Source organism: Dechloromonas sp. HYN0024, from assembly GCF_003441615.1.
Classification (GTDB): Bacteria; Pseudomonadota; Gammaproteobacteria; order Burkholderiales; family Rhodocyclaceae; genus Azonexus.
Genome location: NZ_CP031842.1, coordinates 3,197,182 through 3,252,783, shown reverse-complemented (window position 1 = coordinate 3,252,783; position 55,602 = coordinate 3,197,182). Strand labels below are relative to the sequence as shown.

55 protein-coding genes and 1 pseudogene (2 of these 56 cut by a window edge) are annotated in these 55,602 nt (G+C 60.3%); 23 read left to right on the top strand and 33 right to left on the bottom strand.

The features are described 5' to 3' along the window. From HYN24_RS15690 to HYN24_RS15650, 9 genes are all read left to right on the top strand, one after another. Positions 1–266, top strand: the 3' portion of a protein-coding gene (locus HYN24_RS15690; RefSeq protein ID WP_256372099.1) for a TSUP family transporter. The gene continues 511 nt to the left of window position 1, outside the view; 266 of the gene's 777 nt are visible here — the last part of the coding sequence; its start codon lies beyond the left edge, outside the window; it ends in the stop codon at positions 264–266. Positions 267–337: 71 nt separating this feature from the next. Beyond that, entirely contained in the window at positions 338–1,987 is a 1,650-nt protein-coding gene (locus HYN24_RS15685) for a B12-binding domain-containing radical SAM protein (RefSeq protein WP_117610132.1), read from the top strand. 124 nt (positions 1,988–2,111) lie between these two features. Further along, positions 2,112–3,446: an NAD(P)/FAD-dependent oxidoreductase gene (locus HYN24_RS15680; protein WP_117610131.1), complete on the top strand. Its 1,335-nt coding sequence runs from the start codon at positions 2,112–2,114 to the stop codon at positions 3,444–3,446. Next, complete coding sequence (locus HYN24_RS15675) at positions 3,446–4,450, top strand: hypothetical protein (protein WP_117610130.1); 1,005 nt, start codon at positions 3,446–3,448, stop codon at positions 4,448–4,450. Before HYN24_RS15680 ends, HYN24_RS15675 begins: the two co-directional genes overlap by 1 nt. Continuing rightward, positions 4,450–5,298: a MipA/OmpV family protein gene (locus HYN24_RS15670; RefSeq protein ID WP_117610129.1), complete on the top strand. Its 849-nt coding sequence runs from the start codon at positions 4,450–4,452 to the stop codon at positions 5,296–5,298. Before HYN24_RS15675 ends, HYN24_RS15670 begins: the two co-directional genes overlap by 1 nt. Beyond that, the gene (locus tag HYN24_RS15665; protein ID WP_117610128.1) at positions 5,291–6,073 is read left to right on the top strand and encodes a 1-acyl-sn-glycerol-3-phosphate acyltransferase; all 783 of its coding nucleotides are present in this window, start codon (positions 5,291–5,293) and stop codon (positions 6,071–6,073) included. Before HYN24_RS15670 ends, HYN24_RS15665 begins: the two co-directional genes overlap by 8 nt. A gap of 12 nt (positions 6,074–6,085) precedes the next feature. After that, positions 6,086–6,841, top strand: coding sequence for a glycosyltransferase family 2 protein (locus HYN24_RS15660; protein WP_117610127.1), 756 nt, complete (start codon positions 6,086–6,088; stop codon positions 6,839–6,841). After that, the gene (locus HYN24_RS15655; RefSeq protein ID WP_117610126.1) at positions 6,838–8,037 is read left to right on the top strand and encodes a cation:proton antiporter; all 1,200 of its coding nucleotides are present in this window, start codon (positions 6,838–6,840) and stop codon (positions 8,035–8,037) included. The genes HYN24_RS15660 and HYN24_RS15655 overlap by 4 nt, the downstream gene beginning before the upstream one ends. A 10-nt stretch (positions 8,038–8,047) precedes the next feature. After that, positions 8,048–8,365: a thioredoxin family protein gene (locus HYN24_RS15650; protein ID WP_117610125.1), complete on the top strand. Its 318-nt coding sequence runs from the start codon at positions 8,048–8,050 to the stop codon at positions 8,363–8,365. Between the two features lie 51 nt (positions 8,366–8,416). On the opposite strand, the gene fabG is transcribed toward HYN24_RS15650, so the two are convergent. Genes fabG through HYN24_RS15630 form a run of 4 tightly spaced genes read right to left on the bottom strand, consistent with a single transcriptional unit; the run spans position 8,417 to position 11,604 of the window. Then, positions 8,417–9,136 carry a 3-oxoacyl-ACP reductase FabG gene (fabG, locus tag HYN24_RS15645; protein ID WP_117610124.1) on the bottom strand — a complete coding sequence of 240 codons (720 nt, stop codon included), beginning with the start codon at positions 9,134–9,136 and terminating at the stop codon, positions 8,417–8,419. Between the two features lie 13 nt (positions 9,137–9,149). Continuing rightward, positions 9,150–9,623: a hotdog family protein gene (locus tag HYN24_RS15640; RefSeq protein WP_240327695.1), complete on the bottom strand. Its 474-nt coding sequence runs from the start codon at positions 9,621–9,623 to the stop codon at positions 9,150–9,152. Then, positions 9,617–10,417 carry a beta-ketoacyl synthase chain length factor gene (locus tag HYN24_RS15635; protein WP_117610123.1) on the bottom strand — a complete coding sequence of 267 codons (801 nt, stop codon included), beginning with the start codon at positions 10,415–10,417 and terminating at the stop codon, positions 9,617–9,619. Before HYN24_RS15635 ends, HYN24_RS15640 begins: the two co-directional genes overlap by 7 nt. Continuing rightward, positions 10,414–11,604 (bottom strand): beta-ketoacyl-[acyl-carrier-protein] synthase family protein, encoded by a 1,191-nt coding sequence (locus HYN24_RS15630; RefSeq protein ID WP_117610122.1) that lies wholly within the window; start codon positions 11,602–11,604, stop codon positions 10,414–10,416. The genes HYN24_RS15635 and HYN24_RS15630 overlap by 4 nt, the downstream gene beginning before the upstream one ends. Positions 11,605–11,703: 99 nt before the next feature. On the opposite strand from HYN24_RS15630, the gene HYN24_RS15625 reads away from it, so the two are divergent. Continuing rightward, positions 11,704–12,552 (top strand): alpha/beta hydrolase, encoded by an 849-nt coding sequence (locus HYN24_RS15625; protein ID WP_205421408.1) that lies wholly within the window; start codon positions 11,704–11,706, stop codon positions 12,550–12,552. Positions 12,553–12,562: 10 nt separating this feature from the next. Here the strand turns inward: HYN24_RS15625 and HYN24_RS15620 are convergent, their stop codons facing one another. The 13 genes from HYN24_RS15620 to HYN24_RS15560 are packed head-to-tail and all read right to left on the bottom strand — an operon-like array spanning position 12,563 to position 23,863. Beyond that, complete coding sequence (locus HYN24_RS15620; RefSeq protein ID WP_240327694.1) at positions 12,563–13,747, bottom strand: DUF1615 domain-containing protein; 1,185 nt, start codon at positions 13,745–13,747, stop codon at positions 12,563–12,565. A gap of 4 nt (positions 13,748–13,751) precedes the next feature. Beyond that, on the bottom strand, positions 13,752–14,474 hold the full coding sequence (locus tag HYN24_RS15615) for a cyclopropane-fatty-acyl-phospholipid synthase family protein (protein WP_117610120.1): 723 nt from the start codon (positions 14,472–14,474) through the stop codon (positions 13,752–13,754). After that, positions 14,471–15,271, bottom strand: a complete 801-nt coding sequence (locus HYN24_RS15610) for a polysaccharide deacetylase family protein (protein WP_117610119.1) — start codon at positions 15,269–15,271, stop codon at positions 14,471–14,473. The genes HYN24_RS15615 and HYN24_RS15610 overlap by 4 nt, the downstream gene beginning before the upstream one ends. Before the next feature lies 1 nt (position 15,272). Beyond that, positions 15,273–15,917, bottom strand: coding sequence for an alpha/beta fold hydrolase (locus tag HYN24_RS15605; RefSeq protein ID WP_117610118.1), 645 nt, complete (start codon positions 15,915–15,917; stop codon positions 15,273–15,275). Then, complete coding sequence (locus HYN24_RS15600; RefSeq protein WP_117610117.1) at positions 15,914–18,253, bottom strand: MMPL family transporter; 2,340 nt, start codon at positions 18,251–18,253, stop codon at positions 15,914–15,916. Before HYN24_RS15600 ends, HYN24_RS15605 begins: the two co-directional genes overlap by 4 nt. Beyond that, positions 18,250–18,819: a LolA-related protein gene (locus tag HYN24_RS15595; RefSeq protein ID WP_117610116.1), complete on the bottom strand. Its 570-nt coding sequence runs from the start codon at positions 18,817–18,819 to the stop codon at positions 18,250–18,252. Before HYN24_RS15595 ends, HYN24_RS15600 begins: the two co-directional genes overlap by 4 nt. Then, on the bottom strand, positions 18,816–19,727 hold the full coding sequence (locus tag HYN24_RS15590) for an acyl-CoA synthetase (protein WP_117610115.1): 912 nt from the start codon (positions 19,725–19,727) through the stop codon (positions 18,816–18,818). Before HYN24_RS15590 ends, HYN24_RS15595 begins: the two co-directional genes overlap by 4 nt. Continuing rightward, entirely contained in the window at positions 19,724–20,029 is a 306-nt protein-coding gene (locus HYN24_RS15585) for a hypothetical protein (RefSeq protein WP_117610114.1), read from the bottom strand. Before HYN24_RS15585 ends, HYN24_RS15590 begins: the two co-directional genes overlap by 4 nt. Further along, a complete protein-coding gene (locus HYN24_RS15580) occupies positions 20,016–21,377 on the bottom strand; it encodes an AMP-binding protein (RefSeq protein WP_117610113.1) in 1,362 nt (453 codons plus the stop codon). Before HYN24_RS15580 ends, HYN24_RS15585 begins: the two co-directional genes overlap by 14 nt. Continuing rightward, on the bottom strand, positions 21,374–22,069 hold the full coding sequence (locus HYN24_RS15575; protein WP_205421407.1) for a hypothetical protein: 696 nt from the start codon (positions 22,067–22,069) through the stop codon (positions 21,374–21,376). The genes HYN24_RS15580 and HYN24_RS15575 overlap by 4 nt, the downstream gene beginning before the upstream one ends. Beyond that, on the bottom strand, positions 22,066–22,350 hold the full coding sequence (locus HYN24_RS15570; RefSeq protein WP_117610112.1) for a phosphopantetheine-binding protein: 285 nt from the start codon (positions 22,348–22,350) through the stop codon (positions 22,066–22,068). Before HYN24_RS15570 ends, HYN24_RS15575 begins: the two co-directional genes overlap by 4 nt. A gap of 19 nt (positions 22,351–22,369) precedes the next feature. Continuing rightward, positions 22,370–23,620 carry a beta-ketoacyl synthase gene (locus tag HYN24_RS15565; RefSeq protein WP_117610111.1) on the bottom strand — a complete coding sequence of 417 codons (1,251 nt, stop codon included), beginning with the start codon at positions 23,618–23,620 and terminating at the stop codon, positions 22,370–22,372. Positions 23,621–23,623: 3 nt separating this feature from the next. Continuing rightward, positions 23,624–23,863, bottom strand: coding sequence for an acyl carrier protein (locus HYN24_RS15560; RefSeq protein WP_117610110.1), 240 nt, complete (start codon positions 23,861–23,863; stop codon positions 23,624–23,626). Positions 23,864–23,992: 129 nt separating this feature from the next. On the opposite strand from HYN24_RS15560, the gene HYN24_RS15555 reads away from it, so the two are divergent. Then, the gene (locus tag HYN24_RS15555; RefSeq protein WP_240327693.1) at positions 23,993–24,655 is read left to right on the top strand and encodes a phosphatase PAP2 family protein; all 663 of its coding nucleotides are present in this window, start codon (positions 23,993–23,995) and stop codon (positions 24,653–24,655) included. Here HYN24_RS15555 and HYN24_RS15550 read toward each other — a convergent pair. The 3 genes and pseudogenes from HYN24_RS15550 to HYN24_RS15540 all read right to left on the bottom strand — a co-directional run bounded on the left by HYN24_RS15550 (position 24,652) and on the right by HYN24_RS15540 (position 27,502). After that, a pseudogene (locus HYN24_RS15550) lies at positions 24,652–26,408 on the bottom strand (protein-disulfide reductase DsbD). The gene HYN24_RS15555 and the pseudogene HYN24_RS15550 overlap by 4 nt on opposite strands. Then, complete coding sequence (gene cutA, locus HYN24_RS15545) at positions 26,405–26,722, bottom strand: divalent-cation tolerance protein CutA (RefSeq protein ID WP_117610109.1); 318 nt, start codon at positions 26,720–26,722, stop codon at positions 26,405–26,407. Before cutA ends, HYN24_RS15550 begins: the two are co-directional and overlap by 4 nt. A 9-nt stretch (positions 26,723–26,731) precedes the next feature. Then, complete coding sequence (locus tag HYN24_RS15540) at positions 26,732–27,502, bottom strand: ABC transporter permease (RefSeq protein WP_117610108.1); 771 nt, start codon at positions 27,500–27,502, stop codon at positions 26,732–26,734. Between the two features lie 101 nt (positions 27,503–27,603). On the opposite strand from HYN24_RS15540, the gene HYN24_RS15535 reads away from it, so the two are divergent. Next, positions 27,604–29,358: a hybrid sensor histidine kinase/response regulator gene (locus HYN24_RS15535; protein ID WP_162888763.1), complete on the top strand. Its 1,755-nt coding sequence runs from the start codon at positions 27,604–27,606 to the stop codon at positions 29,356–29,358. 89 nt (positions 29,359–29,447) lie between these two features. Beyond that, on the top strand, positions 29,448–31,019 hold the full coding sequence (locus tag HYN24_RS15530; RefSeq protein ID WP_117610106.1) for a B12-binding domain-containing radical SAM protein: 1,572 nt from the start codon (positions 29,448–29,450) through the stop codon (positions 31,017–31,019). A gap of 6 nt (positions 31,020–31,025) precedes the next feature. Here the strand turns inward: HYN24_RS15530 and HYN24_RS15525 are convergent, their stop codons facing one another. Further along, a complete protein-coding gene (locus HYN24_RS15525) occupies positions 31,026–32,423 on the bottom strand; it encodes a tetratricopeptide repeat protein (RefSeq protein WP_117610105.1) in 1,398 nt (465 codons plus the stop codon). A 123-nt stretch (positions 32,424–32,546) separates the two neighbouring features. Between HYN24_RS15525 and HYN24_RS15520 the strand changes: the two genes are divergently transcribed. Then, positions 32,547–33,302: a TIGR01458 family HAD-type hydrolase gene (locus HYN24_RS15520; RefSeq protein ID WP_240327692.1), complete on the top strand. Its 756-nt coding sequence runs from the start codon at positions 32,547–32,549 to the stop codon at positions 33,300–33,302. Positions 33,303–33,308: 6 nt separating this feature from the next. Here the strand turns inward: HYN24_RS15520 and HYN24_RS15515 are convergent, their stop codons facing one another. Genes HYN24_RS15515 through HYN24_RS15505 form a run of 3 tightly spaced genes read right to left on the bottom strand, consistent with a single transcriptional unit; the run spans position 33,309 to position 35,157 of the window. Beyond that, the gene (locus HYN24_RS15515; protein WP_117610104.1) at positions 33,309–34,226 is read right to left on the bottom strand and encodes an ATP-binding cassette domain-containing protein; all 918 of its coding nucleotides are present in this window, start codon (positions 34,224–34,226) and stop codon (positions 33,309–33,311) included. After that, entirely contained in the window at positions 34,214–34,852 is a 639-nt protein-coding gene (locus HYN24_RS15510; protein ID WP_117610103.1) for an alpha/beta hydrolase, read from the bottom strand. The genes HYN24_RS15515 and HYN24_RS15510 overlap by 13 nt, the downstream gene beginning before the upstream one ends. Further along, positions 34,849–35,157: a ferredoxin gene (locus HYN24_RS15505; protein ID WP_117610102.1), complete on the bottom strand. Its 309-nt coding sequence runs from the start codon at positions 35,155–35,157 to the stop codon at positions 34,849–34,851. Before HYN24_RS15505 ends, HYN24_RS15510 begins: the two co-directional genes overlap by 4 nt. 240 nt (positions 35,158–35,397) lie before the next feature. Here HYN24_RS15505 and HYN24_RS16370 point away from each other — a divergent pair, with 240 nt between their 5' ends. Continuing rightward, entirely contained in the window at positions 35,398–38,199 is a 2,802-nt protein-coding gene (locus tag HYN24_RS16370) for a methyl-accepting chemotaxis protein (RefSeq protein WP_117610101.1), read from the top strand. Between the two features lie 88 nt (positions 38,200–38,287). Here the strand turns inward: HYN24_RS16370 and HYN24_RS15495 are convergent, their stop codons facing one another. The 5 genes from HYN24_RS15495 to HYN24_RS16235 all read right to left on the bottom strand — a co-directional run bounded on the left by HYN24_RS15495 (position 38,288) and on the right by HYN24_RS16235 (position 44,603). Continuing rightward, on the bottom strand, positions 38,288–41,005 hold the full coding sequence (locus tag HYN24_RS15495; RefSeq protein WP_117610100.1) for an HAD-IC family P-type ATPase: 2,718 nt from the start codon (positions 41,003–41,005) through the stop codon (positions 38,288–38,290). After that, entirely contained in the window at positions 40,954–42,012 is a 1,059-nt protein-coding gene (locus HYN24_RS15490) for a VanZ family protein (RefSeq protein ID WP_117610099.1), read from the bottom strand. The genes HYN24_RS15495 and HYN24_RS15490 overlap by 52 nt, the downstream gene beginning before the upstream one ends. Before the next feature lie 85 nt (positions 42,013–42,097). Then, positions 42,098–43,645, bottom strand: coding sequence for a sodium:solute symporter family protein (locus HYN24_RS15485; RefSeq protein WP_117610098.1), 1,548 nt, complete (start codon positions 43,643–43,645; stop codon positions 42,098–42,100). 71 nt (positions 43,646–43,716) lie between these two features. Further along, positions 43,717–44,373: an RluA family pseudouridine synthase gene (locus HYN24_RS15480; protein WP_117610418.1), complete on the bottom strand. Its 657-nt coding sequence runs from the start codon at positions 44,371–44,373 to the stop codon at positions 43,717–43,719. After that, a complete protein-coding gene (locus HYN24_RS16235) occupies positions 44,367–44,603 on the bottom strand; it encodes a hypothetical protein (protein ID WP_162888761.1) in 237 nt (78 codons plus the stop codon). Before HYN24_RS16235 ends, HYN24_RS15480 begins: the two co-directional genes overlap by 7 nt. Before the next feature lie 202 nt (positions 44,604–44,805). On the opposite strand from HYN24_RS16235, the gene recA reads away from it, so the two are divergent. From recA to HYN24_RS15440, 8 genes are read left to right on the top strand one after another with little or no spacing between them, the layout of a single operon-like run. Beyond that, on the top strand, positions 44,806–45,834 hold the full coding sequence (recA, locus tag HYN24_RS15475) for a recombinase RecA (protein WP_117610097.1): 1,029 nt from the start codon (positions 44,806–44,808) through the stop codon (positions 45,832–45,834). Then, complete coding sequence (gene recX, locus HYN24_RS15470) at positions 45,827–46,258, top strand: recombination regulator RecX (RefSeq protein ID WP_117610096.1); 432 nt, start codon at positions 45,827–45,829, stop codon at positions 46,256–46,258. The genes recA and recX overlap by 8 nt, the downstream gene beginning before the upstream one ends. Then, positions 46,255–46,989, top strand: a complete 735-nt coding sequence (lptB, locus tag HYN24_RS15465; RefSeq protein WP_205421405.1) for an LPS export ABC transporter ATP-binding protein — start codon at positions 46,255–46,257, stop codon at positions 46,987–46,989. Before recX ends, lptB begins: the two co-directional genes overlap by 4 nt. Positions 46,990–47,016: 27 nt before the next feature. Then, positions 47,017–48,489, top strand: coding sequence for an RNA polymerase factor sigma-54 (locus HYN24_RS15460; RefSeq protein ID WP_117610095.1), 1,473 nt, complete (start codon positions 47,017–47,019; stop codon positions 48,487–48,489). 15 nt (positions 48,490–48,504) lie between these two features. Beyond that, positions 48,505–48,831, top strand: coding sequence for a ribosome hibernation-promoting factor, HPF/YfiA family (gene hpf / locus HYN24_RS15455; RefSeq protein WP_117610094.1), 327 nt, complete (start codon positions 48,505–48,507; stop codon positions 48,829–48,831). Positions 48,832–48,887: 56 nt separating this feature from the next. Then, positions 48,888–49,340 carry a PTS IIA-like nitrogen regulatory protein PtsN gene (gene ptsN / locus HYN24_RS15450; protein WP_117610093.1) on the top strand — a complete coding sequence of 151 codons (453 nt, stop codon included), beginning with the start codon at positions 48,888–48,890 and terminating at the stop codon, positions 49,338–49,340. A gap of 3 nt (positions 49,341–49,343) precedes the next feature. After that, positions 49,344–50,279, top strand: a complete 936-nt coding sequence (gene hprK / locus HYN24_RS15445; RefSeq protein ID WP_117610092.1) for an HPr(Ser) kinase/phosphatase — start codon at positions 49,344–49,346, stop codon at positions 50,277–50,279. A gap of 46 nt (positions 50,280–50,325) precedes the next feature. Continuing rightward, positions 50,326–50,583 carry a PsiF family protein gene (locus tag HYN24_RS15440; protein ID WP_117610091.1) on the top strand — a complete coding sequence of 86 codons (258 nt, stop codon included), beginning with the start codon at positions 50,326–50,328 and terminating at the stop codon, positions 50,581–50,583. 64 nt (positions 50,584–50,647) lie between these two features. Here the strand turns inward: HYN24_RS15440 and HYN24_RS15435 are convergent, their stop codons facing one another. The 4 genes from HYN24_RS15435 to HYN24_RS15420 all read right to left on the bottom strand — a co-directional run. Next, positions 50,648–51,544, bottom strand: a complete 897-nt coding sequence (locus HYN24_RS15435; RefSeq protein WP_162888760.1) for an adenylate/guanylate cyclase domain-containing protein — start codon at positions 51,542–51,544, stop codon at positions 50,648–50,650. Positions 51,545–51,615: 71 nt separating this feature from the next. Next, positions 51,616–52,479: a tRNA 2-thiocytidine(32) synthetase TtcA gene (gene ttcA, locus HYN24_RS15430; protein ID WP_117610089.1), complete on the bottom strand. Its 864-nt coding sequence runs from the start codon at positions 52,477–52,479 to the stop codon at positions 51,616–51,618. A gap of 114 nt (positions 52,480–52,593) precedes the next feature. Continuing rightward, positions 52,594–55,350, bottom strand: a complete 2,757-nt coding sequence (locus HYN24_RS15425) for a response regulator (RefSeq protein WP_117610088.1) — start codon at positions 55,348–55,350, stop codon at positions 52,594–52,596. 10 nt (positions 55,351–55,360) lie between these two features. Then, on the bottom strand, positions 55,361–55,602 hold the final stretch of the coding sequence (locus HYN24_RS15420; protein WP_117610087.1) for an FIST signal transduction protein. Its footprint extends 901 nt past the window's final position; the window shows 242 of its 1,143 coding nt (coding positions 902–1,143); its start codon lies beyond the right edge, outside the window; the stop codon is at positions 55,361–55,363.

The window sequence follows — 55,602 nt, the reverse complement described above, 5'->3', positions numbered from 1 at the left end:
TTTTCGGCTTCGATTTTCTGCATGCATCAGCCGGTGCAAAAATGGTCAATGTGGCGACCAATCTCGCTGCGCTCAGCTATTTTTTGCCACATGGGAATGTTTTGCCGCTATTGGCCATAGCAATGGCTGTCGCCAATGTAACGGGTTCAATGCTTGGTACCCGACTAGCCTTGAAACATGGAAGCCAGTTTGTCCGGCGGTTGTTTCTCGTCATGGTTAGCGTGCTGATTGCCAAATTTGCCTGGGATACACTGAGCTACTGGTAATACCTTGCAGGGAACCGGAGTGAGTTGGCGTTTTCTTATAAAATTCCGAGACTTCGATTGAGGAATCCTGCATGCGTATTACTCTTGTTCACCCGGCTGGCTTTAATTTCGTTCCCGGCCAACCGGATTTTTCGGTCCTGGCCAACCGCATGCCGCCTATCGGCATCATGCAACTGGCCAGTTGGCTGGAAAAATTCGGGCACAGTGTCCAACTGCATGATTGCCTTGGCCCCTATGCGCCGGCCACCATCGCTGAAAATGCCGAAATTGTGCTGGCCACGGATCCGGAAATGGTCGGCTTTTCGGCGACCACATCCGGTTTCATGGATGCCTTTGAAATCGCCGCCTATATAAGAGCCCGACGTCCCGAAATAAAAATTGTCTTTGGCAATGTCCACGTATCGTCGCTGGGTGCCCCCATCCTCGAACATTTTCCTGAAATCGATTACCTGGTTATCGGTGAAGGCGAGGGAGCCTTCCTTGATCTGGCGGATGGCAAGCCGCTCAAGAATGTTGGCAATCTCATCTACCGTGACGAAGCCGGAAAGATCCGTATAAATCCACGGCGTGACCGGATCATTGATCTTGATGAACTGCCGTTTCCGGCTTACGAAAAGCTGGCCGGTTTCCCGCATGCCTATCATCTGCCGCTGTTCGCCTATGAAAAACGCCATGGCGCGACCATGATTACCTCGCGGGGCTGTCCCTACACCTGTTCATTTTGTGACCGAACGGTCTTCGAGCGCCTCTACAAAACCAACTCGGCGCAATATACCTACGATCACATGAAGTACCTGCGGGACAGGTTTGGCGTCTATCACATCAACATGTACGACGATCTGTTCACAGCCAAGAAGCAGCGGGTTTTCGACCTTTGTGAGCTGCTTATTGAAAAGCCGCTGGGTATCCAATGGAATTGTGCCATCCGCACCGGCCATACCTCGGATGAAATGCTCGCCAAGCTCAAACAGGCCGGTGTGTTGATGGTATCGATGGGAATTGAATCAGCCGACCCGCAAATGATGGAACGTCACAAGGCGGGTGTAACGCTCGATGCCGTGCGCGATACGGTACGTCAGATCCACGCTGCCGGCTTGCGGGCCAAGGGATTGTTCATTTTTGGCATGCCCGGTGAAACACCGGAGACCGTGAAGGTGACGAGCGATTTCATCCTGTCTCTTGGCCTCGACGAAATGAACATGACCAAGTTCAGCCCCCTGCATGGTGCGCCAATCTGGGATGAATGCGCCAACAGCAAGGTTTCTGGCGAGATGATTGAAGACTGGCGGCTGATGAACTGCCTGAATTTTGTATTCCTCCCACACGGCTTTTCTTCGCGGGAGGAAATGGACGCCCTGTACAACTGGCACGTCAAACGCTTCTACGATAGCAAGGGGTATCGTCGGCGCTTCGCTAAGCGACTGTGGGCCCATCGCTGGAGTCTGTGGCACGTTATCAAGCACCTGCCGGAGACTATTGCAGCGGCACGCTATTTCAGTTCGAACAAGGAACAGCTCGAGAAGGCCAAACGGGAATTCAAACTTCATCCACGGCAGCCGGTTGGTTTGAAGCCTTTCCTGAGCCCTGATTTGCAGGTCGACAATATCGTCGCAATGTCACCAGTCAGAATTTCACGGCGTGACGCAATGAAGGCAATCATACCGCTCGCCGAGGAAGGTATATCGTGCTGCCCGCCGTCGGCCTCGCCGGCAGCGGTATAATTCCCCATTTTCGTCATGGGCATCGGTGCAACAGTCTGGGCCGGGAATATATCCGGGCAGATCGGAAAATGGCTTAACAATCAAATAATTGATCGCCACCACAGAGAACGGACTATAGGTTTCAATGATGGAACAAGTGCAGAAAGTGGAGCGTCGGCAATGTGATGTGCTGGTCATCGGTGGCGGCCCGGCGGGGTCGACCGTGGCACCGATGCTGGCAGAAAAAGGCTACCGGGTGGTTATCCTGGAAAAAGCCCACCATCCCCGGTTTCACATTGGCGAATCGCTGCTGCCGGCCAATCTTCCACTTTTTGAACGGATGGGTATTGCCGAGGACGTAATGGCAATCGGCATGCTCAAACCCGGTGCCGAATTTGTTTCTCCCAACCATGACATGTCCTCGGTTTTCAATTTTGCCGAAGCCTGGGACAAGTCGATGCCCCATGCCTATCAGGTCAAGCGGGATCAGTTCGATACGATCCTCATCCGCAACGCCGAGAAAAAAGGGGTTGAGGTGCACGAAGGCTGCAAAGCCAAGGCCGTCGATTTCCTGCCGGACAATACGGCGGCGATCCGCGCCGTGCATGATGATGGTCGCGAAACCGAATGGCAGGCCCGTTTTGTCGTTGATGCTTCCGGCCGCGATACCTTCCTGGCCAATCGTTTCCAGATCAAGCACCGCAATCCGAAACACAACAGTTCGGCGATCTATGGTCACTTCACTGGTGCACAGCGGCACGAAGGACGGGCCGAGGGCAACATCACCATTTTCTGGTTCGAGCACGGCTGGTTCTGGTTCATCCCCATGCAGAACGATGTCACCAGTATTGGTATGGTGACCTGGCCGTACTACATAAAGACCAAGGGTGAACGCTCCCTTGAGCAATTCCTGATGGATGGTTTTGCCCAATGTCCAAAGCTCACCATGCGCCTCCAGAACGCTAAGCTGGTCAATGAAGTCGAGGCGACAGGCAATTTTTCCTACGTTTCCGAACGCAATCACGGCAACAACTATGTGATGCTCGGCGATGCCTACGCTTTCATCGATCCGGTTTTCTCTTCGGGCGTGCTGCTCGCCATGAACAGCGGGGTTATCGCAGCCGAAGCCATTGATACCTGTCTCAAGACGCCGGCCAAGGCGCCGGCCGCCCTGAAGCGATTCGATGCGATGATGAAACACGGGCCGAAAGAATTCTCGTGGTTCATCTATCGCGTGACCAATCCGATCATGCGTGAATTTTTCATGGGGCCAAGGAACGTTTTTCGGGCCAAGGAAGCCGTGCTTTCCATGCTGGCCGGCGACATTTTTGGCAAAACGCCAATCTGGCGTTCGATCTGGGCTTTCAAGATGCTCTATTACATCGCCAACATCATGCAGCCGAAGCGGGCTTTCATGGGCTGGAAGCGTCGCCGTTTCAATATCCGTAAGGTCGACGACGCAGTCGTGTACAACGCATAGTGAATCTCGAGTTTGTATCTTCGCCATCTGTGGTTTCACGTGAAACCGGCAGGGAGCTCGGCGGCGCCATGGTTGGTGAGCCGACTGGTGGCATTCGCCCGGCCTGGCCGGAACAATCCGTTAAGGCTCCGTTACTCGGGGCCTGCACAGCAACCATTCATGAAGTCTGGTCAGTCGATCAGCCGCTGACCTCCGGACATAGCGAGGGGATCGCCTGGCGGCGCTCGGAGGGGCTGCTCTTCGGCGTGATTGAACTCCATGAAACGGATTTCACCAGTTCCGCCAATTGCTCTTCCCTGCAGGCGGCCAGCGAGGAAGCCTATCGCCGGATTTTCCGCTTGCTCGATGCGGAACAACTGCCCCATCTGTGGCGGGTTTGGAATTATCTGGCTGAAATCAATTTGGAAACAAATGGGCTGGAGCGTTATCGCCAGTTCAACATTGGTCGACAGGATGCCTTCCTTGAATGTCACCGTGGCGCGACGGGCAATGTCCCCGCGGCCTGTGCCATCGGCCTGGCTGGCAGTCCGCTGAGTATTGCCTTCATGGCTGGCCGGGCGCCGGCGGTTCCCCTCGAAAATCCGCGTCAGGTTAGTGCCTACAACTATCCGGCTGACTATGGTCCGCGCAGTCCGACTTTTTCGCGCGGTGCCCTGGCCTATCTCCCGGCTCAGGAACTGCTGTTCATTTCGGGCACGGCCAGTATTGTTGGCCACCAGACGGTTTCGCCGGGGGATGTCTCGGGGCAATGTCGTGAATCGATGGCCAACATCGCGGCGGTTGTTGATGAGGCCAACCGGCTGTGCCGTAGCAGCCCGTATATCCTGAGCGAACTTTCTTATCGGGTTTACGTGCGCCACGCTGCCGATTTCCCCTTGCTCAGGGAAGTGCTGATGCCCCTGATTGGTGATGCAGATGCGGTTTTCGTCCAGGCCGATATTTGTCGTAGCGACCTGTTGCTTGAAATCGAGGCGTTTGCCTCGCACACGCTGGAGAAAAGTTAATGGCCATGACCAAGCTCTATCGGAACGGTTTTCTGCTTGCTGCTTGTGCAGCGGTCATGACCACCGGCGTGCAGGCGGCAGAAGACCAGCCGCTTTGGGAAATCGGGGCTGGTGTCGCAGCCTTCAGTTTTCCTTCCTATCGCGGGTCTGACCAGAGCCACAATTTTTTGATGCCGGTTCCCCATTTCACCTATCACGGTGATTTTCTGAAGGCCGATCGTCAGGGTATCCGCGGCAGTTTTTTCGATTCTGACCGTATCGACCTGACGGTCAGCCTCGCTCTTTCGCCACCGGTCAGCAGCGATAACATCAAGGCGCGGGCCGGCATGTCCGATCTCAAGGCGACGTTTGAGGTTGGACCACAAGTTGATTTAACCGTATGGCGTTCCGACAATCGCGCCCGTTTCGTCAAAATACTGCTGCCGCTGCGGGCTGCGCTAACGGTCGAGGGGTCGCCACAGTCAATCGGCTGGGTTTTCCACCCTAAACTGAATGTCGACATTACCGACCTTCCCGGCATGGCTGGCTGGAATCTCGGCATGCTGGCCGGGCCGGTGTTCGGCGACAAGCGTCAGAACGCCTACTATTACACCGTGGCACCGCAATACGCGACGGCCGACCGAGCCGCCTATGAAGCCGGGGCCGGTTACGCCGGAACGCAGTTGCTTGCCTCCTTATCCAAGCGCTTTCCGACCTACTGGGTGGGTGGCTTTGTTCGCTACGACAACCTGAGCGGCGCCACCTTCGCCGACAGTCCATTGATTCGCAAGAAGGATTATCTTGCCGGCGGCATTGCCATTACCTGGGTTTTCGGCGAGTCATCGACCCGCGTCAAGGTCAATGACTGATCGGCGAGGCGTCGGCAATCCGCTTTGGATAGCCTACGAATATATCGCCATGGGCCTTGGCCTGGGCTCGCTGGCCGTGCTTTGCCTGATCTGGCTTCCCTGTGCCCTGCTCTTCCAGTTGGTGTTGCCACAGCGGATCAGCCAGCCATTCGGCCGCTGGATGATTTCATCTGCCTTCCGGATCTATCTGCAGATTCTCACGCTGTTTTGTGCCTGCCGTTTCGACCTGAAGGAGATTGACCGGTTGCGCGATGAGGGGCCACTGATCGTGGCGGCCAATCACCCCTCGCTGCTCGATGTCGTCATGATCATTTCCCGGCTTCCCAACGCCGTCTGCATCATGAAGGCATCGTTGATGGACAATATCCTGTTCGGCGCTGCCGCCCGCCTGGCCCGCTACATTCGAAACGATGCCGCGCTCGACATGATTATCGGCTCGCGCCAGGAGCTGGCTCAGGGGGCGCATCTGGTGATTTTCCCGGAGGGTTCGCGCACGCTCGACTTTCCGATCGGTCCCTGTTCTTCCAGCGTTGGTCTGATTTCCAATCGGAGCAAGGTGGCCGTGCAGACAATACTGATCGAGTTTTCGACCCCCTATCTCGGCAAGGCCTGGCCGCTCTTCCGGCGTCCCCAGCTGCCGCTGACCTGCCGTGTCCGTCTCGGTCGCCGCTTTCCGCCACCGACCAACCTCAAATCCTTCACTAGCGAGCTGGAAGGCTATTTTCGTAGTGAGTTGGGCGAGAATCCGACACCCAAGATGGCCCCCGCCGCCTGAAAAAAACACCACATGCCTGCTGTTTCAAAAACCCATCTCGTCCTCATTCCCAGCTATAACCCCGGAGCCAAGGTGGCCGTCACGGTGCGTAGTGCCCTGGCTCAGTGGTCGCCGGTCTGGGTCGTCGTTGACGGCAGCACGGATGGCAGCGTCGAAGCCTTGCAGGCCATGGCCACGACCGAGGCCGGGCTGCGCATCATTGTTCTGCCCGAAAATCGCGGCAAGGGTTCGGCGGTACTCGAGGGCATCAGCCTCGCCGCAGCTGAGGGTTTTACGCATGCCCTGACCATGGATTCGGACGGCCAGCATCCGGCCGAACTGATTCCTGCATTCATGGCCGCCTCGCAGGCCGAGCCTGCACACATGGTGCTGGGCAAACCGGTATTCGACGCCGATGCGCCGGCATTGCGCGTCAATGGCCGAAAAGTATCGAACGGCTGGGCCAATCTCGAAACGCTGTGGATGGGGATTGGTGATTCGTTGTATGGCTTTCGGGTCTATCCCATTCAGCCGCTGATCAAAATCATGCGGGCCAATCGTTTCATGCGTCGCTTCGATTTCGACCCCGAAGCCGTCGTCCGCTTGTGTTGGGCGGGTGTCCGGCCGATCAACATCGACGCGCCGGTACGCTATTTCCGGGCTGACGAAGGGGGTGTCTCGCACTTTAAATACCTGCGCGACAACACGCTGCTGACGTGGATGCACACCCGTCTCTTCATCGGTTTCGTGCTGCGCCTTCCGCTACTGGTTCTGCGCCGGTTGTCATGAATACGACGGAGATTTTCCTGATCGCCATGGCGATCATTTTTTCCGTGCCCTACCTTATCTGGCGCTTGGGGAAGACCGATTATTTCGCGCCTCTGGTCGTGGTCCAGATCATCACCGGCATTCTGCTCGGTCCGGGTATTCTCGGCCGGGTCTTCCCGGAGTATTACCAGTTCGTTTTCAATCCCACCGTGATCCAGTCCTTGAACGGCATTGCCTGGTGGGCGGTGATGCTTTTCGTGATGATTGCCGGCGTTGAACTTGATCTCAAGAAGGCCTGGGTGCACCGGCGTGAAAGCGGGATTACGGCCGGTCTGGCCTTGGGTGTACCCCTGCTTTTTGGCTGCACCGCTGCCGCCCTGATGCTCACGGTTGATGGCTGGATGGGGGCCAAGGCACTGACCTGGCAGTTCGTCGTTGGTGTCGGCATGGCCTGTGCCGTGACTGCCCTGCCCATCTTGATCCTGCTGATGGAAAAGCTCGATGTTCTCCGCCAGCCAATCGGCCAGCGCATTCTCCGCTACGCCAGTCTCGACGACATCGCGATCTGGGGGGTGCTGGCACTGATCCTGATGGATTGGCAGCGCATTGGTCGCCAGGGTGCGTTTCTTCTGATCTTTACGGTTTCTGCCTGGTTGTTCCATCGGCTGATGGCACGAATACCCGAGCGTGATCGCTGGTATGTCGCGCTGATCTGGCTGGCCACCGTTTCCTTTGGTGCCGACTGGGCCGGGCTGCACTTCATGGTCGGCGCCTTCCTGGCTGGTGCGAGCATGGAAGCCGCCTGGTTCGATCAGGAAAAAATGGATCAACTGCGGCATCACGTACTGCTCGTCGTAATGCCGGTCTTTTTCCTGTCCACTGGCCTTCGTACCAACTGGAATGTCGGTGGATTCGCTGTCTTCATCGCCGCTGCCCTGCTGCTGTCCGCCTCAGTCAGCGGCAAACTGATCGGCGTGCGGATCGCCGGGAGAATTCTCAACTGGGCGCCGGGTGAAGCCAGCATCATCGGCTGGCTGCTCCAGACCAAGGCGTTGATCATGATTATTTTTGCCAATATTCTGCTCGACAAGCAGATCATCACCAGCGAAACCTTCACCGCCCTGCTTCTGATGGCTGTGCTCAGCACCATGCTGACGGTCCCTCTGGTGGCCCCGAAACTGGCGCGACTCAAGTCATTAATCGGGCGCTCGGCTTAAGGAGAGGTGTATGGCTTACCTAGCCAGTTATTCGGAAGTAGCACCAGATCGGGCTGAAATTGATGTCATGCCCGGTATGGTGCTGATCGAGTTTGGTGTCGACTGGTGTCCTCATTGCCAAGGGGCGCAGCCGTTCATCGAGGCGGCGCTGGGCGAGTTCTCCACGTTGCCCCATCTCAAGGTCGAGGATGGCCCTGGCCGCAGGCTCGGGCGGAGTTTTCGGGTCAAGCTGTGGCCGACGTTGATTCTGCTACGCGATGGTCAGGAAATTGGCCGCGTCGTGCGCCCGGCCAATGTCCGGGAAATCAACGAACTGTTACTTAGCTGAAAGTTTTAAGGCTGGCCGACAGCGGCCTGCGGGGTTTGCTATTAGTCAGCTTCAGATCATCCCACCGTTGATCGAGAGGACCTGGCCGGAAATATAGGCTGCCCTTTCAGAGGCGAGGAAGGCGACGAGATCGGCCACTTCTTCCGGCTGACCAGCCCGCTGCATCGGTACCAGATTCTTGATGGTTGCTGCATCGAAGCTGCCTTCGATCATGTCGGTGGCGATGATGCCAGGGGCCACGGCATTAACCGTGATGCCGCGGCTGGCCAGTTCGAGCGCCAGTGATTTGCTGGCGGCATGCAGGGCGCCCTTGGCGGCTGAATAATTGACCTGGCCGCGGTTGCCGGTGATGCCGGCAATCGACGAAATATTGATGATGCGGCCCCAGCGGGTACGGATCATCGGTAAGGTCAGCGGCTGGGTGACGTTGAAAAATCCGTTCAACGAAACGTCGAGGACGGTATGCCATTGCTCGGCGCGCATGCCGGGAAAAACCGCATCGGCATGGATGCCGGCGTTGTTGACCAGGATCTGGATGGTCCCGTTTTCGAGCAGATTTTCCAGCGCGGCGGCCGTAGCGGCCCGTTCCGTCACGTCGAAGGTCACGGATTCGGCGCTGCCACCGTTGGCGACGATGTCGGCGACGACGGCTTCGGCCTTTTCGCGGCTGCGGTTGGCGTGGACGATGACGTGATGCCCATCGGCTGCCAGACGCCTGCAGATTGCGGCGCCGATGCCGCCGCTGCCGCCGGTAACGAGTGCGCGTTTCATCGATATTCCTTGATTACGGCTGCCGCCCAATGGCCGCAGCATCGAGCACGACGGCGGCACGCCCTTCGAGCAGGCAATTGCCGGCGTGGCTGAGCGAGAACTGGTAGAGGATGTTGTTGGTGTCACCCGACAGGCGCTCGGCCTGAACATCAAGCTCGCCCGGCAGATCATCGAGTCGGGCAACGTGCAGGGTGACGCTGCGGACGCTGGTCAGGTAGCCCTGGCGCGGCTGGTCATCAACATTGGCGAGCAGGGCACCGTGGATGGCCATTGCCTGGGCGGCATACTCGATTCCATTGGCCGCACCAAGCCGGCCTTCGGCGCGTAGCGGATTGCTGGTGTCGGTGTGGCTGGTGGCACGGCAGGCAATACGGCCTTCTGACCATTCCAGCACTGTATCGAGAAGGCACATCTGGCCCTGATGTGGAATGTGGGCGGCGATCCAGCAATGGTCGCGCTTCATGGAAGCAGCCGGGGCGCTCAGCACGGCAGGATTTCCACCTTCAATTGCAGCGGTGGCAGGTAGTCGAGGCATACGCTACCGGCTTCACCACGGGCCAGTTTTTGCAGCAGCGGCAGGGCGCGGAGAGCCGGAATCGACGTCCGCAAAGACTCCAGTGCTGGGTCGGCCAGCGGCATGGCCGGGGTGCTATCGGGAAGCACCGAAATGGATGCAAGCGAGCGCTCACTGCGTTGGTAGGTTAGCAGCAGTGCGACACCAGCGACGTCGGGCACAGGACGCTTGGTGAACAGTGGTTCCGGGTATTCGCTATCGTAGGCGATCAGCAGGGTTGCTTCCCGGTCGACCATGACCTGTCCGAGAGCGTCGATCAGACCGGCACCGAAGCTCGCATCGTAGGCGCAGAGAACCTGGCATGGCGCCATCGAACCGGTAGCGATGCCCCAGTATCCGGCGGCAGCATTGTGGACCGAGTTGTGGAAGCGGGTCGGCGAAATCTGGCGGTCCTCGGTGGCCAGTTGCTCGCACAGCGCATGGCAGTTGTGCCCGTCAGCCCCGGAGGCGGAAAAAACCGTGGCCAAGCTCCCCACGTCAGCGCCGGCTTGGGCTGCTGCTTCGAGACCGAGGGCCAGGGTCAGCTTGACGACGCGGCTGGCCCGACGGCGTTCGGCCGGCGGCAGAAGGCTGGGGGCAGGCAGCAGCGAGGGAGCGGCGGTCAGCCCTTGCTCGCCGCGCAATACGGCACGGGCGGTCGGCCAGTCGGGCAGGCCGGGGGCAAGGAATCCGATGCCTTCGATCCAGGCGGTCATAGGCTTGTTCATGGGGCAACACCGAGAATCAGACTGCAATTGCTGCCGCCAAAGCCGAAGGAGTTGGTCAGGGTGCGACTCGCCTTTCCGTCACTGCTCTTCAACAGGTAATCGAGAGGAATCGCCGGGTCGAGGTTTTCAGTGCCTGGACTGCCGGGCAGAAAACCCTCGGTCAGCGTCAAGGCGCAGATGATTGCTTCAACCGCACCGGCCGCACCCAGAGTATGGCCGGTCGCCCCTTTGGTTGAACTGCAGGGTACGCGATCACCGAACAGCGCGCTGACCGCCTTGCCTTCGGCGGCATCATTGGCCGGTGTCGAGGTGCCGTGCAGGTTGATGTAGTCAATCTGGCCGGCGGTCATTCCGGCCGAGCGCAGGGCTGCGGCCATGGCCATTTTGGCCCCCAGCCCTTCCGGGTGGGGGGAGGACATGTGATAGGCATCGCTCGATTCGCCGGTACCGAGCAGCAATACCGAGCCGGTGGCCGGGCTGGCGCAGCGTTCGAGTAGCGCAAAGGCGGCACCCTCGCCGACTGAAATGCCATTGCGGGCCGCATCGTAGGGCCGGCAAGGATCGGCCGATGTGAGCTGGAGCGAGGCGAAACCATAGAGGGTGGTCAGGCATAACGTATCGACGCCGCCTACAATGGCCGCATCGATATTGCCGAGTTCAAGCTGACGGGCCGCCGCGGCGAAGACCTTGGCGCTCGACGAGCAGGCGGTCGAAATCGCCATCGCCATGCCTTCCAGTCCGAAATAGTCGCGGGTGAATTCGACCAGCGAGAAGGAGTTGTGCGTCGTGCGGTAATGAAAATCGTCAGGCAATGCGCCGCTTGCCGGATCGCGCCGGCGGTAAGCCAGTTCGGTCTGCAAAATGCCCGCCGTGCTGGTACCAAGAAAGATTCCGACCCGTGTCCTGCCGTAGCGGCCAATAGCTGCGCGCACAGACTCGGCGAAGCCATCCGTCTCCAGCCCCATCTGCGTCAGCCGGTTGTTGCGGCAATCGTATCTGGCCAGCGCTACCGGCAGCTTCTCGTTGTCGACCGCCGCTACCTCACCCATCCAGGTATCGAGCTGAACGGTCTCGAAAGCACAGGGCACCAGCCCGCTCCTTCCATTACGCAAGGCATCGCGCATGGCATCAAGGCCGCGGCCGAGGCAGGTAGTGGCGGTGTAGGCGGAAAGCAGCAGCGGAGTCACGGCGAGGCCCGAGATGATGTGAATTGAATTTTACCAGAGGGGGCGGTGTCGGATGGTGCAATACAGCTTGCCGGAATACAGTCACAGTATCGAAGTTTCATGTTCCGTATGTTTAATCGGGTTTGTTTTGGCGTGTCATCTGAATTGGGTGTGATCGAGATGAAGAGATTCAAGAACTGGCTTGTACTGGCATCGTGTCTTGTTGCATCGCTGGTGTATGGCGAGACCGAGCCAAAAGTGGTCGATATCCCAACCCGACCGGGTGTGACGCAACGCCTGCTGGTCTTGGCACCGCCCTCGCCGAAGGCTGCGGTGATTCTCTTTGCCGGTGGGCACGGGGGCTTGCAGATTGGCACGGATGGTTCATTCGGCTGGGGCAAGGGCAATTTCCTGATACGCAGCCGGCAACTGTTTGTCGATCAGGGACTGCTCACGGTGATCATCGATGCGCCGTCTGATCGGCTGTCATTTCCCTATTTGAGTGGTTTCCGCCAGGGTGCGGAGCACGCGGCGGATGCCCGGGCGGTGATCGCCTGGGTTCGCCAGCAGACGGGCTTGCCGGTGTGGTTGATCGGCACCAGTCGCGGTACGCAGTCAGTCGCGGCAGTCGCGACGCGCCTGAACCGGACGGACGGGCCGGATGGCCTGGTGCTGACGGCGACCATCCTGACTGACCCAAAGGCGCCTGCGGTACCGGCCATGGCGCTCGATCAGCTGACTATTCCAGTGCTCGTCGTGCATCACGAGCAGGATGCTTGCAGCCATTGTGCATACAGCGAGATCCCGGGCCTGATGCGGAAGCTTGCCGACTTGCCGCGCAAGCAATTGCTGTCGTTTGGTGAGGGTATCAGTCGAGGTGATCCATGCGAGGCGATGGCCTATCACGGGTTCAACGGCATCGAGCGCGACGTGGTCGGGCAGATTGTCGCCTGGATGGTGGCCCGGTGATGGTCGATGATTATTGGCTGTTATACCGGGTCAGGCAGATTCGATAACGACCTTCGACACGTTTGGCGAACCATTCGGTGGTCAACTTGCGGGTGATTTTTGGACTTTTCAGGTCGATCTGCGGCATGGCCTGCCTGGCCATGGGTTTTCCATTCCGCTCGGCCAACTCGAAAACGCGGTTGTAGAGCGGGCTGCGGCCGAAGGCCATGGATTTTTCGAGGAGCAGGTCACGGCGGATCTGCGGACGGCTCATGTCGAGTCGGCCGGCGATGCCGATGGCGACCTCCTCGACGCTACTCGCCAGCGTCGCCGGTTTGCCGTCTTCGTAACGCAGCAGGTCGCCATCCGGCGCCAGCGGTTTGCCGGATATCCTGCCGAGCGCCAGTTGGAAGGCGGCATTGCGGCTGCTGTAGCGGCCGGCGTTGAAGTCGGCGAAGCGGTAGACGATGTTGTCGTACGGCACTTCATAGTCGAGCAGGATGGCGCTGCCGAAATAGACGCCACCGCGCCGTGTGAACACTTCGTCGCGGACCTTTTTCGGCATCGGGTAGGGGTAGTCGCGTTCCTTGACGTGTTGCGTCGCGAACTCGATGCTGACCTGCATCGGGCCACCGGTACGCACCGGATTGTAGTCGGCGAATAGCTGGCGGCCGAAGGGCAGTTCGCCAATCATGTCCTCGAACAGGCTGTTGATCTGTCGCTCGGACTTCAAGGCATCGATGCGTTCGTTATAACTCCTGCCATCGGGCGAGGTCTTGCTCAGGGCTGCGGTAACGATGAGCGAGGGCACGCCATAGCGGCCGGCCCGGCTTTCCAGTTCGCGGCGGACGATGGCCGGCAGGCCGGGTACCACTGGGTCGGCCTGGAAAGTCGACTCCTGCTCAATGATGGCGATGGCGGCGCAATAAGTCTGGGTGGCGTGTGGCACTTCCAGGGTCTTGAAAGCGGTATGCAGGTCATTGGCCCAACCTGGCCGGTCTTTTGCCGACGCAGGGATGAGCTGGACGATGCGCTTTTTGACCTCGGCTTCGGGCAGAGAGGTCGGCCACGCCGTGGCTGTTTTGCCGTCGGCCCGGCGTGCCATGTCGGGGGGCAGTGCGCCGCCCTCCTCGCCGCCTTCGTCGAACGTCGAGCAACCGGCCAGCATGGCGAGCATGGCTGCGGCGACGAGGGGCAGGCGGTTGGGCCGGGTCACTGTGTCAGGCCGGGACGCGGCAAACGAGCATGACGTTGGCGAAGGGTTTGCCGGCGTTCATCGGGTCCGTCTCGACCGTGAAACCGATGCTTTCAAGCAAGGCGATCCACTCGGTCAGGGTGCGGCAATGGAGGCGGGGCAGGCGGTGGCCACGCATGAACGTGACTGCGTGGTCGACCCAGTTGCACAGGTGATACGGCAGGCCGGCCGAGGCGTCACCGACCCGGGTAAGGAACAGGCCGCCGGCCGGCAGCGCTGAGCGGATGCGCATGATCACGTCTTTCTGGTGGGCATGATCGACATAGTGCAAGGCATCGAGGATGGTGATGACATCGGCGCTGCCGAAGTCCGCTTTGGTCATGTCGCCCTGCTCGATGCGGAGGATGGTGTGGTCGGAGCCGAAGGCCCGAACGGCACGGTCGACATCCTTCTGCATCAACTCGATGCCCCGCAGTTGCAGTGGCTTGGGGGGCGCTGGCCAGCCCTTCGGCCAGTGGCCGGTTTCATAGAGCTTGCGGGCGGCAAGCAGCCAGGAAAACAGGCTGCCCTGGCCGCAGCCAAGGTCGAGGTAACGGCCTTCGGCAGGGAAAAGGCCGCGTCTGAGAATTTCCCGGAAGATGCTGTCGGAGGACAGCTTGCCGCGCGCGTAGTGATAGGCAAAATGACCGCTGCTGGCGAACGGCCGGCTGGCTTCATCGAGGAGTTTGCGAAGGATGGTTTGGCTCATGGGATGGCATCGGGCAGCGTGACGGGCTGGAGCCGACGTTCGCTGAGCAGGGCAAGAAGGCGTGGCAGGACGACGAGGATGACCGGCTGACCTGCCGGTGTGCGGGCAGCATGGCCATCGTGCAGAAGCAGGATGTCACCGGGCCCGAGGTCGCGGCTCAGGCGCTGGAAAACCGTGTCCGGGTTCCCGCAGCGGGTGTCGTAGGCGCGGCGCGTCCAGCTGGCGAGCCTCAGGCCGAGGCTATGCAGGACGGGGTCGAGGAAGGGATTGCGTAGCCCGGCCGTGGCGCGAAAGTAGCGCGGTGCCCGGCCGGTAATTTCGGTGAAGGTGGCCTGGGCAGCGGCAATGTCGGCCTTCATGCGGCCGGGGCCGAAGGTGGCAAAGGCTTTTGAATGCGCATCGCCATGGTTTTCAAGCTGGTGGCCCCGGGCGACGATTTCCTGGCAGAGCGCGGGGTTTTCCCTGGCCCGCCAGCCAATACAAAAGAAGGTGGCCTTGGCCTTGTGGACATCGAGCAGGTCGAGCACGCGTGGAGTGATTTCGGGGTCTGGACCGTCGTCGATGGTGATGGCCACTTCGCGGCGGGCGGCGGCGCTGGCCGGCAGGCGGGTCAGGTTGGCCCCGAGCAAGGTCGTGCGCGGGAGCAGACCGGCGGTGGTGATGATCACGTGATTGACGATCAGCGCCCCGAGCGCCCACGGCCAGAGGGACGGCGACACGAGGCAGCCGACCACGGCGGCGGCATGTGTGGCGAGTGTCATCTTGATGGCGAGGGGTGGCTTCCAGGGGGTCGGCATGTCAGGTGGCAAAATATCCGAGATCGAGGAAATGTTCCCACAAAAGCTGCCAGACCGGCCACTCGTGGCCGCCTGGGATGGTTTGCCGGGCAGGTGTCGGGAAACGTCCGGCGATGGTCGCCATGCCATCGGCGAAGCGGTCTTCGGTGCCATAGCCGATAAAGGCCGGCAGATTGACAGGCACCTGTTTGAGCCAGCGATAGACGCGGAATTCGGGGTCGTCCAGTTGTTCGGCGGTGGGTATCCAGGCGTCGATGCCGCCAGCGTTGGCGATGGGTTTGGTCGTCAGCCGACTGCCGGGATAGGGTGCGATCAGGCACAGGCCATCGATAGTACCGGGCCGGTCGGCATTCAGGCTCAGGGTCAGCAGGCCGCCAAGCGAGATGCCGCCCAACCAGACGCGCTCGTGGTTTTGGCGGACGGGCAGCACGATCTGGTCAAAGACGTCGGCGACGGCACTACCCTCGGAAATCGTGTCGAGGTCGAGCTCGACCGCGGCGATGTCGAGCTTCAGGCGGCGTCGCTCGACGGCACTGAAAAACCCTGCCTCGACAAAATCTTCCGGTTTCATGTATGCACCGGGCAGCAGCACGACCAGGTCCGGGGCGCCGGTTTCACGGCGCAGCGTACGCAGTGGGCGGCTCATGCCAGGGTTTCACGTGGAACGAAGGCGGCCGACAGGAGCAAGGCGAGAACGGCACCCGGTCCGACCGTGATGCCGACGGCGTGCAGTACCGGGACGCTGGACAACGCGAGTGTGCCGAAGCCGATGGCAGTGGTCAGGTTGGCGATGGCCATCGAGGCCAGGGTTGACGGATCGAGGTGGTGCTCGCTCCCGGCTCGGTCGAAGAACAGGGCGTAATTGGAGCCGACGGCGACGATCAGTAGCATGCCGATCAGGTGCAGCAGATGCAGTTGTTCACCAGCCAGATGAATGCCGGCGATAACGATGACGACGGAGAGCAGCAAGGGTAGCAGGACGGCGCCGAGACGACGGGCCGAACGCAGCGTGACGGCGAGCAGAGCGACGATGGCGACGAAGCCGGCCAGCGAAAGCAGGGTCGCTTCATCGAGATAGTCGTTGTAGAGCCGGTCGAACTCGAACTTCATATCGATGAACAGCGCCCCGCTATCGGCAAGGGCTGCCCGTACCGGTTCGATATCGATGTCTATTCCCTTGTCGCCGGCCGGGGGACGCAGTGGCAGCAGCACACTCCAGCTATCCGTTCGTTGCAGCAGCAGCGAGTCGACGGCCAGCGCGAGGCTGGTGCCGTTCAGCGATGCGCGGGTGAGGTCGCCCTGCTCTTTCGCTAGTGCGACATCGTCGAGGAAGCCCCCGAGTTTGACTGCAGCGAGCGGGGAGTCGGCCTGCGCAGCTTGCAGGCGCGGTCGCAATTCGTCGGTGCTCGGCAGACTGGCGCGGCGGCTGGCCTGCATGGTCAGGCTGGGCAGGAAGCGGGCCGGGCTATCGTAGCCGCCGAGGATGCCCTGGGCGACCAGGGCATCGAGCTGCTGCCCTGCCCGTTCGGCCGCCTGCAGCGCGGCTTCGCGGCTAGCCGCCGTAATCACCGCCATGTAGCGCGAATCGGGCGCGCCGATATCGGCGCGCAGGGCATTGTCGGTGGCGCCATCTTCAGTGCTGACCGTACTCAGTGCCGACAGGTTGGGGTGCCACAGATGTTCGCGGTCGACGACGAGCACAGCTGCCGCGGCAGCTGTCAGCAAGATGATAGGCCAGCGCAGGCGGCGCAGCGCCCGGATGGCAGAATTGAGCGGCGGTGCGAGGTGACTCAGGTCGCGTATCGGATGTTCGTCGCCGGCCAGATCCGGCAGGATGAAGCGGGTGACGAGTGCGGCGGTGAGGACGCCGCTCAGGGCATAGAGGCCGAGTTGGGCGAGGCCCGGGAAACCCGAGAAAAGCAGCGCGGCGAAGCCACAAATCGAGGCTAATACGCCGAGCCGGACGGTCGGCCAGAAATGTTTTCGCCATTCATCGGCACCGAGCCGGCCGGACTGGACGAAGTAATAGATCGAATAATCGACGGCCTCTCCGATCAGTGCCGAGCCGAAGCCGACGGTAATGCCGAAAACGGTGCCGTAAACGAGGCTGACGGCGACGATGCCGGCCAGTGCGCCGCTGACTACGGGCAGCAGGCCGAGGGTCAGGAGCCGGGCTGAGCGATAGACGAAGAAAAGCACGGCGATGATGGCCAGAGTGCTGATCAACGAAAGGCGGCTGACTTCGCTCTTGATCGTTTCCCGCGATTTCACGGCAAAGAGGCCGGGTCCGGAAAGCCGCATGCCGGCCTCGCTGAAGCCGGCCTCCTGGGCGCTTTGAGCAAATTGCTGGTGGATCGTCGCGATGGCCTGCTCCTGCCCGTCGGTATCGGAGCCGAGAGCGGCCGTCTGGATCAGGAGCATCGCCCGATCGCCGTCACGCGAGGCCCAGACGCCTTCACGTGCATTCGGTTGGGCGCCGGCGTTGAGGCCGGAGAGCAGCTCGATCATTTCGCCGGTCGGATCGCGCGGCAGCAGCGGTTTTATCATCATGCCAGCCGGTGAAGCGAGGAGATCGACGCTGCTGGCGATGCTGTCGCGCAGGCCATCGACCGTGAAGCGTTCTGGCGTCACGGCCGGGCTGAGCAGGTAGCGGTGGCGGAACAGGAAGTCGCGGTCGGCATCGAGGCTGCCGGCTTCACCGTTCTGGACCGCTACAAATTCGGACATCTTCGCCAGTCGACTGCGCAACTGGCGTGAAACGGCGGCGCGCTGGGCAGCCTCACCACCTTCGATAGCCACCATCAGGAGGCGCGAGACAACCCCCTCTTTCAACTGGTCGACCAGCACCTGTTGCTCGGCGCTCGGCCTGGCCGGGAGGAAGAAGGACATGTCGGCCGAAAAGCGGCTGTTCCAGACGATGACCGACCCGGCTGCCATGGCCAGCAGCCAGAACAGAAAAGCGCGGATGGCCGGCCGGCTCATTTGATCTCGATGGCTTCCATGGTGAGCAAGGAACGGTCGCCGTCGGCCTGCAGGTACTCGATGCTGCGGATCAGGCCCTTGTTGCCGCTCACCGTGATGCGCAGGACCAGCGTCGCGATTTTCTGGTCACTGGGCAACAGAGTAAGCACCCACTTGTCTGAATTACCCGATAAATGAAGGGCGTAATTTTTCTCGAGTGCCGCACGGTTACCGGATAGGGTGCCCCGGATGCTGTCGACGAAAGCCAGCGCCTCGGGCTGGTTGGCGAGATTGATAGTCAATTTCTGCTTTTCACGCTCGATTGACAGCATGTCTTTGTCGAGCAGCAGTGTTTCCACTTTGGGCAGCAGGGTCCGTTTTTCCAGGCGATCGGGCGCCGTGTAGCTCATTTCCCCGGATGACACGACAGGCTTGTCGAGCAGCGAGATGTATTTTTTCTCGATGAATCTGGCCTTCCCCCCTTTGTTTCGCGCCAGGTCGGTCATCAGCTGGCCGACATCGAAGGCGGCTGTGGCAGGCAGGGCGAGGGCCAGCAAAAAGAGGCCGCCGAGGAGACGTTTGATCATTTTTTCTGCCAGAAATCGAAGAAATTGAACCAGTTGTAGGGGGCGCGCTGACAATAATGCGTCAGTTTGTCGGCGTAGCCCTGCATGGCGGCATGAATCGCGGTATCGCGCTCTTCGCGGGAGGTCTGCGAGAAATCGGCGAGCGGTTCGAAATGCAGCTGGTAGCGGTTGCCACCCAGATACAGGCCGGTCATGAAAAAGACGGGACGGCGCAGCATGGCGGCCATGCGGAAGGGGCCGAGCGGAAACGGCGCCGGTTTGCCGAGAAAATGGCAGTCCATCGTCGCATCGTCGCCCAGTCCGCGGTCGGCGAGCATGCCGACCAGATAGCCCTCATCGAGCCGGTCGCGGGCCTGCAGCATCGAATCCATGCGACCGAGCGGGATGATGTCCTGGCTTGCCGCCGGATTGATCGCTTCGAGTGTGGCATTGATCATGCGGGCATTTTCCTCGTACATCATCATCGCGATACGTAGCCCCCGCTGCCCTCGCCCGACCGCCCGGAGAACCTCGAAACTGCCGAGGTGGGCACCGAGCAGCAAAGCGCCCGGGTGTTCTTCGGCGGCCTTCTGAACGGCCGCGCTACCGATGATTTCGATGTCGAACAGTTCGAAACGGTCGTTGAGCAGGTAAATCCGGTCGTGAATCGTGCTGGCGAACGAAAATATATGCTGAAAACCGTCAGACCACTGCGACCAGCGGCCGAGCGCAAGGTTCAGGTAGTTCCGGCTGAAGCGCCGGGCGCGCGGCGCAAACAGCACGTAGTAGGCAGCTATGCCATAGAGGACGACGCGGCCGATGCGCCGGCCGAAGGTTAGCGAAATCCACACCATGAGCTTGAGGATGGCGAGATTGCTGCGTTCCTGCTGGCGCATCCAGTCGGCGTCAGTTGGGTCTTTTTCGCTCATGGCACGGCACGGGTCAGGCTGCCGGAGGCAATATCGCGCTCGCCCGTCCGCACGGTGAAGGCGATTGCCCCTCTTGGGCTCGTCGATAAAGCGAAAGTGAGCGCTTCCTCTGGTCCGACGGGGCTGAAAAACTTGGCATTGCCGACCTGCCAGTTCAACCCGCTCGTGCCGAGCATCGCTTCGGCAAACAGGATGGCGCGGTCCAGCAGTACGACGCCCGGCACGATGGGCCGGCCGGGAAAGTGGCCGGCAAAGGCCGGATGATCGGCCGGAACGGTCCAGTCGTATTCAGCGCCCGTCATGGCTGACCTTGTCGGCATAGAGCGCCTGCAGTTCGCTGCGCGGCAGCTTGCCCGTACTGTTGCGGGGCAGTGTATCGACGAGGACCAGCGGCCGGGGCAGGAAAAGCGCATCGATGCGCTGGCGCAGTGCGAGAGTGACTTGTCGGGCGCTGAGGTCGGGGGCGACGACGAAGGCGGTGAGGCGGGTGATGCCGTCCGGATCTTCGTCGTCGGGCAGGAAGAAGGCGCCATCGACGACGCCCGGAATGGCGCCAAGTTGATGATTCAGATAGGCCAGCGAGGTTCGCTTGCCGGCGATGTTGATGAGGTCGGCTTGGCGACCGTGCAGCAGGAAGCGCCGGTCAGGCAGGAGTTCGATCAGGTCGGACAGTGCGACGCAGCCTTCGACATGGCCATCGCAGGCGATTGTTTCATCGCCATCCTGCCTCAGGCGGACGCCCGGCAGCAGCGTCCAGGCAGCGCCCTCGGTGGTCCGCCGGGTGGCGAGCTGGCCCGATTCGGTCGACCCGTAAATTTCCAGCATGGGCGCGCCGGTTCGCCTTTCGGCTTCGCTGGCCAGTGCGGTGGAGAGTGCCGCTGTGGCAGAAAGCAGCTTGTCGACCGGCGGCAGATCGATGCCCGCGGAGAGTAGTGCCGACAGGTGAAACGGCGTTGTCACTAGCAGGCGGGGCTGTGGCACGGCATCCAGGGCGCTGGCGATATCCTGGGGATAGAACGGCTTGCCGGACCAGAAGGCACAGCCGCCATGGAGGGCGAGCAGAAAGGTCGATTCGAAGCCGTAACTGTGCTGAACGGGTACCGTGCCGACGATGGCGTGTGGCTGGCGATCAAGGCCGAGGGCAATGGCTTCGGCGCAGCCGTTGGCGACCAGTTTTCCCCAGGTTTTGCGCTGCGCCTGCGGGAGGCCGGTTGAACCTGAGGTGAACAGAATGGCGGCGAGGTGGTCGGCTGAAATCTGCGGGATGGTGAGGTCCCCAGTCAGCGAAGTTTGGGGCCTGACCCGGAGAGTCGGAATCGCCGGAAAGTCGATGCGTGGCAAGCCCAGCGTCTCGGAGGGGCCGTCACAGAGACAGACCAGATCCGGGTGTTCTGCCTGCAGTCGGGTGAATGTTTCGGCCGATTGGGATGATGGCTGCAGGCTGGTCATGCCGCGAAGCAGGCCAGCGGCAAAGCCGACGGCGAAGCGGTAACGGTCATGACAAAGGTTGAGCAGATGCCCTGCTGCCGGCAACTGTTCGCTTAGCCAGCGAACATCGGCGAGATAGTCGCCAACGCTGACTGGTCCATCGGTGTTCCAGGCAAAGACAGCATCGAGATTGCTGTGGGCGAACAGGGGGATGCCCGTCATAATGGATTGGCCGGCTGACTGGGCGTATCGATCCGTGCCTCCGCGTCGCGCAGCTTGTTGCGCATGCGGTAGGCACCGATGACCTGAGCGAAGCTCGGTCGCTCTTCCGGCGGTAGCACCTGCAGCCGCCAGAGGTGTTCGCCGATGAACATGGCGGCAAGCAGGGGTGCCGACAGCAGGTTGGCGAAAACCGACCAAACGGTGGCTGGGGCAAATAGCCAGAGGATTGCCGAGATCAGTGCATTGGTCAGGAAAAACAGCGTCCAGGCCAGGGTCGCCTGACGGGTGTGGCGGCGTTTAAGTTCGGACAGATCACCATCGTGGACGGCACGCGCTAGTTGGGTGATGAGGGCTTCACCATCGCCAAGCAGGCTGCGCCCGAACAGGGTGGCGAGCGCCAGATTGGTGCCGATGTGCTGGATGAAAAAAAGCAGCGCAATGTTATTGCGCAAGATGGGCCACAGCCAGGCCAGGCAACCGAGCAGGACGACCACAGCGGCACCAGTCCGCAGTGGATGGTGGTTGCGCCAGAGGAGCAGGCTGAGTGCTGCAAGGATCGGGGCCAGGGCGATCATGACCGAGAGATCGGGCGTGCCTTCGCCGGCGCTGCTGATATGGGCAAGGACAGCCCAGATGGTGATAAAGACGACCACGGCCAGGCCGCGCAGCAGCGGGGCCGGGGAAAGGGTCATTTGGTCCGCTGGCTGGCGATGTGCCCGGACAGGGCGCGCAGCGAGGAGAAGATGCGCAGGTTGTCCTCGTTGTCGGATTTAAGCTGGAAACCGTATTTTTTTGAAATGACCAGGGCGATTTCGAGCACGTCAATCGAGTCGAGGCCGAGGCCTTCGCCGAACAGCGGGGCATCCGGTTCGATTTCGGCGGCGGGCATGTCGAGATTGAGCGCCGAAACGATCAATTCGGCAACTTCCGGCAACAGGGCTTCGATGATTTCGGGAGAAATGGCGTCAGACATGGCGGGGCATCCGTTGGGGTTACTCGTTGACAGCACGGAACGCGAGGACCGCGTTGCTGCCACCGAAAGCGAAGGAATTGGAGAGTGCGGCGCGCAGGGGCTGGCTGTGCCGTGCTGCGGTGACATGGTCAACCCCGGCACAGGCCGGGTCGAGCTGGTCGAGATGGGCGGTGGGCGGGATGCTCTGCTGGCGCAGGGCGAGCACTGTGACGATGGCTTCGATGGCGGCCGAAGCACCGAGCAGATGCCCGTGCATCGATTTGGTGGCGCTGACGGCTAGTGTTGCAGCGCGGTCACCGAAAACCGCCTTGAGTGCCGCTATTTCGACCGGGTCCCCTTCGGCGGTTGCCGTGCCGTGGGCGTTGACGTAATCAATATCGCTGGCCTCCAGTCCGGCATCGGCCAGGGTTAGCCGGATGGCGCGAATCTGCCCGTCGGCTTCCGGGCGGACCAGATGGGTATGGTCGCAGGTCGTGCCGTAGCCGACGATCTCCCCGTGGATGCGAGCACCGCGGGCGGTGGCATGATCCCAGTCTTCGAGGACCAGTGCCGCCCCGCCCTCGCCGAGAACCAGGCCCCGCCGATCAGCCGAGAACGGCCGGCAGGCCGATGGCGACGTTTCGCTGTTGCCCGGCGCCATGACACGCAAGGCTTCCCAGGCGCGGGCAACGCCATAAGCCTGCGGTACATCCGAGCCGCCCGTCAGCATCACCGTTGCTTCGCCGCTGCGGACGCGGCGGAAGGCTTCGCCAATGGCAATGGCCGATGAGGCGCAGGCTACGGTGTGGCTCATGCTGACGCCGCCCAGGCCAAACTGGATCGACATATGGGCGTTGGCGCCATTGTTCATGCCGAGAACGACGGTCAGTGGCGACAGTCTTTCGCGGCCGCGCTGCCAGAGTTCGCGGTAGCCTTTCTCATAGGCCATCGTGCCGCCGAGTGCGGTGCCCCAGGCCACACCCCAGTCGCTACGGCATTCGTCGCCGGGCTGACGCGACAGGTCGGCATCATCCCAGGCGTTGAAGGCGGCAGCCAAGCCGAACTGTGCGAAACGGTCCATCATGCTGGCCTGCGGTTTGCCGAGCACGGTATCGGGGTCGAAACCGGGACACGTGACGAAAGGCATCGACAGCGGCCGCGGCACGTCGTCGGTCAGCAGGTAGCCGACGGCCGATTCGCCGGCACACAGGCGTGTGAAGAAATCAGTGAGGTCGCCGCCATAAGGACTGACCAGCCCGAGGCCAGTAATCGCCACCCGTCGCTGGCTCATGGCTCAGCTCTTCGACTTGGCGATCAGGCCGTCCATCAGCGTCACCATCTCGCCAACGGTCCGGGGAGTTTTCAGGTCGCGGGAGAGCTTGATGCCGTAGCGGTCCTCGAATTCGAACATCAATTCGAGCATCATCAGCGAGTCGACGCCAAGCTCCGCCAGGGCCGCGCCGGGAACGACATTGCCCGGCTCGACGGCGAGACGGTCCTGGAGAAAATCACGAATCAGGCCAATGGATTCCATAGCCTGCCAATTTTAGCTGAATGCCCATGTTTTCCAAAGGTTTTACCCTATCAGTCCGACGATTCCTCAATGCATGGGGCATCTGTTGTTACCATAGGGTTTTCGCTGTCCGCAAATCATCGAATTCTCATGTACCTGTTTTCCAGACCGCACTGGATCCGGCAGCTCATATCCAGAATCGCCATCCTGTGGCCGCTCAAGGCGGTTGGCACGATGGCCTTCATGGCCATTTTCTTCTGGGGATACTTCTGGGTACTGCGCAACCCCGTCTTTGCGACGACGGTCATGCCGCGGATCGGGCTTGACGCATGGATTCCATTCACGCCGCTCGCCTTCTCCGTATATGCCTCGCTGTGGGTCTATGTGTCGCTGCCCCCGGCCCTGCTTGGCAATACCCGGATGCTGGCAGTCTATAGCCAATGGATGGCGGCCATGTGCCTGCTCTGCCTGGGTATTTTCTGGTTGTTGCCAACGGGGGTGCCACCCGCCGTCATCGACTGGAGCCTCTACCCCTCAATAGCCTTCATCAAGGATACGGATGCGGCTGGCAACGCCTGCCCTTCCCTGCATGTGGCATCAGCCGTCTTTTCAGCCTTCTGGCTTGACCGGGTGTTTGCCGCTATCGGAGTTCCGCGACTGGCGCGCTGGCTGAGCGCTGCGTACTGTCTGGCCATTCTATGGTCTACGATGGCCACCTGTCAGCATGTGGCGATTGATGTTCTGGCCGGGACTGCGGTTGGTGTCGTGTTTGCGGTTTTGTCCTTGCGTTACGCACCGGCAGGACAAATCTAGCTGTTATTTCCGAGTTGCTGCAGGGTTTTCAAGAACTGGGCCGTATCCTGAAAACCAACGATGCGGACGGATTTCATTTCCTGGCCCCCGGCATCGTAGAAAATGATGCCAGGCGGGCCGAAGAGACTGAATTTGGCGAGTAAGGCCTTGTCGTCTTCCGAGTTGGCAGTGACATCGGCCTGAAGCAGCTTGAAGTCTGATAGTTTTGCCTGGACGGTCGGATCGGCGAAGGTAAACCGCTCCATTTCCTTGCACGAAACACACCAGTCGGCATAAAAATCGAGCATCACCGGGCGCCCGGCGGCCTTGATTTTCGTCTCAAGTTCGCCAACCGAGGCAACCCGTTCGAACGGCAATCGCTTTTCTTGGGCAGCCACTGCCTGGCCGCGCAACCCGGCCAGCGGTTGCAACGGGTCGCGGCCACCCGCCAGGGTGCCGATGAGCAATGCCGCACCGGTTAGCAGCATGACAATGCCAATACCCTTCCAGAAGCGCTGCCAACCTTTGGCGTGGGGTGGCAGTGGGTCAAGGGCATGCAGGTAGATGGCGGGGATGATGAGCAGCATCGCCCAGGCCAGCATGCTGACAACCGGCGGGATAACCGGCGCGAGGAGCCAGACGGCAGTGGCCAGCAAAAGTACGCCGAAGGCCTTCTTGACCCCTTCCATCCAGGGACCGGTTTTGGGCAGCAGGGACCCGCCGGCAATGCCGACTGCAATCAGCGGCGCACCCATGCCGAGCGCCATGACGAACAGCGCCGTGCCGCCGAAAACGGCATCACCGGTCTGGCCGATATAGAGCAGTGCGCCAGCCAGCGGTGCAGCAACGCAGGGGCCGACGATCAGGGCTGACAAGGCACCCATCAGGAAAACGCCAATGCCGCGCCCCCCTGAAGGTGGCCGGATTCTTCCGACAGCTTGCTTTGCAGCGCCGTTGGCAACTGCAGTTCGTAGAAGCCGAACATCGAGAACGAGAGGACGACAAAAACCAGTGCGAAGCTGCCTAGCACCAACGGGTTTTGCAGGGCCGCGGAAAGCAGCGTACCGGTCATGCCGGCGGCGACTCCGGCGGCAGCATAGGTCACCGCCATGCCGAGTACGTAGGCCAGTGAGAGGGCAAAACCGCGGGCGTGGGAATTCTTGTGGCCCTGTCCGGCAATGATGCCGGAAAGAATGGGGATCATCGGGAAAACGCAAGGCGTCAGCGACAGGCCGAGGCCGGCTACAAAGAAGAAGGCGAGGCTGGTCCAGAAACCGGCGTGTTTGAGGGTTGAGGCGATCTGGCCGCTCTCATCGCCAGTGCCCGCTGCTTGGCCGGGCGGTGCGCTGGCCGGATCGGGCAGATCGACACTGAGGGTTTGAGTTTGCGGAGGGTAGCAAACACCGGCATCGGCACAGCCTTGCCCGGTGACACGGAGTTTCAGGGGGAGCGGACCGGAACTGGTGCGCACGACAGGAATGCGGATGGCGACGGCCTTGTAATACACCTCGACCTTGCCGAAATTCTCGTCGTTATGTTCCTTGCCCTTGGGCAAGGACGGTGTGCCAAGCGTGGCCGCATCGCCTTCGACGGCAAAGCGGAACTTGTCGCGGTAGAGGTAATAGCCCTTGGCGATCTCGTAGCTGACTTCGAGGGTCTGGCCATCAAGGGCTTTGACCGATGGCTTGAAGGCAACGGCCGGATCAAGGAATTCCTCGGCCTGGACGAGTCCGATGAACAGGGAAAAGATGAGGAATAAGAGGCGCATGGTCATTGGATCGTTTCCGCCGCCATCCAGTTCAGATAGGCAGGCAAGCCGTGGCTAACTGGCAGGGCAATTATTTCAGGCAGTTCATAGGGATGGAGTTGGCGGATTCTGGCTTCAAGCGCCGGGTAGTTGGCGGCTGTCGACTTGAAAAAAAGCGGTACTTCGGTGGCCGACTCGACCTTTCCCTGCCAGCGGTAGACCGACTGGATGCGCGGCAAAATGTTAACGCAGGCAGCCAGTCCCTCATCGACGGTGGCAAGCGCGATGGCGTTGGCCGATTGTTCATCGGGGCAGTTGGTGATGACGAGCAAAGGTTCCATTGGTCAATTTTACTTGAGCAGTCGCCGACGGGTTAGATGCAAGGCGATACTGAAGGCAATTGCCGCGGTAACCAGCAGGGCCAGGACGTGGATCAGGGCGTTGGCAGGTACCTGGCCGGCCAGTAGCGGGCGGACCAAGGCGACACCCTGGGCCAGCGGCAGCCAGGCACCGATCATGGCGAGCCATGCGGGGAGCTGGTCAGTCGGGAAGAACACGCCGGAAATAAGGGTCATCGGGGTGATGAACAGGGTGAAGTAGTACATGAAGAAATCGTAGGACGGGGCCAGCGCGTTCCAGATCAGGCCGAGCGCGGCAAAGGCCAGGCCGGTCAGGACGATGGCCGGTAGCGCCCAGAGCATGAGCGGGCCGTGGGTCAGGCCCATGGCGGTAATGACGACGAGGATGGCGGCACCGGAAAACAGCGATTTGGTGGCTGCCCAGAACAATTCTCCGGCGACGACATCAGCGAGGCCAAGCGGCGTATTGAGGATGGCTTCCCAGGTTTTCTGGACGTGCATGCGGGAAAAGGCCGAGTACAGTGCCTCGAAGGTCGCCGCGTTCATCGTCGAGGCGCAGACAGAGCCGGCTGCCAGGAAGGCGATGTAAGGCTGACCCTCGATACTGGGGAGCATGGCTCCCAGGCCGTAGCCCAGGCCGAGCATATAGATCAGCGGGTCAGCCAGGTTGCCGAGAATCGACGGCAGGGCGAGCTTGCGCCAGACAAGAAAATTGCGACGCCAGACGGGGAAAAAGCCGGGTTCGGCAAAAGTGCGGGACATGGGCGCGATAAAGGTCGACAAGGGGGCATTTTACCGCCAGCCGGCTTGCATCATTGGCACGATGATAGATAATCGGTCACATGCCCAATGAATTTCACTCGATGGCAACAGCCGATGCCATTGCTGCTGAGCAGATCAAGGCCTTTTTCCGCGAAACCAATGCCCAGAATCTGGCCGGCATTGTCATTCTGTGCCTGCTCGCCTTGCTGGTCGAAAGCCTTGTGCCATGGTGGACCTGGGGGCCCGCACTGGCGCTGGCCGGTGGCGTTACTGTCTGGCGAGCCCGGGGGATAGTTGCCTATCATCGTGCCCCATCCAGCCGAACCTCTGCCCAGTGGGGCCTGGGCCAGACTCTGGGCGCCGCCCTCAACGGCACGGCCTGGGGTTTCGCCAACACGGCGATGACCGCCCATTTACCCTTGCCGTACCAGTTTTTCATCCTGACTGTCGCCGCCATTTCCGCATCGGCAGCGGCCTCCGAGGGGTTTGCCTATTTTCGTCCGTCGCGCGCCTTCATTTGTACCTCCTTGATACCGCTGGCGCTCTGGTACCTTTTGGCTGGCGATCAGCTGCACCTGATTCTCGGCCTCATGCTGGGTATTTTCGTGCCCGTCCTGCTCTGGCAGGGCGGCAAGCGTCATGCCGCATTCAACGAATCGTTGCATCTGCGGTTCAAGAACGAATTTCTTGCCCGGGAACTGGCGCACCAGCGACAGATTGCCGAAGAGGCGGGAAAGGCAAAAGCGAAGTTTCTTGCCTCGGCGAGCCATGACCTGCGTCAGCCGGTGCAGGCTATCGCCTTGTTTCAGGAACTGCTGCGGCCGGAAATGACGCTGACAGCCAAGGGCGAAGAATATTTCGCCAAGGCACAGCAGGCGGTTGGCGCCGTTTCGGGTCTGCTCAGTGCGCTGCTCGATGTTTCCCGGCTCGATGCCAGTACGCTCAAGCCGCAGCACGCAGTGCTGTCGGTCGGCGACTTGTTAAACGATCTGCAGCGTGAATATGGCCCTCTGGCTGAACGCAAGGGACTGGAGCTGCGCGTGGTCGGCTGTCGGCTGTGTGTGGATACCGATGCCATGCTGCTCGGTCGCATTTTGCGGAATTTTCTGTCAAACGCCCTGCAATATACGCCGACTGGCAAGGTGCTGATCGGCTGTCGGCGGCGTGGGCAGAATCTCCATATCGAAGTGTGGGACACCGGGATCGGGATCAGCGAAGCCGATCAGGACAACATTTTCGAGGAGTTCGTCCAGGTCGGTAATCAGCACCGGGATCGGCAACAGGGACTGGGGCTTGGGCTGGCCATTGTTGACCGTGCTGCCCGCTTGCTTGATGCAGAAGTCTCCGTTCGCTCGGTTCCCAAGCGCGGATCGTGCTTTGCCATCAGTCTGCCGATCAGTGATGCTGCCCCATCGAAACGCCCCCTGCGCACCAGTGCTGATGGCATTTCGCCCTATGACCTGGATAACCGGCGGATTGTCGTTGTCGAAAACGAAACCTTGATCCGTGACGGCTTGCATTCACTGCTGGAAAACTGGGGGTGCGCCGTCATTTCCGGCGATTCCGGTGCTAGTGTCCTGGCCCAGATCGAGGAACTGGGGGTCGAAGTCGATGCGATTATTTCGGATTTCGGCTTGTCGGAGACCGAAAGCGGCATCGATGTCGTCGGTTATCTGCGCGCCCACCTTGGCCCAAATCTCCCGGCGCTGCTGATGACTGGCGATACCAGTGAAGGTGCCATGCAGGCTGCAGCAGAGAGCGGGTTGGTCCTGTTGCACAAGCCGGTTCGCCCGTGGCGCTTGCGACAGACGCTGTGCGCGCTGCTCTCGGGAACGGGAAAAGACTCGGCCGGTTAGCGGTCGAGGGCCACCTTGCGTGGTGATTATCGGGCCAAATATAAGGACCGCCCTGCCTTGGCCGGTCACGACGATGTCAAAATGCGGGGATGCCGCCGCCTGCCATTATTCTCTGCACCCTCAACGCCAAGTATATCCACGCGTCTCTCGGCCTGCGCTATTTGCTCGCCAACATGGATCGTCATGGTCGCATCGGGCTGCGCGAGCAGACGGTCTTGCGCGAATTCACCATCAGCCGTCCGTTGCCTGAAGTCGTCGAGGCATTGCTCACCGAGTTGGGCGATCCGCTGGATGGCGCGCCACAGATCATTGGCTTGGGTGTCTATATCTGGAATGTCGTGCCGACCACTGAACTCGTGCGCCAACTCAGGCAGGTGCGGCCGACCCTGACGATTATTCTGGGGGGTCCGGAGGTTTCCTATGAATGGGCCGAGCAGGAGATTGTCCGGCTGGCTGATTTCCTGATTGCCGGCTGGGGTGATGTCAGCTTTCCCAAGCTCTGTCGCGCCCTGATCGATGGTCCGCCGCCTCTGAACAAGGTGATCCCTGGTGAGCAGCCAGGGCTGACCGACATTGCCCTGCCCTATGCCGAATTTAGCGACGACGATCTGGCGCATCGCCTGCTTTACGTCGAGGCATCGCGCGGCTGCCCGTTCAAGTGTGAGTTTTGCCTGAGTTCGCTCGACAAAACAGCCTGGGCTTTCGAACCGGAACGTTTTCTCGCGGCGTTGGCGGTGCTTTACCAGCGCGGGGCGCGCAACTTCAAGTTTGTCGACCGAACTTTCAATCTGAAGATCGATAACTCGCTGACCATTCTGGCGTTTTTCCTCGAGCGTTTGTCGCCCGATCTGTTTCTGCATTTCGAGGTGATTCCGGATCATTTACCTGAACGACTCAAGGAAATGATCGCCCGCTTTCCCCCTGGTGTGCTGCAGTTTGAAGTGGGTATCCAGACCTTCAACCCCGACGTTCAGCAAATCATTTCACGCCGTCAGGACAACGCAAAGACCTGCGAAAACCTTTCCTGGCTGGTCACTCATAGCCATGCGCACCTCCATACCGACCTCATCTTCGGCTTGCCAGGCGAAACCCTGGCCAGCTTCGCCGCGGGCTTTGATCGCTTGTTTGCCCTCGGCCCGGATGAAATCCAGCTCGGCGTCCTCAAGCGATTGCGCGGTACGCCGATAGTCCGGCATACGGCGTCATACGGGATGGTCTACGCGGCCGATGCGCCCTACACCGTGGTCCAAACGCAGGACGTCGATGTGCCGACCATGCAGCGCTTCATCCGCCTTGCCCGTTACTGGGATTTGATTGCCAATTCAGGCCGCTTTCCACAAACCCTGCCCATTCTGCTCGCCGGCCCCTCACCCTTTGCGGCTTTTCTCGCCTTTGCCGACTGGCTATGGGGCCGTACTGGTCAGACCAGTCGCCTGACGCCGGAAATGCTGATCGATGCCGTCTTCGACTATCTGACCGGGGAACTTGGCTGGGAAACACAAAAAATCAGGCAGATTCTGCTGGCCGACTATCAAGCCAGCGGTGCTCGTGCCAACCCGGTCTGTCTCAACGGCTTGCTGGTTAACCGGGAAAAGCCCGTGCCCCGGGCGGCAAGGGCTTTGGCACAACGACAGGAGAGGCATGGGAAGATGGCTGGGTAAAGCCATTTACGCAGTACGGGACCCGGCATTGCAGCCAAAGTCGGCGAGGTCAGCTTGTAGCCTGGCGATGACCGGCCCCCAGGTGCCTGAACTGTCCTGGCGAAATAGCCGCATGACCCCCGGATACCATGGCGAATCGGTTCGCCCGGCCAGCCATCGCCAGTCGGTCTTGTAATCGGGCAGCATCACCCAGCAGGGCCGGCCGAGCGCACCTGCCAGATGGGCGTAGGCGGTGTCGACAGTGATCACCAGATCGAGATTAACGATGATCGCTGCGGCGTCGGAAAAATCGGCGATCTGGCTACCGAGAGCGACGATGGGAAAAGGGGCTGCGGGGCTTGTCGCCTCGTCTTCGCCGCCGCCTTTTTGCAGGCTGAAATAGCGTATGCCGGGCAATTCGCCGAGCGGCGCCAGATCATGTAGCGAGCGAAGGGAACGATGGGCGTCGTTTTCAAAACGGGAATTGCCCTTCCACACCAGTCCGACCCGCAGGGCGCGGCCGGTGTCGCCCATGATGGCCCGCCAACGGGCAATCTTGTCGGGCTCGGCCTGCAGGTAAGGCAGGTCGGCCGGGATCGTGTCGAGCCGCGTGTTCAGGTAAAACGGCTGGCTTAACGGAGGCGTCCAGTAGTCCCAGAGAACGCCGGGATCGGGATCGCCTACGGCAATGACGTCATCGATGCCGGCAAGCTGCTGGAACAGGCCTTTCAGGGGCGGGTGGCAGAGAATGGATAGGCGCCTGGCACCCTGTTCCTTGAGCCGTTGGCCAAAACGGCAAAACTGGATCATGTCGCCATGACCGGCTTCCAGCCCGATCAGGATCGATTTGTCGGCGAGCGGTTCGCCCTGCCAGCGTGGCATGCCGAGGTGTTTCTGGATCTGTTCATACCAGTCGCGGGATTCCATGCGCAACCAGCCTTCCTCGTAGCGTCCCTGACGGAGGAGCAGGTGGGCGAGGTTGAACGAGGCCTTGCGATAATCCGGGGCCAGTTCGAGTGCGGTGCGCAAGCAATGCTCGGCTTCTGTTTCCTGCTTCATGCAGGTCAGGAGGACGCCGAGGTTTGACCAGGCTGCAGGTGACTCAGGATCAAGGGCCAGCGCCTGCCGATAGGCTTCCAGTGCTTCGCTAAAGCGGGTTTCGGACTCGAGCAGCGCCCCCAGGTTGATGATCGTTTGAACCTGTCCGGGGTTGATTGCCAGAGCCTGGCGGTAGCTGGCCTCGGCTTCCGGCCAACGGCCCTCGCGGTCGAGCAGGAAGCCCAGGTTGGCGTGGGCCTCGGCCAGGCCCGGGGCCAATTGCAAGGCACCGCGAAAAGCCGCTTCAGCTGCCGCGTACTGGCCCAGGCCGAGCAGGCGGAGTCCTTCGTAAAACTGCTGTTCGGCTGCGGCGCAAGGGGTTGTCATCGTGTCATTTTATCCTGACTGATTGGTCGTTCAATTTGGGCTGACAGCGACAAAACTTTAGACAAAATCCATAATCCAAGCATTTCCAGCACTCAACGGTGGGAGCGGATGATGGCACCAACAATGTCACCAAAAGCCGTGTTGATCGATCTGGCCGGCGTCCTGCATACCGGCGATGATGCCTTGCCCGGAGCCGTGCGGGCGCTTGACCGGCTGCGTGCCTCGGGGCTGCCCCTGCGGTTTCTGACCAATACGACGCGTACGCCCAGCCCCCTCCTTTTTGCCAAATTGCAGCGCATGGGCTTTACCCTGGCGGCCAGCGAAATCCAGACGGCGGCGCTGGCCGCTCGGACGCTGGTGCGTAGCCGGGGACGGCGCCCTTTGTGGCTGGTGCATCCCGATATTGCCGAGGAAATGGGAGACAGCGATCCCCATCCCGACATCGTTGTACTCGGGGATATGGGGACGCATTTCACCTACCCTATCCTCAACCATGCCTTCCGCCTATTGATGCAGGGCGTGCCGCTGATGGCGATGGCGCGTAATCGCTATTTCATGGAAGGCGATGGCCTGTCCCTCGATATGGGAGCCTTTGTCGCCGGACTGGAGTTCTCGGCCGGGATCAAGGCAGAAATCACCGGCAAGCCGGCCCTTTCCTTCTTCACCGCGGCCTTGTCCGAGCTGGGTGTTGGGGCGGCTGAAGCGGTGCTGATCGGTGACGATCTGGCCGATGACATCGGGGGTGCTCAGGCGGCCGGAATCCCCGGCATTCTTGTGCGAACGGGAAAATTCAGGGCCGGTGACGATGCCCATCCGGACCTTCGGCCGGTGGCAACCTACGACGATTTTGCCGCGGCGGTCAGCGCCCTGGTCGGCTAACGGTCTTTAGTCGCGCAGTTCGCGTCCGGTCAGCTTGATGAAGACGTCTTCGAGGTTGGAGGCGCGGTGGAGGTAGCGCAAGCCGCTCGCTTCAGCCAGTCGGGCAAGCAATTGGCGTGGGTCCCGGCAATAAAAGAAAGCCGTTTCGCCGCTGGTTTCGACGCGGTCGGCGAGATCCTTCTGGGCCATGACGAATATGTCCAGTTGCCCCTCGGATTCTTCGAAAACCTCGATTACCTGGGGTTCGATCTGCTCGGCGATGAGCTGGCGCGGACTGCCCTCGGCAATCTTGCGACCATGGTCAATGATGATCAGCGTATCGCACAGGCGTTCCGCTTCATCCATGAAATGGGTCGTCAGGATCAGCGTCTTGCCGGCCGATTTGAGTTGTTTCAGGCGGTCCCAGATGAGGTGGCGGGCCTGTGGGTCGAGTCCGGTCGTCGGTTCGTCAAGAAAGATGATGTCGGGATCGTTGACCAGGGCGCGAGCCAGTGTCAGCCGGCGCTTCATGCCGCCGGACAGGGTCGCGATCCGCGCCTCGGCCTTGCTGGACAGGCCGGCGAAATCGAGTAATTGGGGAATTTTGGCGCGAATGTCGGCATCTTTCATGCCGAAATAGCGACCGAAGACGAGGAGGTTTTCGGCGCAGGTGAAATCGGGGTCGAGATTGTCGAACTGTGGCACCACGCCAACCCGTGCCCGTGCTGCCTGTGCATCGTCGGGAATAGCGTGGCCGTTGAGTGTGATGTCACCGCTATCCGGCGCCGTCAGGCCGAGGCAGAGACGCAGCGTCGTCGTCTTGCCGGCGCCGTTTGGACCGAGCAGGCCGAAACAGGTGCCGGGCTCGACGGCGAACGACAGTCCGGCAACAACTTCGGTGCCGGCGTAGGTCTTGCGGAGGCTGCTGGCGCTTAGTGCCGCCATGCCCGCGTCACGATGTCGCGGATGAGGTGCAGGCGACGGTGGAAGAAATGGTCGGCACCCGGCACGACGACGACCGGCAGGTCGAGCGGCAAGGCCCAGGCGTAGACATTGGCCGGTGGGACAAGGGTGTCTTCAGCGCCATGGATGACGATGGTGTCGTGCGGCACGGCTTCGGTGTCGTACTGGCGGCTGCCTTCGACATGCCCGGCGGCGGTGCCGACCAGCACCAGACGCTGGGCCGGATGGCCGGCCTCAGCCAGTCGCTTGGCGACACGGGTCTGGCAGAAGGCACCGAAGGAGAAGCCGGCCAGGGCAACCGGCAGGTTGCCGCACCGGCACTTGGCGTCGTCGAGAACGGCGAGCAGGTCGTCGACTTCGCCATGGCCTTCATCATGGACACCTTCGGTGCCGCCGACGCCCCGGAAGTTGGGGCGAAAGGCAGCGTAGCCGAGGGCGACGAAGGTACGGGCCAACGTGTAGGCCACCTTGTTGGTGTTGGCTCCGCCACCCATCGGATGGGGGTGAGCGATCAGGGCGATGCCCTTGGGGGCATCCGGGCGCTCCATGATGACGTCGATCTTGCCGACCGGGCCATCGACGACAATTTTTTCTTCGACAGTTTTCATACCTTCAGGCGCTCCACGATACGGCCGTTGATCAGGTGTTCCAGGATGATTTCCTCGACATCTTCCTTGTCCACGTAGGTATACCAGACCGCCTCGGGGTACACCACCATGACCGGACCCTGGTCGCAGCGGTCAAGGCAGCCCGCCTTGTTGATGCGCACCTTGCCCTGCCCCTTCATCTTGAGCTGGGCGATACGGTCCTTGGCATAGGTTTGCATTTCTGTGGCACCCAGCGCATTGCAACAGCTTTCGCCGGGTTCGCGCTGGTTGCAGCAGAAAAACACGTGGTGTTTGAAATGGCTCATCTAATTCATCCTCCAATAGCGTCAATTATAGTATTCCCGGCCCCGGTGCCAGCAGGAGAATGCCGTGCAGCCGCAGGCTTGCCGGTGCAGAGGTTTCACGTGAAACGGGATGCTGTTTCAGACGGCTGGCTGGCCGACTGAATATGACGCGTTTGCGCTATATTGGCGGGATGCCAAATGGGGTATTTCGCTGCGCAGTAGGCGGCTTGAAGAATTGTTTTACCAACCAAGAGTTGAACAATGAGAACCAACCTGCCGATTACCCAGAAAGAACGGCTATTGCGAGATGACCATCTGGTCGTTTCAAAAACCGACCTGAAGGGCCGTATTACCTACGTCAATCGAGACTTTCTCGAGATCAGCGGCTTTGCCGAGCAGGAGTTGCTGGGTCAATCGCACAATATCGTCCGTCACCCTGATATGCCGGTCGAGGTCTTCGAGGATTTCTGGGCGGCCCTCAAGGCAGGCCGTCCATGGGCCGGGGTAGTCAAGAACCGGTGCCAGAACGGTGATCACTACTGGGCTTGGTCAAACATTGCGCCGATTATCGAAAACGGATCAGTGACCGGTTATTTGTCGGTACAGCGGATGCCGTCACGCGAAACGGTGCGTGAGCACGAGGAGACTTATCGGCGATTCCGCGAACATCAGCAGGGGAATCTGGTCATCCGCTATGGGCAGGTGGTGGGGCGCGGCCGATCGGGTCTTCCCTCCCTCGGAGTCGCTGCAAAACTCTGGGGCGGTATTGGTGTCATCATCATCATCGGCGCGATCGCCATGGGTAGTTCCTGGTTTGGCATGCAGGAAACACAGGATCGTTTCGGCGCTTATGTGAATCATGACCAGGCGCTCCTCGACAGCTTTTCCGAGATGTATGCCCAGGGCCTTCAGTCCGGGCAGGCCCTGCGCAATATCATTCTCGATGCGCAAAACAAGAAGGCTTTTGAGAATCTCGAGCAGGCCAGGTCCGATTTCCAGAAGCAACTTGAAATTGCTCGTCAGTTGTCTGCCGCTGACGCTGAAGTCCGACAGTTGCTGGAGCAGATCAGTGGCATGCGGGCCGAGCAGGCCGATATTCACGAAAAAATCCTGGCTGCCGTCAGGGAGGGCGATGGGCCGGTCGCCCAGCGCTTGCTGAACGACAAGGAGACGCCGGTCTGGCGGGCGTACAAGAAGCTCCTGCTGGATGGCCGCAAGGCCCTCGGCGAGAAATCCGCCCGGGGCCGCCAGGAGGTTCAGGATCAGGTCCTCAGGGCCAGTCACCTATCCCTTCTGGCAGGCGTTCTGGCTGTGCTGGTCGGGATGCTGGTGGCGTGGTTGCTGGCCCGCAGCATTCGTCGGCCGATCAGGGAAATGGACACTATCTTCGCCAATATCCTGCAGGGAAATTACGCCAACGCGATTGATATCTCCCGTGCTGATGAAATCGGCCAGACCATGCAGGGCCTGCAAATCCTGCAGACCCGAATGGGCTTCGAGGTCTCCGAAACACGACGTAATGCGGAGGAGATGACGCGCATCAAGAATGCGCTGGATGGCGCGGCCATGCCGATGACCATTTGTGACGACCAGAACCTGGTGGTCTATCTGAATGGTGCGGCGCAAGCCCTGTGGCGCGACATGGCGCCCCAACTGGCCGACCGCTCGCCGGGATTTGCTGCGGACCGCATGGTCGGACGGCGCATCGCCGATCTGATTGACAACGACACCGGACGGACCGCATTTGCTGCCGAACTGGCGGCACCGCGAACATTCGAGATGGAGATGGCCGGCAAACAACTGCGGGTGACTTCGAGTCCGGTTTACAACGCTACCGGCGCCTATCTCGGACGAGCCACTCAGTGGCTGGATCGTACTGCCGAAGTCTCGGTCGAGCGGGAGATCGAACGCATCGTTTCCGGGGCGGTCGATGGCGATTTCAGCCAGCGTCTGTTGATCGACGGCAAGCAGGGTTTCTTCCTCAATCTGGCGGCCGGCTTGAACCAGTTGCTGGCGACAGCCTCGAGCGGTCTGGCGGCGGTTGGCGAAGTGCTCGGGGCGCTGGCCCGGGGTGATCTGACGCAAACCATGCGTGGCGACTATCAGGGAATGTTTGGCCAGCTCAAGGACGACACCAATTCGACCGTGGCGCGTCTGCGCGAGGTGCTCGGCCAGATCAGCGAGGCGACCCAGGCCATCAATGTGGCAGCGAAGGAAATTGCCAGCGGTAACCAGGATTTGTCGGCGCGTACCGAGGAACAGGCCGGCAGTCTGGAAGAGACCTCAAGCTCGATGGAGGAGTTGAACTCGACGGTCCGGCAGAATGCCGAAAGTGCGCATCAGGCCAATGAACTGGCGAAAAACTCGCATGCTATTGCCCGCCATAGCGGAGAGGTCGTCAGGCAGGTCGTCGAGACAATGACCGACATTCGGAGCAGCTCGCGCAAGATTGCCGAGATCATCAGCGTCATCGATGGCATCGCTTTCCAGACCAACATCCTTGCCCTTAATGCCGCCGTCGAAGCGGCGCGGGCCGGGGAGCAGGGGCGCGGCTTTGCCGTGGTCGCCAGCGAGGTGCGTAATCTTGCCCAGCGCAGTGCGACGGCAGCCAAAGAGATCAAGCGCCTGATCGACGAGTCGGTGGATACGGTCGAGGTCGGCTGCAAACTGGTCGACCAGTCGGGCCGGACGATGGACGAAGTGGTTTCGAGCTTCGAGCAGGTGGCCGATCTGGTTATCGACATTGCCAACGCCAGTCGTGAGCAGAGCAGTGGCATCGACCATGTGGCACGGGCGATCAGCCAGATCGACGATGTCACCCAGCAGAATGCTGCGCTGGTCGAACAGGCTGCTGCCGCCGCCGAGAGTCTTGAGGAGCAGGCCCGCGGGCTGGCCGAAGCGGTTGGTATGTTCAGGCTGACCGACGAGGCGTCGGACCGCATCAGGCCGCTCGGCCATCGCGTTGTCGCATTCCCCCATAAGCTGACCGGGCCGACGCACCAGGCGGTTACCGCCCGGCCGCAGATTCAGGTCAGTGATGCGGGAGACTGGTCCGAGTTCTAGCGTGATTTTTGATTGATGACACCGGTTCACGGCAAGCGATTTTTGCCGTGGTCGGTTTTCGCGTATAGCGCGGACAGGGGCTTGGCGCTTAGGTGGCTGGCTGTTTGCGATCCCTCGTCAGGAATTTTTCGAGGGCGATGATCAGCGAACTGAGCAGGGCAAACAGGCTGATATTGAGCCATTCCTGCCAGCCGATCGGTGTCGTCTGGAAAGCAGCGTTGAGCGGTGGCCAGTAGGTCAGCAGTAATTGAAGGCCCAGCATGGCACTCAGTCCGGCCCACAGCCAGCGATTGGAAAACAGTCCCTGACCCCAGAAACCGCGAGTCAGTGAGCGGCAGTTGAAGAGGTAGGTCATCTGCACCATGACGAAAACGTTAACCGCCACCGTACGGGCCTGGGCGAGGGTGTGGCCCTGCCCCAACTCATAAAGGAAGAGACCGAAGGCGCCGCTGAGCAGGAGTACCGAGACGAGGATAATGCGGCGGATGAGGTGGCCATCGAGAACCGGCATGTCGAGCCGGCGCGGGGCGCGCAGCATGATGTTGCGCTCGATCGGCTCAAAGGCGAGAGGCAGGCCGAGCAGCACGGCAGTGGTCATGTTGATCCAGAGGATTTGCAGCGGCGTGATGGGCAGCGTTACGCCGAACAGGATGGCAGCAACGATGACCAGGCCTTCGCCGAAGTTGGTCGGCAGCGTCCATGTGATGAATTTGACGAGGTTGTCCCAGACCCCACGGCCCTCCTCGACGGCGGCCTCGATGCTGGCAAAATTATCGTCGGTGAGGACCATGGCTGCCGCTTCCTTGGCGACTTCCGTGCCGGCCAGCCCCATGGCAATGCCAATGTCGGCCTGCTTCAGGGCCGGGGCATCGTTGACCCCGTCGCCGGTCATCGCAACAACCTCACCGCGTCCTTGCAGGGCGCGGACCAGGCGCAGCTTCTGTTCCGGCTCGACGCGGGCGAAGACGTCCACGGCATGGGCGGCCTCAGCCAGGGCGCTGGCGTCAAGTTTGGCCAGTTCCCGGCCGGTCAGGGCGCGCTCGGCGTTGAGTCCGATCTGGCGGGCAATGGCGAGGGCCGTAACGGCGTGGTCACCGGTAATCATCTTGACCCGGATGCCGGCCGAATGGCAGTTGCGGATGGCGCCAATGGCGGCTTTGCGTGGCGGGTCGATGATGCCGACGAGACCGATCAGGGAAAGCCCCTGAATGCTTTCTGCAACCAGTTTGAAATCCGGGTTGGCGGGGAAATTCCGACGGGCCAGCAGGAGAACGCGCAGACCTTGCTCGGCATAGGCATGGGCGATTTTTTCGATGGCGGCATGATCAATCGCCAGCGGCTGTCCCTGTGCTGACAGTTGCTCGACGCAGAGGGGCAACAGGCGTTCAAGTGCCCCCTTCACATAAACCACCGTTTCGCCGTCGGCACGATGCGCCGTTGCCATGAATTGCTGGCTGGCGTCGAAGGGCAGGACATCCAGGCGCGGCAACAGGGTGCGCAGGGTATGTTCTTCCAGTCCACCCTTGCGGGCGGCGACGAGCAGTGACGCTTCAGTCGGGTCGCCGGTGATCTTCCATTGACCGTGCTCGTGGCGGAGCGATGCGTCGTTGCACAGCGCGCCGGCGATCAGGCTGTCGCGGAGGGTCCCGTCGATGCTGGCCGGCAAGGCATCGTGGCTGATGGTGCCAAGCGGTTGGTAGCCATGGCCATCGATGACATAGCCTTTCCCGGCGCACCACAGGACACGCACGGTCATGGCATTTTCGGTCAGGGTGCCGGTCTTGTCGGAACAGATGACGGTCGTGCTGCCCAGGGTTTCAACCGCCGGCAGGTGGCGAATGATGGCCCGTCGTCTGGCCATGCGGTTGACGCCGATGGCCAGCGTGACGGTGACGGCGGCCGGCAGCCCTTCCGGAATGGCCCCGATGGCGAGTGCCACGGCGGCGGTGAACATGTCGAAGGCAGATTCGCCACGGGCCAGACCGACGGCAAAGGTGAGTAGCGCCAACGCACCAATGGCCTTGAGCAGCCAGTTCGAAAAGGTCGCCATCTTGCGCGTTAGTGGCGTGACCAAGTCGGGGGCTGCGGCGATCAGTCCGGAGATGCGCCCGGTTTCGCTGGCGTCACCGGTAGCGATGACCAGTCCCCTGCCCTGCCCGGCCAGTACGGTGGTGCCGGCGTAAGCCATGTTCAGGCGGTCGGCCAGCACGGTGTCGACAGGGAGTGGGCTATCGTTCTTGGCGACAGGCTGAGACTCCCCGGTGAGCATCGATTCGTCGATGTGCAGGGCATGTTGCTGTAACAGCCGGAGGTCGGCCGGAATGCGGTCACCGGCAGTGACCGTCACGATGTCACCGTTCACCAGTTGCTTGGCATCGAGTTGGCAGCGGTGGCCGCCACGGCACACGGTAACCGGCGTGGCGACGCTGCGCGCCAGGGCGGCCAGCGCACCTTCGGCCTTGGCTTCCTGCCAGTAACCGATCAGGGCGTTCACAATGACGACGGCGAAAATAACGCCGGAGTCGAGTCCTTCGCCGAGTGCTGCGGTGATCAGGCCGGCGATGATCAGAACGACGACAAGCGGCTGCACGAACTGCCCGGCGAGGCGTCGCCAGGCTGGTTTGCCAGGGTGTTCGGTCGGGTGGTTGGGGCCTTGTCGGGCCAGGCGAGCTGCCGCCTCTTCGTCGCTCAGGCCAAGGCCGACATCGACCCCCAGCCGCTGGGCAGCGGCGTCGGCGGTGTCGGCATGCCAGGCTAGGCCCGGCGCGTCGTCAGCAGCAGGAAGGGTAGTGTCAGGAAGGGCCACAGGGTGCCAGTAATTCGGGTCAGGCCATTGAAATTGAGGAAGTGACCCTGCCGCCAGGCCGCCAAGGCCGCAGCTGAATAGGGGTTGGGCGGGGCCATGTTGACCAAAACCGTACCGGCCATCAGCGCCAGCGCAGTGATCATCAGGCGTGGTGTGGCCGGCAGGGCAACAGCGACGGCGAGGATGCCGCTGGCTACAGCCAGTCCGAGCGTGGCCCCCGGCGTAAGCCAGGCCAGCGCATCGGTCGGGCTGACCAGAACGGCGGCAGCAAGGGTGCTGATGAGCAGGCAGAGCAGCAAAAACAGCGGCACGATCAGGTAGGCGAAGAGAAGGCGGGCACAGAGCATGCGAACGATCAAACCAACCGCGATGGTATTGAGGGCTGTGACGGTAGCCTCGATCATGACGAAACTTTCGGCGGCAAAGGGAACGGCACCGGTCAGGCCAAAAATCTGTCGCAAGTCTCCCGCCCCGAAGAGCAGGGTTTCCGGCGACAACGGCACGAGCAGCCAAAGCCCGAGCAGGGTCAGGCCGAGTTCAGCGTGCGGAATGGGGGCGATCAGGCGATGTTCGAGCTGTGCGATGCGCGCGAAAACGCGGGGCCCGACTACTTGCGCCCACAGGGCACCGAGCAGTCCCCCCAGCGTATTGCAGGCGAGGTCGAGGTTGGAGGGAACGCGTGAGGGCAGCCAGGTTTGTGCCGTTTCCAGTCCAAAGCTGACACTGCCGCTCAGTAACACGGCGAGCACCGGCGCGGTCCACCGGCCGGGCAGACCGCTTAGCGCCAGGGTCAGGAAAAAGCCAAGAGGCAGGTAAACCGCCACATTGGCGGCGAGGTCGAAGCTCGTCCAGTAGCGCGGCCAGCCACCTTCAAGAAAGGCGATCGGAGATACCCCGGTATCCCGCCAGCCGGTAAACGGATGCAGGCTGCCGTAGACGACCAGCCCGCACCAGGCCAGCGCCAGGTAGCGGGAAAGCAGAATGGGGCCACGACCATGATGGGGCATGAATTGATTCTAGGGGCGATTGGTGCTTCTGTCAGCACTTTAAGTGCCGAGCAAATGCATTTGGAATAATCTGGTGCCCCCGGATTTAATGGCGATGCGGATGTTCCCTGGTGTGATGGGTTTCTGCTGCCGCCAGATGCCGTAGTGCATCGTGGACATCGGCAGAAGCTTGCCTATGTCCGACCCATTGCGGCAGGAGCGATCCGGCGACCATGCCAATGATGCTGACGGCCAGCCCGATCAGCTGCGGCGGCACGGCCTGCCCGATGCCGACCAGGGCGTAGGCGTAATCCGGTGTGCCAGTGGGCTGGCCGCTGAAGCTGACCAGTACCTCGATCAGGATCCAGGCGGAGAGGCCGCCAAAAATGGCGGCCAGCGCGCCCTGGGTGGTCGACCGCTTCCAGAAGGCGCCGAAGAAAAGCGGCACGAAGGCACCGGCCAGGGTAATCTTGTAGGCGTTTTCAACCATCTTGAAAATGCTGGCGTTGGAGTACAGCGCAAAGCCTAGGACGATTCCGGCAAATACCACGATGGCGCCACGCATGACGCGCAGGAACTGGTGGTCGCCCATGTTCGGGTAGAAGCCGCGGACGATGTTTTCCGAAAAGGCCACCGAGGGGGCCAGCAGGGTGGCCGAGGAGCAACTCATGATGGCCGAGAGCACGGCGCCGAAGAAGATGGCCTGGGCGAAGACCGGGGTGTGCTGGAGGACCAGGGTCGGGAGAACCAGTTGCGAGTCGGTCTGCAGCAAGCCGTTGAACAGTTCCGGGTCGATCAGCGTGGCCGAGTAGGCGATGAACATCGGCACGAAGGTGAAGCAGAAATAGATCGAGGCACCAAGAATCGAACCCCACAGCGCGATTTTCTGGCTTCTGGCCGAGGTGATGCGCTGGAAGACGTCCTGCTGGGGGATCGAGCCGAGCATCATGGTGATCCAGGCACCCAGGAAACTGAGCCACAGCCAGGGATCGGGCGGCGGGAAAAAGTCGAGCTTGCCGGCCGCCGAGGCATGGTTGATGACCAGTTCGACGCCGCCGGTCAGGCCGGAGACGACGTAGCCGATATACAGCATGCCGCCCATGATGACGCCCATCTGGACGAAATCGAGGATGGCGACGGAGAGCATGCCACCGAACGTGGTGTAGGTCAGTACGATGGCGGCACCGAGGATCATGCCCGCCGTCTGGCTGACGTAGCCGCCGGTAACGACATTGAAAACGAGGCCAAGGGCCTTGATCTGGGCTGATACCCAGCCGAGGTACGAGGCGACGATGCAGAGCGTGGTCAATACCTCGACCGTGCGGTTGTAGCGCAGCCGGAAATAGTCGCCGAGGGTCAGGATATTGAGTTTGTAGAGTTTCCGGGAAAAGAAAACCCCGGCGATGATCAGGCACATCGACGAGCCGAACGGGTCGGCGACCACCCCACTCAGGCCATCCTTGACGAAGGTGGCGGAGACACCGAAAACGGCCTCGGCCCCGAACCAGGTGGCGAAAACGGTGGCGGTAACGACCGGTAGCGGCAGGTGGCGGCCGGCAACGGCGAAGTCCTTGGCACTATGCACGCGGGTGGCGGCAAAGAGGCCAATGCCAATGGAAACGAGCAGGTAGAGAACGACGAACCAGATCAGCATGATCGCGTGGTCAACGGAGGCAAGGGTTTGAAAACGCTGGAATTATAAGGTCGTTGATTGCATTTTCGGCGTCAAAAGGGAGCGTCCGAGTGAAATTGCACGGGGGCTTCGGTGGCCGGGTGAAAAAGCCCCAGATCCATGGCGTGCAGCAACAGTCGATCGGCCAGCGCCGTTGCCTCGCCGCCATAGAGGTCGTCGCCGAGAATCGGATGGCCGAGCGAGGCCAGATGTACCCGCAGTTGGTGCGAGCGTCCGGTCACTGGCTCCAGTTCGACGCGTGTCGTATTGGCGACGGGGTCGCGGCTGATCACACGAAAGCGGGTCAGGGAAGGCTTTCCGATCTCGAAATCGACCTTTTGCCGGGGGCGGTTTGGCCAGTCGCAAATGAGCGGCAGCTCAACCTCGCCCCTATCGTCGGCCATCAGCCCGGCGACGACGGCAAGGTAACGCTTGTCGATCTGGCGTTCCCGGAAAAACCTTGAAAGCCGCCTGTGCATTTCGGCACCACGCGCCAGGACCAGCAGGCCCGAGGTCGACATATCCAGGCGATGGGCAATCAGGGCATCGGGAAATCTCGCCTGAACGCGGGACGCGAGGCAGTCGTCCATGCCCTCCCCGCGTCCAGGGACAGAGAGCAGACCGGACGGCTTGTCGACGACGATGATGTCGGTGTCGACATGAATCAGCGTCAGCCCAAGGTTGGGGGGCGGCAGATAGGCAGTCAAAATGGCTTTGCCCGAATGCTGCAGGTGCTGTCGGTGAACGCGGTGCTGTCGCGAAACCAGGCGGCGCCCGGCGAGCTTTGGGCGCAGACGCGATGTTCGGTCTGCTGGCTGGCCCACCAGTACCAGAGGGCCGGCTTGGTCCAGCCCGAAGGGGCAAGGATGGTCAGGGCGATACCCAGCAGCAGCTGGCGATGCCTTGATTTGCATGCAGAATTTTCTTGCCAAGCGGCCATGGTAAATGTACTGTATTTATACACAGTATCTAATTAAAGACGGAGCGGGCTGGGAATATACCTCGTCCTTTCCGTGTGATCACTGAAATTGATGGCGACCGATTGCCTTTGCGAAGCAGTCAGCTAGTCGATCAAGCTCAGCAATTTCTATTCCATCTTTGGCCCCTGTGCCATAATCCGCTCAAATTTCCGAGGTAACCCCATGGACGACAACAAGGCAAAGGCGCTCGCCGCAGCGCTGCAACAGATCGAAAAGCAATTCGGCAAAGGCTCCATCATGAAGATGGGCGATGCCGAAATCGACGAAGGCATTCAGGTGGTGTCTACCGGCTCGCTCGGTCTGGACATTGCTCTTGGTGTCGGTGGTCTGCCGCGTGGCCGTGTCGTCGAAATCTACGGTCCGGAATCCTCGGGCAAGACCACGCTGTGCCTGCAGGTCGTTGCCGAAATGCAGAAACTCGGTGGCGTCGCCGCCTTCATCGACGCCGAACACGCGCTCGATCCGCAATATGCCCAGAAGCTCGGCGTCAGTGTCGGCGATCTGCTCATCTCGCAGCCCGACACCGGCGAACAGGCGCTTGAGATCGCCGATATGCTGGTTCGCTCCGGCTCTGTGGACATCATTGTCATCGACTCGGTGGCTGCCCTTACGCCGCGTGCCGAAATCGAAGGCGAAATGGGCGACCAGATGGTTGGTCTGCATGCCCGCCTGATGAGCCAGGCTCTGCGCAAGCTGACCGCCAACATCAAGAAGACGAATACCCTGGTCATCTTCATCAACCAGATCCGAATGAAGATCGGTGTCATGTTCGGCTCGCCGGAAACCACTACCGGCGGCAATGCGCTCAAGTTTTACGCGTCTGTCCGTCTTGATATCCGCCGTATCGGCGCGATCAAGAAGGGCGATGAAGTGATCGGCAGCGAAACCAAGGTCAAGGTCGTCAAGAACAAGGTCGCCCCACCCTTCCGTGAAGCCATTTTCGACATCCTTTACGGAGAAGGCATTTCGCGTCAGGGTGAAGTCGTCGAAATGGGCGTTGCCCACAAGTTGGTCGAGAAGTCGGGTGCTTGGTATTCCTACAAGGGCGAAAAAATCGGCCAGGGCAAGGACAATTCCCGCGAATTCCTGAAATCGCACCCGGAAATCGCCCAGGAAATCGAAGCGAAGATTCGTGAGGCGGCCAGTACCACCGTCATCAAGCCGACCAAGGCTGCTGCCGCTGATGCCTGACCTCCGCGTCCGTGCCCTGCAATTGCTGACCCGGCGTGATTACAGCCGGGCCGGCTTGCAGGCCAAGTTGGCGCCGCACGCCGAATCCGAAGAAGAACTTACGGGTGTTCTTGACACCCTGCAGGCCGAGCGCCTGCTTTCCGATTGCCGTTATGCCACCCAGCGGGTGGCTGCCCGCGGCCGGCGCTACGGCGATGCCCGCCTGCGTCAGGAACTGCGCCAGCAAGGCGTAAGCGATACCGACATCGCGGCGGCGCTCCCCGAGGCTGGCGACGAAGCCGAGCGCTGTCGGGTTATATGGGCAAAGAAATTCGGCCAGCCGCCGAAAACTGCCGAAGAGCGTGCTAAACAGATGCGTTTCCTGCAATATCGCGGTTTTTCCGGCGACGCTATTCGCCGGGCCATGCAGGGAGTGGATGAATGAACATGCCGGCCGCCAAACTATCGGCTCACAATCTCAGGAAGCGCTACAAGGCGCGGACGGTGGTTGAGGACGTCTCTTTCGAGGTCAAGTCGGGTGAGGTCGTCGGCCTGCTCGGGCCGAACGGTGCCGGCAAGACCACTTGTTTTTACATGATCGTCGGGCTGGTTGCGGCTGATGGTGGCGAAGTCTATATCGACGACAATCGCCTGACCCACCTGCCGATGCATAGCCGGGCACGGCTCGGCCTGTCTTACCTGCCGCAGGAGGCCTCGGTATTTCGCAAACTGAATGTCGAGGAAAACATCCGCGCCATTCTCGAACTGCTCAACCTGCCGGAAGCCGAACTCAATGATCGCCTGGAAGGCTTGCTCAGCGAGCTGCATGTCGGCCACGTCCGCCATGTCAACGCTTCGGCGCTCTCCGGCGGTGAGCGGCGACGGGTCGAAATAGCCCGGGCGCTGGCCACCAATCCGCGGTTTATCCTGCTCGATGAACCGTTTGCCGGCGTCGATCCGATCGCCGTGCTCGAAATTCAGAAAATCATCCGCTTCCTCAAGGAGCGCGGTATTGGTGTGCTGATTACCGACCATAACGTTCGCGAGACGCTCGGTATCTGCGATCACGCCTACATTATCAACGCCGGAAACGTTCTGGCGGCTGGACGTCCGGCCGAAATCGTCGATAATGAAAGCGTACGAAAGGTTTATCTCGGCGAGCATTTCAAGCTCTGACCGAAAGATAGAAACCGCTACTCACCGATGAAGCCGGCACTCCAGCTAAAACTCTCCCAACACCTGGCGCTTACTCCTCAGTTGCAGCAGTCGATCAAGCTGTTGCAGCTGTCGACAATCGAAATGCAGCAGGAAATCGAGCGTTACCTGCTCGAAAATCCCATGCTTGAGCGCGAGGACGAACAGGGGGCCGAGACTTTTTCCAGTGCCCAGCAGTTCGATTCGCCGCAAACCAGCGAAGGCGAGCGCGAGCAAAAGGCCGAGCGCGAAGAGCGTGATGCCCGCGACGACCGCGAGCAGGATGTTCCGTCTGCACCCTCCGATGTCGATGACGACCGCTGGGCTTCCGATGCTGGTACCTTCACCGGGGCCGGACGGGACGACGACGATGACAACGATTCGCAGGACATCCACGGGACGACGATTAGCCTGCGCGACCATCTTGGCTGGCAGTTGGGGATGACCCAGGTGTCCGAGCGTGACCGTAGCCTGGTGCGCTTCCTGATCGAAGCGCTTGATGATGATGGCTATCTGTCGGCTTCGCTGGAAGAACTCTGGGAAACCTTGCCGCCGGAATACGAAATTGAAATCGAAGAGCTGGAAATTGCGCTGCATCACATCCAGAACTTCGACCCGGTCGGCATCGGTGCGCGCAATCTGCAGGAATGTCTGGCCCTGCAACTCAAGGCCCTGCCTGGCGGCGATGCCACCCGCGATCTGGCCCTGACCATTGTTCAGAAACATCTCGAACTTCTGGCCGCCCGCGATTTTGCCAAGATTCGCCGGCTGACCGGTTGCGACGACGAGTCGCTGAAGGCTGCGCAGAGCGTCATTACCAGCCTGAATCCACGCCCGGCAGCCCGTTTTTCACAGATCGAGGCCCGCTATATCACGCCCGATGTTATCGTGAAGAAGCTCAAGGGCAAGTGGACCGCCTACATTAATCCGGATGCTTATCCGCGTCTGCGCATCAATCGTCTCTACGCGGAAATTCTGTCCAAGCAGCGGCGCGGCAACGGCAATCTGTCGACTCAGTTGCAGGAAGCCCGCTGGCTGATCAAAAACGTTCAGCAACGGTTCGAAACCATACACCGCGTGACACAAGCCATCGTTGATCGCCAACGGCAGTTTTTCGAGCATGGGGAAGTGGCGATGCGGCCGCTGGTCCTGCGCGAAATTGCCGATATTCTCGGTTTGCATGAATCGACGGTATCGCGTGTCACCAGCCAGAAATACATGGCGACGCCGCGTGGTATCTTCGAATTGAAATACTTCTTCGGCAGCCATGTCGCCACTGATACTGGCGGTGCGTGTTCTGCTACGGCCATCCGGGCACTGATCAAGCAGTTGATCTCGGCTGAGGATGGCAAGAAGCCCTTGTCGGATAGTCAATTATCCGAAATACTAGGCCAGCAGGGAATCGTAGTTGCCCGACGGACGGTCGCCAAATACCGCGAGTCGCTCAACATTCCCCCGGTCAATTTACGCAAGACCCTGTAGAGAGAGGAGAATAAAGTGAATCTGCAGATTAGTGGGCATCACATTGAAGTTACCCCGGCACTTCGCGAATACGTCGAAAACAAGCTGGATCCGGTGATTCGCCATTTCGACAAGGTGACTGGCGTCAACGTCGTCCTGTCCGTCGAAAAGCTCAAACAGAAGGCCGAAGTGACCGTCCATGTTCCGGGTAAGGACATGCATGTCGAAGAGTCCGGTGACGATCTCTACGCCGCCATCGATGCCCTGTTCGATAAACTGGACCGTCAGGTTCAGAAGTACAAGCAGAAGGTCCAGGATCACCATCGTGGTGACAAGCCCGGGCTGCACGCCGCCGCTGAATAAGCGCCGAACGGGCCGCGGCGAAGCATGCTGCGGCCTTTGTTTTTCTCACCTTCCCCATGAATCCCTTAACCAATCTCCTATCCGCCGATCAGGTTCTGCTTGATCTCGATGCCAGCAGCAAGAAGCGTGTTTTCGAACAGGCTGGCATGCTCTTCGAAAATCGCCTTGGCCTCGCCCGGTCGATCATTTTCGACAGCCTCTTCGCGCGCGAAAAGCTCGGCTCTACCGGCCTCGGTCAGGGCGTGGCGATTCCCCACGGCCGGATAAAGGGTCTTAAACAGGCTGTCGGTGCGTTTATGCGCCTGACGACCCCGGTACCATTTGACTCACCGGATGGACGCCCTGTTGATCTGCTCTTCGTTCTGCTGGTACCCGAACAGGCTACCGAGCAGCACCTGCAAATTCTCTCCGAGCTGGCGCAAAAGTTTTCTGACCGGGCATTTCGCGAAAAACTGCATGTCGTTGCTGCCCCGGCCGAAGTTGTTTCAATGTTTCAGGTGGTCAGCTAGGTCGTGCGCCACGTCAGCCTGGTTCAGCTTTACGAAGACAATCGCGAAAAGCTGTTGTTGAACTGGAATGTTGTACCCGATGCCGATCGACGTATCGAGATCAAAGGCTCCAACAACTATGGCGCCGATCTGGTCGGGCATATCAATATCATTCACCCGGAACGTCTGCAGGTCCTTGGCCTGGCTGAATATGAATGGGCCATGCGGATCGGCGAACGCCGCTTCGCTCAGATGCTTGGCGATCTGCTGGGGGCCCAGCCGCCAGCCGTGATCGTGGCTGATGGCCTGGCACCGCCACCGCTGGTGGTTGAAACCTGTACCGAATTTACTACCCCGCTGATTTTTTCACCCAAGCCCTGTTCGGCGATTATCGATCTGCTGCGCATCTACCTGTCTGCCCGCCTGGCCGATACGGTGAATCTCCATGGTGTGTTCATGGATGTCCTGGGGATGGGCGTGCTGATTACGGGCGACTCCGGGGTCGGCAAGTCTGAACTGGCCCTTGAGCTGATTTCCCGGGGGCATGGCTTGGTTGCTGACGATGTGGTCGAAATGGCGAGAATCGCCCCGACCACCATCGAAGGGCGTTGTCCCGGCATGCTGCGCGACTTTCTGGAGGTGCGCGGACTCGGCCTGCTCAATATCCGGACGATTTTTGGTGAAACGGCATCGCGCCGCAAGATGAAACTGAAGCTGATTGTTCATCTGCAAAAAACGTCCACGGCCGTCGATGCTCCCCGTCTGCCGCTTGATGCCCAGACCCACGAGGTCCTTGGCGTACCGATCCGCAAAGTGGTCATTCCCGTGGCGGCCGGACGTAACCTCGCGGTCTTGCTCGAAGCGGCGGTTCGCAACACGATTCTTCAGTTGCGCGGCATCGACAGCATGCAGGATTTCATGGATCGCCAGCAGCGTACGATGCTTGACGATGACGCATGAATGGCTGATAGTAGGCCCGTTTCTCAACCATAACCGAGGATTCCAGATGAAGAAACTGATCGCGCTGTTGATTGTTGCATTCGCTGCTACGACTGCCTACGCTGCTGATGACTGTGCCGCCAAGGCTGCCGAGAAGAAACTGGCTGGTGCCGCCAAGAACAGTTTCATCAAGAAGTGCACGAAGGATGCCGGTGCTGCCACCGAAAATGCCGCTTGTGCCGCTACCGCCAAGGAAAAGAAACTGGCTGGTGCCGCCAAGAACAGTTTCATGAAGAAGTGTTCGGCTGACGCTGCAGCCAAGTAAGTACCCGCGAGGGAGAGATCGGCCATCTGCGGATGGCCGATTTTCCTTTCAGCCCGATGTTTCGTTAGAGGTACTCGAATTCGGCGATTTCGGACTGGCCCTCGCTGGCCGAATTGCCGAAACTGATCTGACCATGACTTTCGAGATTGATTTCATGGCGATGAACCATCACTTCCTGGCGACCGGCTAAGGTGACGAAGCAGCCGTTGGTGCTGGTATCGACAAGATAGCAGCCATCGTCGCGGCGCTCGAGGCGTGCGTGTTGGCGTGACGCTTTGCGGTCATCAATGACAAGTTTGCAGCCAAGATCACGGCCAATGGTCAGTACCGGCGTCTTGTCATCGACCAGATAGGCCTTGCCACGATGGCGGATGCAGAGGCGGCCCACCGCCTGCGCGACGTTGCCGGCACCGAAGATCGAATGGACGGAACTGGCGGTGACCCCCTGATAGGTCGGCCAGTTGATCTTGAACAGGGACAGTACCTGGCCACTTTCGGGCACGGTACCCAGTTCGGGGGCGGGATCGGGGGCAATGTAACTGGGTTCGGACAACTGCTCGACCAGCGCCGAACTGCACACAATCTGTTCGCGTTTGGCAATGCCGGTGATGCGGGCAGTCGTGGCGATGGCAGAACCGGTCAGTTTCTTGCCTTCGTCGGCAACTTCGCCAAAGTGCAAACCGATTCGTATGGTCAGTTTCAGGCCAGAAACCGGTGGCAGGTCGGCAATCCGCTCCTGCATGTCGATTGCCGCCTGGCAGGCATCTTCGGCAGTCTGGAAGGTGGCCAGCAACTCGTCGCCAACGACCTCGATGGTCTTTCCTTTGTAGCCGTCGATCGAGCGCTTCATGCGCTTGAGGCAACGCTCAACCGCATGCATGGCCTCTTTGTCTCCAAGACGTTCGAACAGTGCCGTACTGCCCGATACATCGGCGAACATGACGATTAGTTTGCGTTGCACGGCGTTCATTGGCTACCGAGAATCCAAAATTGAATGACCACGAATTATATGTTGAACGTGGTGCTAAAGCATTAAGACGAAAGGCTTATCTGGATGGTTCCACTGATCGGCAACTCAGGTGCATCGAAGGCAATGTCACCCTCGTCGACCGGTGTGTCCAGGGTCAGGTTGCGAAAATCGAACAAGTCACGATCAGCCAGGTGAGAGGGTACGACATTCTGCATCGCGGTAAAAACGGATTCGGTGCGGCCCGGGAAGCGCTTGTCCCAATCCTGCATCATTTCGCGGATTTTCTGCCGTTGCAGATTGTCCTGCGAGCCGCAAAGATTACACGGGATGATCGGGAACTCCATGCCGCGAGCAAACTTGGCGATGTCCGATTCGGCACAGTAGGCAAGTGGCCGGATCACCACGTGCGCCTTGTCGTCGGTGACCAGCTTGGGCGGCATGGCCTTGACCTTGCCACCGAATAGCAGGTTGAGAAAAAGCGTATGGACCATGTCATCCCGGTGATGGCCGAGGGCGATCTTGTTGGCGCCGAGTTCCTTTGCCGTCCGATAGATGATGCCGCGGCGGAGTCGGGAACAAAGTGAACAGGTAGTCTTGCCTTCCGGGATCTTTTCCTTGACCACCGAATAGGTGTCGGCTTCAACGATGCGGTAATCGACGCCGATCGACTCAAAATAACCGGGCAGGATGTCTGCCGGGAAGCCAGGCTGTTTCTGGTCGAGATTCATGGCGATCAGGCGGAATTTGATCGGCGCACGTTGCTGCAGGGCCATCAGCATGGCAAGCAGGGTGTAGGAATCCTTGCCTCCAGAAACGCAGACGAGCACGGTATCGCCATCTTCGATCATGTTGTAGTCAATGATCGCTTTGCCGGTACGGCCTTCCAGATATTTGCGCAGCTTTTGCAGGTTGTTCGATTGGGTCATGGGGCAGAAAATTGGGGCGAAGTACGGGCTGCGCAGCATTCTTGCCACGACCAACCGGGAAAAGGCAGCAGTTTACCTTGTGTCACGATCGGGACGATAAAAATCGGCGTTGAATCAGAGGCTTCCTGCAATAGCGAACAGCTTTTCCTGCAGTTCCTTGACCCGGATCGGCTTAGCCAGATAGTCGTCCATCCCGGCTGCGAAGCAGGCATCGCGGTCATCCTGCATGGCGGCCGCAGTCATCGCAATAATTGGCGTGCGCGGCAGATTTTCTGCCGCCTCACGGCTGCGAATTTGTCGTGTTGCTTCGATTCCGCCCATGACCGGCATTTGCATATCCATCAGGATGACGTCGAAAGAACGCGTGGACAGGATGTCGATGGCTTCCTGTCCGTTATTCGCCAGCATTGCTTCATGCCCCCATTTTCCAAGCAGACCGAGGGCCAGTTTTTGATTGGTCGGGTGATCTTCGACCAGAAGAACATTGAGTTTGCGGTTGCCTTCACGTAGCGAATGTCGCGTCAGCAGGGGTTTTTCAGCCTGAGTGATGGGGGCTGGTGCGGGGCCGAACAAACGCCCGAGCGCCGCATGCAACTCGTCCAACGAAATTGGCTTGGCAAAAAATCCGGCAATTCCCGCTTCCTGGCAGCGCTGCGCATCACCCCGTACGGCACCGGATGAAAGCATCAACATGGGCGGCAGATTTTTGTGGTCTTCGTGCAGGCGGCGGGCCAGTTCATAGCCGTCCATCTCGGGCATTTGTGCATCAAGGAGAATGCAGTCGAAGTCGGCCTGATCTTCTTGCATCACAGCCAGGGCTGCCTGTGCGGAATCGGCGTCCCGGGGAATGGCCTTGAGCAGGCTCAACATGCTGCACAGAATGCGTCGGTTGGTTGCGTTGTCGTCGACCACCAGAATGCGGCGACCGGTCAATTCGACCTGGCTACCGACAATGGGTGTTGTTTGGGCTGATAGCTTAAGTTGCAGCGAGAAGTGGAAGGTGCTGCCCTCGCCCGCCTTGCTGTGCAGCCACATGCGGCCACCCATCAGTTCAACAAGGCGGCGGCAGATGGACAGGCCGAGCCCGGTGCCGCCATATTTGCGCGTCGTGGACGTGTCTTCCTGGGAGAAGGCATCAAAAATCTGGTCCTGCTTGTCAGTCGCGATGCCAATGCCGGTGTCGCGCACGGCAAAGTGGATTACGGCGTGACCATCCTGCAGTTGTACGAGCTCCGTTTGCAGGGCGATTTCCCCGTGACTGGTAAATTTGATGGCATTGCCAACCAGATTGACCAGGATCTGCCGGATGCGACCGGGATCACCCCGCACGTACCGAGGAACATCGTGCAGTATCTCGCTGATCAGTTCGATACCCTTGTCGTGGGCGCGTAGCGCCAGTGGCTTTAAAAGTTCGGCCAGGACAAGATGGAGATCGAAGGAAATTTCTTCGACCAGCAGTTTGCCCGCTTCAATCTTCGAAAAGTCGAGAATGTCGTTGATGATGGTGAGCAGCGATTCGGCCGACGACTTGGCGATGTTCAGGTATTCGCGTTGTTCGGCGGTCAAGGCCGTTTCGAGCACCAGATCGGTCATCCCGATGACCCCGTTCATCGGGGTGCGAATTTCGTGGCTCATGTTGGCGAGAAAGTCGCTTTTCGCCCGGCTGGCAGCTTCTGCTGCTTCCTTGGCGCGCAACACCTCGGCTTCGACCCGTTTCCGCTCGGTGATGTCGACAATGACACCGAGCAAACCGGAAACGCTGCCATCGCGGCGGGTCAACGCCGCCTTGCGATAGACCGTATCGTGGATTACGCCATCCTGGCTATGCACCGAGGCTTCGTAGGACTGAGTCTCCTGGCTGGCAAACAGTTCGGCATCTTTTTCCGTATGCAGGCGGGCGTCTTCCGGTGGCAAAAGGTCATTCAATGTACAACCGATGAAGGTTTCGCGTTTGACCTGGAAGAATTGCTCGAAGGCCCGGTTCATCCGCAGGTAGCGCCCGCACTCATCTTTCAGGTACACCGGCAGTGGAATGGCCTCGATCAATTCCTCGACCAGGTGCAGCTGATCGGATAGTTGCGCTTCAATACGCTTGCGGTCGGTGATGTCGGTGCGGATGGCGATATGTCGCTCGGGTTCTCCGACGGCATTGAGCAGGGGAACGATGGTGGCATTGACCCAGTACAGGTTTCCGTTACGCCCCCGGTTGCACACTTCACCCCGCCAGACATGGCCGAGGGAGATGGTTTGCCACATATCCCGGAACATTTCGGGTGGGTGTATGCCGGAATTGACGATACGGTGGTTATGGCCGATCAGTTCTTCGCGCGCATAGCCGCTGATCTCGCAAAAACGGTCGTTGGCATACAGGATATTCCCGGAGGTATCGGTGATGCTGACGATTGCATGCTGATCCAGGGCAAATTTCTGTGTCGCCAGTTCGCGTCGGCCATGCTCACTTTCCGCCACCATTGTGGCGATGCGTTTGGAGAGCTCGGCGATGTCCTCATCAGCAAAGGCCTCCGCCTGATCGCCCTGTTCGCTGCCCGGTAACAGATGGCGGACGGTATTACGCAGCGAGCGCAGCACGTTTTCCCGCCCGGCCAGTGACAGTCGCAGCTTTTCGTTGCTCTCGGACAACTCTGATGAAGACAGGTCCAGGCTTCGGGTACGCAGATCGAGATCACGCTCGTATTGCTCGTAACTGCTGTCCACCCGTCCGAGAAAATCACTGAAGCCCTGCAAGGCAGTGCGCAAGGCCGGTTCTGCCGTCTCTGCTGCTGCCTGCATGGAGTCCAGCAGTGCGCTCAGCTCGGCGTCGCTACCGACGCCGAGGCTACGCTTGAGTTGGCGGAGAAGCGCTTTCTGCATGAGCTTGTGGTCAGGTTTCGCTCAGGAAGGTGATGGTCATTGTCTGATTGTGCAGTTTGCACGATGAACCGGCCGCAAAAGGACTGATCTCGCCGTAGGAGTAGAAACCGGAAAGTACGGAGGCGTTACCAAAAACGTCGGCGACCGCTTCCACTTCCTCGTCAACACGGTCTCCCATGACCAGCTTCCGGCCAACGCAACTGACCAGAATGCCAAGGCTCTGACCGGCGCCTTGGGGCATGTTGGCGGCTG

What these genes read in the sequence shown, in the direction of transcription:
- HYN24_RS15685 (WP_117610132.1), top strand. Translation starts at nt 338, where the DNA reads ATGCGTATTACTCTTGTTCACCCGGCTGGCTTTAATTTCGTTCCCGGC.
- HYN24_RS15680 (WP_117610131.1), top strand. Translation starts at nt 2,112, where the DNA reads ATGATGGAACAAGTGCAGAAAGTGGAGCGTCGGCAATGTGATGTGCTG.
- HYN24_RS15670 (WP_117610129.1), top strand. Translation starts at nt 4,450, where the DNA reads ATGGCCATGACCAAGCTCTATCGGAACGGTTTTCTGCTTGCTGCTTGT.
- HYN24_RS15665 (WP_117610128.1), top strand. Translation starts at nt 5,291, where the DNA reads ATGACTGATCGGCGAGGCGTCGGCAATCCGCTTTGGATAGCCTACGAA.
- HYN24_RS15660 (WP_117610127.1), top strand. Translation starts at nt 6,086, where the DNA reads ATGCCTGCTGTTTCAAAAACCCATCTCGTCCTCATTCCCAGCTATAAC.
- HYN24_RS15655 (WP_117610126.1), top strand. Translation starts at nt 6,838, where the DNA reads ATGAATACGACGGAGATTTTCCTGATCGCCATGGCGATCATTTTTTCC.
- HYN24_RS15650 (WP_117610125.1), top strand. Translation starts at nt 8,048, where the DNA reads ATGGCTTACCTAGCCAGTTATTCGGAAGTAGCACCAGATCGGGCTGAA.
- fabG (WP_117610124.1), bottom strand. Translation starts at nt 9,136, where the DNA reads ATGAAACGCGCACTCGTTACCGGCGGCAGCGGCGGCATCGGCGCCGCA.
- HYN24_RS15635 (WP_117610123.1), bottom strand. Translation starts at nt 10,417, where the DNA reads ATGAACAAGCCTATGACCGCCTGGATCGAAGGCATCGGATTCCTTGCC.
- HYN24_RS15625 (WP_205421408.1), top strand. Translation starts at nt 11,704, where the DNA reads ATGTTCCGTATGTTTAATCGGGTTTGTTTTGGCGTGTCATCTGAATTG.
- HYN24_RS15615 (WP_117610120.1), bottom strand. Translation starts at nt 14,474, where the DNA reads ATGAGCCAAACCATCCTTCGCAAACTCCTCGATGAAGCCAGCCGGCCG.
- HYN24_RS15610 (WP_117610119.1), bottom strand. Translation starts at nt 15,271, where the DNA reads ATGCCGACCCCCTGGAAGCCACCCCTCGCCATCAAGATGACACTCGCC.
- HYN24_RS15605 (WP_117610118.1), bottom strand. Translation starts at nt 15,917, where the DNA reads ATGAGCCGCCCACTGCGTACGCTGCGCCGTGAAACCGGCGCCCCGGAC.
- HYN24_RS15600 (WP_117610117.1), bottom strand. Translation starts at nt 18,253, where the DNA reads ATGAGCCGGCCGGCCATCCGCGCTTTTCTGTTCTGGCTGCTGGCCATG.
- HYN24_RS15595 (WP_117610116.1), bottom strand. Translation starts at nt 18,819, where the DNA reads ATGATCAAACGTCTCCTCGGCGGCCTCTTTTTGCTGGCCCTCGCCCTG.
- HYN24_RS15590 (WP_117610115.1), bottom strand. Translation starts at nt 19,727, where the DNA reads ATGAGCGAAAAAGACCCAACTGACGCCGACTGGATGCGCCAGCAGGAA.
- HYN24_RS15585 (WP_117610114.1), bottom strand. Translation starts at nt 20,029, where the DNA reads ATGACGGGCGCTGAATACGACTGGACCGTTCCGGCCGATCATCCGGCC.
- HYN24_RS15580 (WP_117610113.1), bottom strand. Translation starts at nt 21,377, where the DNA reads ATGACGGGCATCCCCCTGTTCGCCCACAGCAATCTCGATGCTGTCTTT.
- HYN24_RS15575 (WP_205421407.1), bottom strand. Translation starts at nt 22,069, where the DNA reads ATGACCCTTTCCCCGGCCCCGCTGCTGCGCGGCCTGGCCGTGGTCGTC.
- HYN24_RS15570 (WP_117610112.1), bottom strand. Translation starts at nt 22,350, where the DNA reads ATGTCTGACGCCATTTCTCCCGAAATCATCGAAGCCCTGTTGCCGGAA.
- HYN24_RS15565 (WP_117610111.1), bottom strand. Translation starts at nt 23,620, where the DNA reads ATGAGCCAGCGACGGGTGGCGATTACTGGCCTCGGGCTGGTCAGTCCT.
- HYN24_RS15560 (WP_117610110.1), bottom strand. Translation starts at nt 23,863, where the DNA reads ATGGAATCCATTGGCCTGATTCGTGATTTTCTCCAGGACCGTCTCGCC.
- HYN24_RS15555 (WP_240327693.1), top strand. Translation starts at nt 23,993, where the DNA reads ATGTACCTGTTTTCCAGACCGCACTGGATCCGGCAGCTCATATCCAGA.
- cutA (WP_117610109.1), bottom strand. Translation starts at nt 26,722, where the DNA reads ATGGAACCTTTGCTCGTCATCACCAACTGCCCCGATGAACAATCGGCC.
- HYN24_RS15540 (WP_117610108.1), bottom strand. Translation starts at nt 27,502, where the DNA reads ATGTCCCGCACTTTTGCCGAACCCGGCTTTTTCCCCGTCTGGCGTCGC.
- HYN24_RS15535 (WP_162888763.1), top strand. Translation starts at nt 27,604, where the DNA reads ATGGCAACAGCCGATGCCATTGCTGCTGAGCAGATCAAGGCCTTTTTC.
- HYN24_RS15530 (WP_117610106.1), top strand. Translation starts at nt 29,448, where the DNA reads ATGCCGCCGCCTGCCATTATTCTCTGCACCCTCAACGCCAAGTATATC.
- HYN24_RS15525 (WP_117610105.1), bottom strand. Translation starts at nt 32,423, where the DNA reads ATGACAACCCCTTGCGCCGCAGCCGAACAGCAGTTTTACGAAGGACTC.
- HYN24_RS15520 (WP_240327692.1), top strand. Translation starts at nt 32,547, where the DNA reads ATGTCACCAAAAGCCGTGTTGATCGATCTGGCCGGCGTCCTGCATACC.
- HYN24_RS15515 (WP_117610104.1), bottom strand. Translation starts at nt 34,226, where the DNA reads ATGGCGGCACTAAGCGCCAGCAGCCTCCGCAAGACCTACGCCGGCACC.
- HYN24_RS15510 (WP_117610103.1), bottom strand. Translation starts at nt 34,852, where the DNA reads ATGAAAACTGTCGAAGAAAAAATTGTCGTCGATGGCCCGGTCGGCAAG.
- HYN24_RS15505 (WP_117610102.1), bottom strand. Translation starts at nt 35,157, where the DNA reads ATGAGCCATTTCAAACACCACGTGTTTTTCTGCTGCAACCAGCGCGAA.
- HYN24_RS16370 (WP_117610101.1), top strand. Translation starts at nt 35,398, where the DNA reads ATGAGAACCAACCTGCCGATTACCCAGAAAGAACGGCTATTGCGAGAT.
- HYN24_RS15490 (WP_117610099.1), bottom strand. Translation starts at nt 42,012, where the DNA reads ATGCCCCATCATGGTCGTGGCCCCATTCTGCTTTCCCGCTACCTGGCG.
- HYN24_RS15485 (WP_117610098.1), bottom strand. Translation starts at nt 43,645, where the DNA reads ATGCTGATCTGGTTCGTCGTTCTCTACCTGCTCGTTTCCATTGGCATT.
- HYN24_RS16235 (WP_162888761.1), bottom strand. Translation starts at nt 44,603, where the DNA reads ATGGCCGCTTGGCAAGAAAATTCTGCATGCAAATCAAGGCATCGCCAG.
- recA (WP_117610097.1), top strand. Translation starts at nt 44,806, where the DNA reads ATGGACGACAACAAGGCAAAGGCGCTCGCCGCAGCGCTGCAACAGATC.
- recX (WP_117610096.1), top strand. Translation starts at nt 45,827, where the DNA reads ATGCCTGACCTCCGCGTCCGTGCCCTGCAATTGCTGACCCGGCGTGAT.
- lptB (WP_205421405.1), top strand. Translation starts at nt 46,255, where the DNA reads ATGAACATGCCGGCCGCCAAACTATCGGCTCACAATCTCAGGAAGCGC.
- HYN24_RS15460 (WP_117610095.1), top strand. Translation starts at nt 47,017, where the DNA reads ATGAAGCCGGCACTCCAGCTAAAACTCTCCCAACACCTGGCGCTTACT.
- ptsN (WP_117610093.1), top strand. Translation starts at nt 48,888, where the DNA reads ATGAATCCCTTAACCAATCTCCTATCCGCCGATCAGGTTCTGCTTGAT.
- HYN24_RS15440 (WP_117610091.1), top strand. Translation starts at nt 50,326, where the DNA reads ATGAAGAAACTGATCGCGCTGTTGATTGTTGCATTCGCTGCTACGACT.
- ttcA (WP_117610089.1), bottom strand. Translation starts at nt 52,479, where the DNA reads ATGACCCAATCGAACAACCTGCAAAAGCTGCGCAAATATCTGGAAGGC.
- HYN24_RS15425 (WP_117610088.1), bottom strand. Translation starts at nt 55,350, where the DNA reads ATGCAGAAAGCGCTTCTCCGCCAACTCAAGCGTAGCCTCGGCGTCGGT.